At 35.4% G+C, this 57,671-nt stretch carries 29 protein-coding genes and 2 tRNA genes; 8 read left to right on the top strand and 23 right to left on the bottom strand.

The genetic code is table 11. The annotated features are described in order from the left end of the window. Window positions 1-474: 474 nt before the first annotated feature. Window positions 475-1,137 (bottom strand): heme ABC exporter ATP-binding protein CcmA, encoded by a 663-nt coding sequence (gene ccmA, locus A1OE_RS01575; protein WP_015088252.1) that lies wholly within the window; start codon window positions 1,135-1,137, stop codon window positions 475-477. A gap of 872 nt (window positions 1,138-2,009) precedes the next feature. After that, on the bottom strand, window positions 2,010-2,303 hold the full coding sequence (gene rpmB, locus A1OE_RS01570; protein ID WP_015088251.1) for a 50S ribosomal protein L28: 294 nt from the start codon (window positions 2,301-2,303) through the stop codon (window positions 2,010-2,012). A 1,295-nt stretch (window positions 2,304-3,598) separates the two neighbouring features. Between rpmB and A1OE_RS01565 the strand changes: the two genes are divergently transcribed. From A1OE_RS01565 to katG, 3 genes are all read left to right on the top strand, one after another. Next, window positions 3,599-3,832 (top strand): hypothetical protein, encoded by a 234-nt coding sequence (locus tag A1OE_RS01565; RefSeq protein WP_044283221.1) that lies wholly within the window; start codon window positions 3,599-3,601, stop codon window positions 3,830-3,832. Between the two features lie 867 nt (window positions 3,833-4,699). Next, window positions 4,700-15,397, top strand: a complete 10,698-nt coding sequence (locus A1OE_RS01560) for a non-ribosomal peptide synthetase (RefSeq protein WP_015088250.1) — start codon at window positions 4,700-4,702, stop codon at window positions 15,395-15,397. Between the two features lie 1,012 nt (window positions 15,398-16,409). Then, entirely contained in the window at window positions 16,410-18,626 is a 2,217-nt protein-coding gene (gene katG, locus A1OE_RS01555) for a catalase/peroxidase HPI (RefSeq protein WP_015088249.1), read from the top strand. A 1,619-nt stretch (window positions 18,627-20,245) separates the two neighbouring features. Here the strand turns inward: katG and argF are convergent. The 5 genes from argF to A1OE_RS01525 form a co-directional block, all read right to left on the bottom strand. After that, window positions 20,246-21,148 (bottom strand): ornithine carbamoyltransferase, encoded by a 903-nt coding sequence (argF, locus tag A1OE_RS01545; RefSeq protein WP_015088244.1) that lies wholly within the window; start codon window positions 21,146-21,148, stop codon window positions 20,246-20,248. A 27-nt stretch (window positions 21,149-21,175) separates the two neighbouring features. After that, window positions 21,176-22,345 carry an aspartate aminotransferase family protein gene (locus A1OE_RS01540; protein WP_015088243.1) on the bottom strand — a complete coding sequence of 390 codons (1,170 nt, stop codon included), beginning with the start codon at window positions 22,343-22,345 and terminating at the stop codon, window positions 21,176-21,178. Between the two features lie 2,020 nt (window positions 22,346-24,365). Continuing rightward, a complete protein-coding gene (gene pdxH / locus A1OE_RS01535) occupies window positions 24,366-24,983 on the bottom strand; it encodes a pyridoxamine 5'-phosphate oxidase (RefSeq protein WP_015088240.1) in 618 nt (205 codons plus the stop codon). A gap of 901 nt (window positions 24,984-25,884) precedes the next feature. After that, window positions 25,885-25,957, bottom strand: a tRNA-Glu gene (locus A1OE_RS01530). A gap of 1,000 nt (window positions 25,958-26,957) precedes the next feature. Further along, window positions 26,958-27,032: transfer RNA gene (locus A1OE_RS01525), tRNA-Val, on the bottom strand. A 1,731-nt stretch (window positions 27,033-28,763) separates the two neighbouring features. Here A1OE_RS01525 and A1OE_RS01520 point away from each other — a divergent pair. Beyond that, window positions 28,764-29,732: a DUF2333 family protein gene (locus A1OE_RS01520; protein ID WP_015088237.1), complete on the top strand. Its 969-nt coding sequence runs from the start codon at window positions 28,764-28,766 to the stop codon at window positions 29,730-29,732. A 966-nt stretch (window positions 29,733-30,698) separates the two neighbouring features. On the opposite strand, the gene A1OE_RS01515 is transcribed toward A1OE_RS01520, so the two are convergent. Beyond that, window positions 30,699-31,049, bottom strand: coding sequence for a hypothetical protein (locus tag A1OE_RS01515; RefSeq protein ID WP_015088235.1), 351 nt, complete (start codon window positions 31,047-31,049; stop codon window positions 30,699-30,701). Between the two features lie 1,252 nt (window positions 31,050-32,301). After that, window positions 32,302-33,468, bottom strand: coding sequence for a GTP cyclohydrolase II (gene ribA / locus A1OE_RS01510; protein WP_015088233.1), 1,167 nt, complete (start codon window positions 33,466-33,468; stop codon window positions 32,302-32,304). 645 nt (window positions 33,469-34,113) lie between these two features. Here ribA and purE point away from each other — a divergent pair. Together purE and A1OE_RS01500 are read left to right on the top strand one after the other, a co-directional pair. Then, window positions 34,114-34,614, top strand: coding sequence for a 5-(carboxyamino)imidazole ribonucleotide mutase (gene purE, locus A1OE_RS01505; RefSeq protein WP_015088232.1), 501 nt, complete (start codon window positions 34,114-34,116; stop codon window positions 34,612-34,614). Further along, on the top strand, window positions 34,611-35,693 hold the full coding sequence (locus A1OE_RS01500; protein ID WP_015088231.1) for a 5-(carboxyamino)imidazole ribonucleotide synthase: 1,083 nt from the start codon (window positions 34,611-34,613) through the stop codon (window positions 35,691-35,693). The genes purE and A1OE_RS01500 overlap by 4 nt, the downstream gene beginning before the upstream one ends. A 492-nt stretch (window positions 35,694-36,185) precedes the next feature. Here the strand turns inward: A1OE_RS01500 and ccmI are convergent, their stop codons facing one another. From ccmI to A1OE_RS01465, 7 genes are all read right to left on the bottom strand, one after another. After that, the gene (gene ccmI / locus A1OE_RS01495) at window positions 36,186-37,097 is read right to left on the bottom strand and encodes a c-type cytochrome biogenesis protein CcmI (protein WP_044283220.1); all 912 of its coding nucleotides are present in this window, start codon (window positions 37,095-37,097) and stop codon (window positions 36,186-36,188) included. Next, window positions 37,097-37,570, bottom strand: a complete 474-nt coding sequence (locus A1OE_RS01490) for a cytochrome c-type biogenesis protein (RefSeq protein WP_015088228.1) — start codon at window positions 37,568-37,570, stop codon at window positions 37,097-37,099. The genes ccmI and A1OE_RS01490 overlap by 1 nt, the downstream gene beginning before the upstream one ends. Beyond that, window positions 37,567-38,100 carry a DsbE family thiol:disulfide interchange protein gene (locus tag A1OE_RS01485; protein WP_015088227.1) on the bottom strand — a complete coding sequence of 178 codons (534 nt, stop codon included), beginning with the start codon at window positions 38,098-38,100 and terminating at the stop codon, window positions 37,567-37,569. Before A1OE_RS01485 ends, A1OE_RS01490 begins: the two co-directional genes overlap by 4 nt. Window positions 38,101-38,133: 33 nt before the next feature. Continuing rightward, window positions 38,134-40,074, bottom strand: coding sequence for a heme lyase CcmF/NrfE family subunit (locus A1OE_RS01480; protein ID WP_044283218.1), 1,941 nt, complete (start codon window positions 40,072-40,074; stop codon window positions 38,134-38,136). A gap of 62 nt (window positions 40,075-40,136) precedes the next feature. Then, window positions 40,137-40,547: a cytochrome c maturation protein CcmE gene (ccmE, locus tag A1OE_RS01475; protein ID WP_015088225.1), complete on the bottom strand. Its 411-nt coding sequence runs from the start codon at window positions 40,545-40,547 to the stop codon at window positions 40,137-40,139. Beyond that, the gene (gene ccmD, locus A1OE_RS01470) at window positions 40,544-40,738 is read right to left on the bottom strand and encodes a heme exporter protein CcmD (protein WP_044283217.1); all 195 of its coding nucleotides are present in this window, start codon (window positions 40,736-40,738) and stop codon (window positions 40,544-40,546) included. The genes ccmE and ccmD overlap by 4 nt, the downstream gene beginning before the upstream one ends. A gap of 149 nt (window positions 40,739-40,887) precedes the next feature. Continuing rightward, on the bottom strand, window positions 40,888-41,607 hold the full coding sequence (locus A1OE_RS01465; protein WP_015088223.1) for a heme ABC transporter permease: 720 nt from the start codon (window positions 41,605-41,607) through the stop codon (window positions 40,888-40,890). A 1,266-nt stretch (window positions 41,608-42,873) separates the two neighbouring features. Between A1OE_RS01465 and ccmB the strand changes: the two genes are divergently transcribed. Continuing rightward, complete coding sequence (gene ccmB / locus A1OE_RS01460; protein ID WP_015088219.1) at window positions 42,874-43,560, top strand: heme exporter protein CcmB; 687 nt, start codon at window positions 42,874-42,876, stop codon at window positions 43,558-43,560. A gap of 1,117 nt (window positions 43,561-44,677) precedes the next feature. After that, on the top strand, window positions 44,678-45,739 hold the full coding sequence (locus A1OE_RS01455; RefSeq protein WP_044283216.1) for an NAD(P)H-dependent glycerol-3-phosphate dehydrogenase: 1,062 nt from the start codon (window positions 44,678-44,680) through the stop codon (window positions 45,737-45,739). A gap of 1,665 nt (window positions 45,740-47,404) precedes the next feature. On the opposite strand, the gene thiD is transcribed toward A1OE_RS01455, so the two are convergent. From thiD to A1OE_RS04440, 7 genes are all read right to left on the bottom strand, one after another. Then, window positions 47,405-48,223: a bifunctional hydroxymethylpyrimidine kinase/phosphomethylpyrimidine kinase gene (gene thiD / locus A1OE_RS01450; protein WP_015088212.1), complete on the bottom strand. Its 819-nt coding sequence runs from the start codon at window positions 48,221-48,223 to the stop codon at window positions 47,405-47,407. Window positions 48,224-48,232: 9 nt separating this feature from the next. Next, window positions 48,233-49,597, bottom strand: a complete 1,365-nt coding sequence (glmM, locus tag A1OE_RS01445; RefSeq protein ID WP_015088211.1) for a phosphoglucosamine mutase — start codon at window positions 49,595-49,597, stop codon at window positions 48,233-48,235. A gap of 78 nt (window positions 49,598-49,675) precedes the next feature. Then, on the bottom strand, window positions 49,676-50,779 hold the full coding sequence (gene folP / locus A1OE_RS01440; RefSeq protein ID WP_015088210.1) for a dihydropteroate synthase: 1,104 nt from the start codon (window positions 50,777-50,779) through the stop codon (window positions 49,676-49,678). Window positions 50,780-51,464: 685 nt separating this feature from the next. Further along, the gene (gene ftsH, locus A1OE_RS01435) at window positions 51,465-53,435 is read right to left on the bottom strand and encodes an ATP-dependent zinc metalloprotease FtsH (RefSeq protein WP_015088208.1); all 1,971 of its coding nucleotides are present in this window, start codon (window positions 53,433-53,435) and stop codon (window positions 51,465-51,467) included. After that, window positions 53,432-54,805, bottom strand: a complete 1,374-nt coding sequence (tilS, locus tag A1OE_RS04140) for a tRNA lysidine(34) synthetase TilS (RefSeq protein ID WP_015088207.1) — start codon at window positions 54,803-54,805, stop codon at window positions 53,432-53,434. The genes ftsH and tilS overlap by 4 nt, the downstream gene beginning before the upstream one ends. Window positions 54,806-55,222: 417 nt before the next feature. Continuing rightward, window positions 55,223-55,732, bottom strand: a complete 510-nt coding sequence (locus A1OE_RS01425) for an OmpA family protein (protein ID WP_015088204.1) — start codon at window positions 55,730-55,732, stop codon at window positions 55,223-55,225. Between the two features lie 236 nt (window positions 55,733-55,968). Further along, window positions 55,969-56,151, bottom strand: a complete 183-nt coding sequence (locus A1OE_RS04440; protein ID WP_148276835.1) for a hypothetical protein — start codon at window positions 56,149-56,151, stop codon at window positions 55,969-55,971. Window positions 56,152-57,671: the final 1,520 nt, after the last annotated feature.

The following is a 57,671-nucleotide window of genomic DNA, read 5'->3' as shown; positions in this document are numbered from 1 at the left end:
TATTTGGAAATCTTAATTGATAAGAAAAGTTTTTTCAAGTGCTCTTAAGTTATTTTCATGTATATTGGCTGTTTTAATTACCATTCTCTCATTAAGAAAGTAATGCACATTATTTTGTCCATTCTATAAGAATTATTCATCAAAAGTCATTTATTCTCTAGGCGTTAAAAATATAAAAAATTAATAATAGTGTGTGTCATAATCTTTAAGTAGTAATACGATAAAAATCATAATTTGCTATTTTAACTCAACTGGAGGTTTTTGAATAATTAAAAAAAATAATTTTACTAGTATTTATCTAGATAAAATTACTTTTTTATGATATACGCGTTTACCAAGTGCTTTTACTAAATTTCCAGAAAAATTTTTAACTAGCTACATAATTCAATGTAATAGTAAATTTATTGCCTAGTACGCCAAAATTATCCTTAAAATCTTTTTTTGTTATGTCTATAAATAACATATTTAAATAACCTATCCTAACTTTATAGAGCAAGCAAAGTCTCTCGGATCAAGCGTTTTATCATCTCTTCCTAAATTTATGTTAATGTGAGTTGCGAAAATTACCATACCGCCGCTGGCTAAATGAAGAGAAATAGCATTTTCTAGGGTCTTAGTAGCAGAATAGTCTAGCCCAACTGTTGGCTCATCTAGTAACCATAGTGGACAGCAAGATGCTATCACCCGAGCGATTGATACACGCCTTCTTTGTCCTGCTGAAAGCAAACCCGCAGGTAGACTAGCTAAATGCTCTAGTTCTAGCATTTTAAACGCTCTATCTAGCGATGCTTTGGAATATCGTCCAGACGCTGTTAACAAATTTTTGGCGTTTTCACGCGCTGTAAGTGACAATTTTATGGCATTTTTATGTCCTAAGTAGGCAATTCTACTACCGTGGCTAGAGAGGTCTTTATTGATTGGGGTATCTTCCCAATACACATGCCCCTTGCTGGGTGACAGTAACCCAGCAAGCACACGCAAAATAGTACTCTTGCCGCAACCGTTTGGTCCTATTAAACGCAAAGATTGGCCTGGGAAAATAACCATAGAAAGCTTGGCAAATATAGGCCTTCCATTGCGAGAGATAGAGATTTCTCTTGCTGTTAAAGACTTTGGAGTAGGATATACCTGGTTCATTTTACATTAAAGTAGTAAAATCATCAACAAATTGATTTCAGCAAAATATCAATTTGTTGATGAAAATAATTACTAATGTAAATTATTTTTGATATTTATAAGATACTCTTGAATTATTACGTTTTATGAGTTTTAATATTTTGGCGCATTGTGATTGATATGTTAATCCTATGGATTTAGTTGTAGCTAAAATTATAGAAATTTTTAGTTTTTACGTTGTTATACTAATATAACGGTTGTCATTTTCAATTGTATTCTAATTACTTCAGTAATTAGAATACAATTGCGTTAAAGAAGAAATATATTGTACAGTTAAAGTACTTTACTAATATATTTCTGTTCAAATAAAGCCGAAACATGCAATGTCATATTCGGAAATGTCTGTGTTCATACCTCATATATACTATTTCGATGATCATCACAAAATACTTAGCATTTGCTGTTACTATACTATATTAATCTAATTAATCATTTTAATATGTAATCGCTAAAATAAGGAAGTTGGTTTGCGCTCCGATCAAACAAAGTCACTAATGCAAATTTTACCGAGCAACATGCTAATCAATCTAACTGTTCCTTTGAAAGATTAACTCACACTTACTTAGTAAGTGTGAGTTAATCTTTCAAATGTTTTACAATATTCTAATATACTTGATGCTCTTTACTAAAGAGATATACGCAAAACTTTTTTAACTGTAAGATTAAGTTTTATTAAGTGCATTAAATATATTGCATGCCTCTAGTAATGGGTAGCTAATTAAAATTAGCCGCCTCAGGATGGAATTAACACAATCATTAGACAAATAAAACTTTTTCTTTCGTCTCGAAGAAGTTGTTGTCTTAATTTCTCGTTAAATAAGAGCCTAAATGTATTACCTGTGGGCTTTTCGCTCAGCTACTAGGATTCTCTTCTTCAAACGACGAGCAAATGGTGCTAGCCTAGAGGATCGTGTATTCTTCAGGAAATTATCTAAACCGCCACAATGTTCAACTGTTCGCAAAGTAGCGGTAGCTAACTTTACACGAATCATACTACCGAGTATATCTGAGAGTAAAAATTTTTGCTGGATATTAGGTAAAAAGCGTCGACGAGTGCGATTGTTTGCGTGACTGACATTGTTGCCAGTTAACACACCTTTGCCTGTAAGGTTACAGCGACGAGTCATAATTACACCTTCCCAAGTATATCATTTGATCTGTAACTAACTAAACTATACCAATAAAGATTATCTAAAAGGTAACTATCTTTATTATAAAATAATATACTGATATTATACACGTATCAGCAATTTATATAATTGGAGATCAATAAACAATATTAATATTCACAATATAAAATTGTAAACATTCTTTTATTAATCAATTATTAAGATAATTTTAATTAAAAAACTACAATATAAATAACTAGAAAAATAAACCTTCAATAAAAAATTATTGCTGTAATTGGTAAATGTATGATGTTAGGATAACTGAAATTATTTTAATAATTAGCGAAGATTGTTCCCATCATCATTTGCATTATTTGTTATCTATAACTTAAAATTGCATCTTAAATAAAGATCCTACAGCCAGCTACACTATAGCAATAGAAAAAGATACAATACTAAATCTTTTAGTATTTCTTTTATCGGTAATGTAATTGGTTAAGTTTACTTAACTTAAAGTGCTCTACATACATAGAGCTTATTGCTATCTTTATTAATAAAGTAAAAATTAACCCAGTTTTCTTAATTGCAAACTTGCCTATCTGTTATTAGGTGCCTTAGTGCTATTCTACAAATACCTATTTAAAGAATATTAAATATTGCTAAACGATTGAAGTGGAATTGCCAATATTGTAAGAAGGACGGTCTGGATATTTTGAACAACTATAAGTTTGAAACTATAGTGAAAATAATAATTTTACGAGATCGCTCGTTAAGTTTTTATAGAAAATCAACAAAATTGAACATTTAGTAAAAAATATAATGAAAAACAAAAGAACATTAAATCAGCTAACCTATAGCACTATCCTTACAATAGGGAAATTGCTTATATTTTATTGTTGAATAAATAATTTACCTTTCAAAGAAAACTATTATTAAACGTTAATTACGTCAAAAATATTTATTTTGATTAGCAATTACTAATTCTTCATTAAAACTTACTGTAACAAAGTATAATCTTTTTAAGATGCAGAGAAATTAGTGTTTAAGTCGTTAAAATTACGATGTTTTTATAAAATTTGTTATTGACAATAAAACATTTGTTTGGCAATAGATTACCTAGCTTTATTTGTTCTTAGTAAGATTTTTGCGATTTGCAAAGTGCTTATTAGGGGAGTTAAATTTTAAGATGAGGTTTATAACTTTTTAAGTCAGTCTAATTTTGTAGATAAACAAAGCTGCAAGAATGCGCAAGTGCATATTGTTTGGAGTTAGACTTTGTTAGGTTGATTTTTTTTTTGAGAGAAAATAAGACAGTGAAACGTTTAGAAATTTTTGAGATCATTGAGGATCTTGCCGGCATTGAAAAAGGTACTCTAAAAGGTGATGAAATGTTGTTTGGATTGGGGCAATGGGATTCTCTAACTGGAGCAGAGTTTCGAGCTATAGTCGCTGAAAACTGGAACGTACAGCTTAGTGGCGTCGAGTTAGAGAAAGCTATGGATGTACCACATATTATGCTAATGTTAAAGTCTTATCTAGAAGATTAGTAATGTTATCTATTTACATGGTATTTTAGCCGAAAAAGCATTTTTGACTTCCTTATTATGTTAGTCTTTTGGGCATTTAGATTGACAGTAGCTATCTTCTGAAACTCAAACACAATTTAAGCAAAATGTTTTTGCGGTTTTTGCTATAGTTTTGCAATTTTAATAGTTGAATTAAGATTCCAGTTATATTTTGAACATTGATTCAATAAATTACTAAACATTTGATGAATATAGTTTAAACCAATCCCTAAAGTATTACTAAGTTAGGCTAAATTAATGTTCAGAACTTTATATTTTAAAACCAAAACATCTAAGATGTTTTGGTTTTATTGCAGAAACTGATCGGTATTTCAATAATTGCTATATGTCAACTTACAATGTGGTGGATTAGCCTATTTTAGGATAATTACTCATAACAAATCTAGAGTAATTGCGTAATGATTTTACCCTTAAATTACTAAAACAGTAAAAGCCGAGATATGTTTTATCTATTTATTTAGAATGCATTAAGAAAAAATTTTAACAAATTTTTGCACCTTAGAAAATTATTATTTATTTAGTTTGCTAACTATTAATGAGGTAAAACTTCAAGAAGTCGTAAATATCTCATAGGTAAACTGCGTCGATTTGGGTGTCTGTTGTAAATTTATTGCTTTATCTGAAATAAAGTGATATCTTTATAATCTTTATTCTAAAGATAATGCGCTAACTAACTAATATTTTTTACAATTTAATCAACTAAACGCATTACCTGTAATAAATGTTTGGTCAGTTGTTATTGTCTGTAAGCGCTGTTCCGGGCTGGCTTTGTTGTTGACCGATAATTTGCATTCCCGTTGCGGCTGTTTGTAAACGGAGGACCGTATTATGGGACACGTTGCTATTATAGGAATGGCATTTCGATTACCCGGAGCTACAGATGAGGATTCGCTTTGGTCATTATTAGCTAAGCGTAAAACTGCCTTGCAGCCAGTACCTGCAGATCGCTGGGATAGAGAAAAATTTCATGATAAATCTTATTCTAAGATTAACCATACTGTTATGGATAGGGGGGGATTTCTTGATAATGTTGATAAATTCGATGCTGCATTCTTTGGTATTTCCAGCCGTGAAGCAAGGGCTATGGATCCGCAACAGCGCATGCTGCTCGAAGAAACATGGCATTGCTTAGAAAATGCTGGTGTACGTCCTTCGGACTTAGAAAATCGCAAGGTAGGCGTATTTACCGGCGTTATGGCAAACGATTATCAGCAAAATGCTACCGCACCTGGTCAAGCAATAGGCGTTTTTTCTGCACTTGGTACTTACGGCGCATTGCTAGCCAACAGACTCTCCCATACATTTAAATGGACAGGACCAAGCTTTACGGTTGACGCCGCCTGTGCCTCCTCTTTAGTAGCACTACATCAAGCCTGTCAAGCCCTTTCAGGAGGTGAGTGTGATTACGCGATCGTTGCAGCTGCCAATGCCTTAATTCATCCCTGGCGCTCAATTTCTTTCTCTCAGGCTCACATGTTGAGTCCAGACGGAGAGTGCCGGACATTTGATGCCCGTGCTAACGGTTACGTGCAAGGGGAAGGGGTAGTGGTTATGCTGTTAACCCGTCGCGTTCAAGTCAGACTAGACGGCTTGCGAGAACGCGCAGCGATACTTGGAACAGCAGTCAATCATGTAGGGCCTTCACGAAGTGTAACCGCTCCAAGTGTATCATCTCAAGTTTCAATTATAGAAGCAGCCATTGCTGATGCAGGTATTGACAAGGATAGCATTGGTTATGTGGAAGCGCACGGAACAGGTACACCACTTGGCGATCCAATCGAAGCGGCTGCCTTATCAGCTGTCTTCTCTAATGCAAGTCAGAACAAGATAGCTATCGGATCAATTAAATCTAATTTTGGCCATTTAGAAGCTGCAGCTGGACTAGCGGGACTAACAAAATTAGTGCTAATGCTAGAACGCAACATGTTATTACCCACTGCTCTTCTCAACGAAATTAACCCGCTAATCGATATGGATGGAGGAAGGGTTTTACCTGTAAAGACGTTAATGCCCTGGCCAAATGATCGACCACGTGCGGGAGTTAGCTCATTCGGCTTTGGGGGAGCAAATAGTCACGCTATTCTTGAAGGGCCAACATCAGAATTAGTAATCGATTGCAAAACTTTCTGTAAAAAATCAAGCATGACCTATTTGCTATCTGCAAGTAGCAAAGAAGCGCTTGACCGACTTAAGAATGCACATTTGTCGTTGGCCCTGAGTGAAAAGAAACTGGAACTTAATGATGTCAGCCAAACTTTAACACAACGCCGTCAAACACTGCCGATACGTTTTGCTGCTGTAGTTAAAGACTGGGATGATGTGATTAGATCATTAACAAAGCCAACAATGAAGCATCAAACAGGTCGCTGGATGCTAAGATTAGGAGATGTCAATAAGGTGTTGGATGGGGCTGTGTGGGATCAATTAATTAAAGCTCTGCCTGATCTAGCTGACAGAGGAGAGGAAGCGGTCGAATCTGCAAGACTGCGCAACGCTACTCGTCGTGCCAGCCGTCGGTTACTCCAACTAGCACGATTACATGCTTTAGCTAGTTTTATTCTGGACAACGCCATAATACCGGATGTACTGTATGGTGAGGGTATTGGACGTTGGGTTTCGCTAACAACGGCGGGTGTTATAGATCTTTCCGACGCTGTTATATTAACAGGGGCAGGACGAATACCAGAAATCAAATTGCGACGTCCACAAATTGCTGTTTATGATTCGGTAATGCAGACAGTAATTCCACCTCGCCGAGTCGATGCAAATTATATATCCAAGCTATCAATCAACCTAGATTTTGACTTATCTAATCTGCTAGATCAAAGTGTACGCTTAATAAAAACTAATCACACTTTTGCTGGTTTTCTCGACTCTTGGCGTGAGTCTTTCATTACACTCGGCATAGGCGAGCCAGAAAGCTGGAGCAGTTTACCAGCAGATAGTTTAGCATCGAAAGTTTTATTTCTAGCCTTAGGGACCGCTAGACGTCAAACTTGTCAGCGCTGGAACATTCCAGAACCAGGAGTAGTAATCAAAGGTAAGACTAACGAAGTGATAAATTTGGTTGCTTTAGGAGCGTTGTCACCAGCTGATGCAGTGCTTTTGCTGGATACCTCAGCAACTGTAGATCTTGCAGATCGTATTAATCTTAATCCGTTGACTCCTGAAGTGGCTAGAAGACATTTGCCAATTTTAGCTAAAGAATGGAGCAAGATCTCAGAAATTAAAAATCCTCGCGCTTGGTTACAGGGTCAAAACGAAGGATCATACCAACCTAATTCGCTAGGCATTGATCGTACTATTGACGTTGGATCACTTACTCCTTCAGCAGAAGGAAAATCAACTTTACTTCGCTTCGATAATGATTTTCCAAATGCCTTGCAGGAAATCATGGTCGAGCGCTGGACTGCTGGCTATGACGTTAACTGGTCGAAATTTTCCCAACCGCATCACATCACTAACTTACCGTCTTATCCATTTGAAAAAACAAGACATTGGATCTCTATGCCAGAATCCAACTTGATTTCGCAAGCGCCCGAATCCGCAACCTGCTTAACTTCTACACCTATTTACGATCTTGAGTGGAAAAAGATAGCTTCTGGATCATTATTACCCAATCATCCAATAATCTTCTTATCCAGCAGTGAACATTTTAATGATAGTCTGCCAGAATCAATTCAGATATTTAGAGGAGAAGTTACTGATAGATCAATTTCTGAAAGATTACTAGCAGTACCACTTGATGAATCAGAGCAGAGAACGATAATAGTTGCTTGGGCATGGGAATCTAATAATTTATCCGTCGAAAATGTTGCTGATAATTTAGTTATACCTATTCTACGCCTTGTTGCTGATTTGTCTAATGCCTCCGGAAAAGTCAAGATAGTTTTGCTCGGTCAAGATATGGCAGACAAGAACGAGGATCCTCTGCTGGAACCAGGATTCGCAGCTGCTTTCGCAGCTGCGATGTCGGTTGCAGCAGAAAATCGGTATAAATTGGAGATAACTGGTATTCTCATCAAAAATAATGTAGCTGAGATAATAAAAGTGCTTGGCTTATCAGAAAGATCTTCTTTTAACTTGATAGCGGTACGAGATAACGAATTATGGTCGCGCCACATTACCGCCTCTTGGAATCAAGAAATTAGCAATAATCAGCAAGAAATTAAAAATGATCAGTTAGACGCCAAAGCCTGGTTGCTAATTGGTGGCTATGGAGGAATAGGAGAATCTCTCATTAGGTATCTATCCAAACGCAGTCAAAATAAACTAAAATTAGCAGTAATAGGCAGGCGTTCTCTAGAGGAAGTTAAAGAGATTAATGCTAGTCTTACTAATGAAGACATCTCAACATTTTATACTTCAGCTGACGTAACCGAAACTACCTCTTTGGCAGCAGCTGTTGCTGATCTTGAGATGAAGGTCGGAAGAATTGGTACCATAGTTCATGCAGAAATGTTATTAGCAGATCATGCTGCAACAAATATGTCTGACCAAGAATTTCAAGTAGCTTTTACTCCTAAAGCATTAGGATTTGCAAACGTTAGTGCTGTCTTTGCTGAGCGAGGTGTGAATCGCCCCAAACGTATTGTATTTGGTTCAATACTTGGATTGATTGGTAATGCAGGTCAAGCTAATTATACAGCTGGTACTGCACACCAGATGGCTCAAGCATTGCTCGCTATACGCGAAAACTGGGATGTTAAACATATTTCTTGGGGATATTGGGCTGAAATTGGCAGAGTTGCCAATGCATTACATCGATCACGCGTAGCTAAAATAGGCTTAGAGCCAATGTCGACGATGGATGGATTGAGGGCAATGGATCAAGTGCTAAGTAATGATTCACGAGCTGTGGTTGTTGCAAAGCTGTCGCCTAAACTTTTCTCAAAACTTTCTGCACCAGAAAAAAGTCTTAAAGATCTACTAACAGAAGGCCTTAAAGCTATCGACGATCTAGCAATGTTGCGCATCAGTGCAGCTTTCTCCGCAATCGGTTGGTTAGAATCAAGTGACAGCGGGCGCTCATCTATAGCCAAAGGACAAGAGCAATTATTTGACACATTATCCGGTTTTCTTGCTATGCGTGGCTGGAACGCCATTGATAGAGAGACTGCTACTACAAGAGCAATTTCTTTAGCAGCTAACATTCGACAAAATAATACTAGCTTATCTGGTATAGTAAATCTATTGGAAGCTGCGACTGAAGGCACAGTTGCAGTACTAACTGGTGAAATTCCCGGTACTAATGTAATTTTTCCAGGTGGAGATATGACCCTTGTAGAAGGGTATTATCATGGCAATCCGCTTGCCGATGCTGCAAATAAGCTTGTAGCTGAAAAAGTTGCTAAACTAGTAGTCGACGGACTTTCTAGTGGGAAAATGATACGTATTCTAGAAGTTGGGGCTGGTACCGGTGGTACTACCTCAGCTATTTTAAAGGCGCTTGATTTAATCATAAATACAGAAAATATTGAATATGTATTTTCTGACTTATCTCCTGCCTTTTTGCGCAGAGCAAAAGCTAAATTTGGCATTGGACGTAATTGGTTTACCACAGCTAGGTTTGATTTTAACGATGATCCTGTAAATTTTTCGACTCTTGGCATATTTAACATTGTAATTGCTGCTAATGCGATACACGTAACAGAAAAGATTGACTTAGTACTCGACAGATTGGTTAAAAGAATTGCACCGGGCGGTGCCTTAATCCTTAACGAACTAATGCGGCCGCTGGAGCATATGACAGTAATATTTGGTTTACTACCTGGCTGGTGGTTAGCTCAAGACGTACGAGCTGGTGCTGGACCTCTCCTTGCAGCAGATCAATGGCGAAGCGCGCTAAACAGTAGGTTTACCGATATTAGTATTGATGGGCCAAGCGATGATCATGGATTAATTCAAGGTGTCTTGGTAGCCTCATATGTGAATAAACATATAAATAAACAGCCAGTGGTAGCATCCGTATCTACAGCAAACTTGAATGTAATTTACAACTTAATTGCAAAATGCCTTGAGGTTGAGCCAGAACGCTTAGATCCTGATGCAATGCTGAGTGATCTAGGCCTTGACTCTATTTTGACTTTTGATTTAACCGAGCGGATTGAAAAGGAAACCGGCATCGCCTTTGACCCGGCAACTATTACTGATTTAGCAACTCCTGCTGCTTTGGCGGCCGAAGTCATAAATCGTCAATCAGAACTAGACAATTACAAATTAACAACAACAAAATCTCTACTAGAACCATCCTCAGTTACTCGCCAAACCAAAGTTTCTTGCACAGCAGCCAATTCTTCTGAATTGCTGCAAGATGACGCTATCGCTATCATCGGAGCAGCTGGAATTTTTCCAGGAGCGAATAGCCTTGCTGCACTCGAGCAAAGAATAATTGACGGTAATCCATCACTTGGGCCGATTCCAGAAGGACGATGGAGTGAAGCAGACATAGCTCTAGCCAAAGCAGAAGATCTTCGCTACTTGCGGGGAGGCTTTTTGAATCAAGGAGAAAATTTTGATGCTGCTCGATTTGGTATCTCTGATCGCGAGGCACAGGTAATTGATCCTCGTCAACGATTGCTTCTTGAACAATCACTTGCTGCTTTAGCCGATGCAGGACGACCTGATATGAATGGTTATCGAGAGTCGTTCGGCGTCTTCGTTGGCACTGGTGGTGGTGATTATGTACAAAAACTTATGACAGCTGGCCATCCAGTACAACCGCAATCGCTGGGAGCCCTAATGCCCTCGAGTTCTGCAGCAAGAATTGCGCATATTTTTGGTTTTGAGGGTCCAGCTATGGCAATAGATCTGGCATGCGCTTCGGGATTAGCTGCACTTCATCTGGCAGTTAATGCCTTATTACGTGGGGAATGTTATGCTGCAATAGTTGGAGCTGCTAGTATCCAAGCTACACCGGGTTTTGCGGTACAAATTAATCGTGCTGGACTAGCTTCTCGTTCCGGTAATCCGCTGCCCTTCCAAGCAGATAGCGATGGAATTGTATTAGGCGAAGGCGCGGTCGCCATAGTGCTAAAGCAGCTTCGCCAAGCAACGGCTGACGGTGACCGGATTCGAGCGATTATCTTAGGAACTGGGCTTACACAGTCTGGTGGTGGTGATGCACTAACGTCTCCATCCGCCAAAGCTCAGGCTCGTGTAATGTCTGCAGCAATTAGCAGCGCTCATCTCGTACCAAACCAAATATCAGCTGTAGAAGCTCATGGTGTTGGTTCTCAAGCTGGAGATGCAACAGAAACAGCAGCTTTGGCGATGGTGTTTCCAGCTGGCGGTCCCAGTGTTGCTGTCGATACGGTAAAACCAATGCTAGGACATGGTTTGGAAGTATCGGGACTGTCTGCATTGTCTGTCGCAATGCTTGGCATGCAACGTGAAGGTGGGCTTCCTCGTTTGTCTAAACAGGCGATTTTCCCAGGAACCGCTTTAGTGCCTGGCGCTCCAGGCTCAGCTGGGCCTGTGCTAATTAACGGATTTTCGATGAATGGCACATGTGCTGCAACTGTGATAGCCCCAGCACCGATACAATCCTTTGTTAAATCGAGTAAATCAGTAAGTATTATTTTGTCTGCTGCCCTACAGGCTGATCTGGAGAGTCGATTACATAGCTTGAAAGCTTGGATGCTTGAGCATAATCCGGAACCAAGCGAAGTGAATGCCGTATTAGCAGGTGACCCTCATCGCCGTTGTCAGATAGTTTTGCGAGGAGAATCAACCACCGAATTACTGATGTCAATTGACTCTGCTTTGTCTGGTGTTAAACTAGAAAATAGTTCTAATGAAGGGATTGAAAATAAGAAAATACTTCTGCCATCACGTCCTTTAGGATATCCCTTCTCTAGACGTCGTTACTGGCCGGATGCTACATCTGATGTTTCTCTACCAATAGTTAGAACTGATATAAGTGTATTATCAGCAAATACTAATTCTGTGACAAACAAAATTCCGCTAGAGATTATCGCAGAATGTTTAGGAATTGCAGCTGAATTGCTAGATGGTAAAGCAATTGCCCGCGAATTAGGTGTTGACAGTATCATGGCACTTGAAATCAAATCGCGGTTGGCTACCAAAGCTAGTTTAGCGCTGGATATTTCTGATTTATTGGGGGACAAATCGCTAACAACGGTATTATCCTCTGCTCGTTCCCTTGAAAATTCAGTGATTCTTATGCCTGATCCTGCTAACGCTAACGCTCCATTTCCACTTACTGATTTACAGCTTGCTTATTTGGTAGGTCGCAGTGCTTCTGTGCCGCTTGGCGGCACAGGTTGTCACGTTTATTGGGAATTTGTATGTGATAATCCAATTGATAATACCTTACTTAAAAACGCTTGGCATCAATTAGTAAAAATTCATGATATGTTGCGCGCTGTTTTTACTGAAGATGGCGAGCAGTTAGTATTAGCAGAAGTGCCGATGATATCCATCGATCACTACGATTGGAGCGATATGTCACGTGATCTTGCTAGTCAAGCACTAGAAGGAATTCGTGAGCAGATGGCCCATGAAGTTTTTAACCCAACAAGGTGGCCGCTATTTAGAATTGCTACCAGCGAAGGTCCAGACGGACAAAGGATTCATTTTTCTATTGACCTGCTGATTGTTGATGTGCTTAGCCTATTTAGGCTTCTACGTCAATGGGGAGAGATATATTTTAATCCAGACGATAAGCTTATCCCGCCAATGGTTAGCTTCCGCGATTATATGGCCGCCTTTACACGTTTGCGTGAAAGTAATGAACGTAATCGAGCTCTCGTATACTGGGAAGAATTTATGGCACACGCGCCACGTGGGCCTCAATTACCCAGGTCTAGAGCAGATGCGGATTTATCGGGGGCACGCTTTAAGCGTCGACGCACCAGCATTTCTGCAGAAGCTTGGAACAGATTTCAGAACCAATCAAGAAAGATTGGTTCAACTCCAGTATCTGCTTTAATCGCTGCGCTTGGTGCTACATTAGCTAGATGGAGCATTGATCCACATTGTACACTAAATCTGACTGTCTATGATCGCCGACCATTACATCCAGATATTAGCAAAGTTGTAGGAGATTTTACCTCAACTGTTTTAGTACCGACTGGAGATGATCGAGTAACTGGATTTGCTCAGTCCGCAGCTTTGGTGTCACGTTTAATAGCACAGCACCTTGATCATACCTTAGTCTCAGGTGCTGAGGCTGTACGTCGTTTCTCTTCTGGATCAACGAGTGCTCTAGCCTATGTTTTTACCAGCATGCTTGGCTATGAGTCTGTAATAGGACGAGATAATAGGATAACTAAACTTGGTCGCCTTGATTGGGGCGTCACTCAAACGCCTCAAGTGCTTTTGGATGTGCAAGTTTTTGAGGAAGATGGTGAGCTAGTTGCAACCTGGGATAGTGTTGATGCTGCCTATCCAGATGGATTATTTGATAGCGTCTTTGCTGCTTTTGCTGCAACTCTTCATTCTCTTTCCAAACCAAAAGCTGATTGGCAAGCCTCGATAACTGTAGCAATTGAATGTAGCGAGAGAAATCTAATTAATACAATTAATGCTACCGCTGAGCCAATTTGTGATGATTTGCTACACGAGCCTTTGCTGCGTCAAGCACTTGCAGAACCAACAAGAATAGCGATTATGGCACCTGAATTAAACTGGACTTATGGTGATCTAGTCACTAGAGCTATGGCGGTAGCTGTTTGCCTTCCAGAAATGCCGGCTGATACTTTGATTGGGGTAGCTCTAGAAAAATCCCCATGGCAAATTGCTGCAACTTTAGGAGTGCTGATAGCTGGAGGAGCATACTTGCCATTAGATCCTTTGCTGCCAGCTAAGCGTTTTCAGTATCTTGCACTAAAAGGTGAAGTTAAAGTAATATTGACTACCTCTAGCTTGGTAGATTCTCTTGTTGTGCCGGACGATGTGAAGATAATATCGGTAGATAAGTTAATACCTGCACCATTGCCAAATTGTTTACCGCCTCGCCATCGAGTTACAAGCGATTTGGCTTATGTGCTCTTTACGTCTGGTTCAACAGGCGAACCAAAAGGTGTAATGATTGAGCATAGGTCAGCGCTTAACACTATTTTAGATTGTAATGCTCGTTTTAAATTATCAAAGAATGACAGGATTTTAGGTCTTTCATCGTTAAGCTTTGACTTATCTGTCTACGATATTTTTGGACCGACATCTCTTGGAGCTACACTAGTACTATCATCCCCTAATAGTCTGCGAAATCCAGAAGTTTTGATAAAACAGATTCATTCCTGTAGTGTTACTGTATGGAACTCGGTACCGATGTTATTCGACATGGTATTAGAAAGCAGGCCTAAAGCAGAGCTTCTATCGTCTATACGCTTGATATTGCTTAGTGGTGATTGGATTCCTTTGTCTTTACCAACTCTTCTAAGAACTATCGCGCCACAAGCAATATTGGTTAGTCTTGGTGGAGCAACTGAAGCTTCGATATGGTCCGTATCTCATATCGTAAGAGAATTAATAAATGATTGGCGTAGTATTCCATATGGCCGACCAATGCATAATCAGGGCGTTCATGTATTAGACGCGGATATGGTGCCTTGCGCTGAGGGAATGGAGGGTGATTTATACATTTCTGGTCTTGGTCTTGCAAGGGGTTATTGGCGTGATCCCAAACTAACAAGCAATGCTTTTATTAACCATCCCACTACAAAAGATCGTTTATATTGCACAGGTGATCGAGCAAGGTGGCGCATTGGTGGGGTTATTGAATTTCTTGGTCGACATGATGGGCAAGTAAAAATAGGGGGATTCAGAATTGAGCTAGGTGAAATAGAGTCGGCAGCCTTGCGTTGTCCAAACATACGGTTAGCTGTAGCTCTTGTAGAAACACGTAAAAGCGCAGGAAGTAATCGAATTATATTGTATGCTGTGCCAGAGGCAGGAATGTTAATAAGACCAGAAACATTGCGAACTCATCTTGTTGATTTATTGCCTGATTATATGATACCTCGATCAATTAAAATTGAAGAAAATTTACCTCTTACTGATAATGGTAAGATTGACCGAAAAACTCTTATGGCTACGTGTAGTTATGATAATGAGGAAAAACAAGAAGAAATAGAATGTGCTGCTGAACCTCTTTCCACTGATAATTTAATTATCCAGATTTCTTCCATTATTGCAAATATTTTAGGAATAAGCAAGGTACCTGCTCAAGCAGCTTTTTTTGACCTTGGTGCTGATTCAATGTCAGCTGTGTTGATTAATCGTCAATTGCGATCGATGCTTGGATTAGATACAAGGATTACTGATCTCTTTGAATATCCTAGCGTAAATTTATTAGCCAATTACTTATCTAAAAAATCTACATCGCATAATAGGACTATTAGTCATAATAATAAATTCATTGAATATAAGGACTCAAAAGAAAGTTTAGAAAGTAATAATAACAGCAGCATATCTAGTTCTATTGCATCTCGTCGTGCCAGTATTCGACAAGGGTTTAGACAGAATTTTCAAATTGCTCAAAAAAACAAAATTAATATTTAGATGATCAAATCTAAAATTTCCTTGCAGGAGAAGCAGCAAGTTATTAAGTTATTTAAATAAACATATTATTATTACATATACTACCTAATTACTCAATTAACCGGCATAATTGATAATTACTATAATGAAATCAAGATTGATTGACATATAATATTAAAGCATTACTAATTTTGCCTTTGTTTAGGCAATATACAAGATTAGCAAGACCAATAAAAAGTTTTACTGTTGGTTAATAAAACAATTTAAATTGCATTTTTTTATAATAGTGGCTAAAGTTTAATAAAATTAATAATACGCTGTTTGATGTTTTACTGAATTAAAACATAATTAATGGATTTATATTAGCATCTCTAAGCTTTGATAAATTTAAATTTATTGATCAATTTACTATACTAAGTTATATGGTTTATTCTAGCAATGGAGTATTTATTATAGGCCCAATTGTGGGTTATTGATAAAAAAACAATTTTTTCAAAAGCTATTTTTATACATCAGTATAATTGATATTTTTTAATCTAACATACGTTATATAGTCCTGTAGGTCAATAGAAGACAATAGGAAGTACTTCCGGGAAAATAATTAAAAATAGTGCCAATAATATCTTAAAGTACTAACAGCGCTTTAAAAGATGTTGCAACAATAAAAATATAATTGCTTGCTTTCATTAATTATGCACTACAAATTAAAGAAATTTTTATTCCATTTTAATAGCTAATACGATTCATATTAAATTTATTTATTAAGCAAAATAATTACCGTAATGTAAAATGCTGTATAGTATTGAATACTATATTTTGTTATAATATGTTTTTCCTCAGTAGGAGGTGTTATGCTTATAAGTTTAGTAAATATTTTATAAGATTTTAATGTTGAACGGTTAGATGTAAGTTTACAAACTATTAGATCAATTACGCATAGTAAGAATTTTATTATTCAATATTATATTGCTGCTCATCTGTAGTTATCTGAAAAGATAAAGATTTTTTTGAATTACCTTACTGAGGAATAATTATGAACGATACTAACAAGTCAATTGGTTGCCCATTAATACATGAACGTCAGTCAACCTTAGGATCAACTAACCGCGACTGGTGGCCAAATCAGATCAATTTAAAAATTTTACATCAAGATCCATCAATAGGAAATCCTCTTGGTGCTGATTTTAAATACGCAAAAGAATTTAATGAACTTGAATACTATTCACTAAAAAATGATCTGATTCATCTTATGAACGATTCCCAGGATTGGTGGCCGGCAGATTACGGGCACTATGGCGGCTTATTCATCAGGATGGCTTGGCATAGTGCTGGAACTTATCGTACTGGTGACGGTCGTGGTGGCGCTTCCTCTGGATCACAACGTTTTGCCCCCCTTAATAGCTGGCCAGACAACAGCAATCTTGATAAAGCGCGACGATTGCTTTGGCCGATCAAACAAAAGTACGGAAATAAAATATCCTGGGCAGACCTTATCATATTGACCGGTAATGTCGCATTAGAATCAATGGGATTTAAAACTTTTGGATTTGGCGGCGGTCGCAAAGATATTTTTGAGCCAAAAGATGATATTTACTGGGGTCGAGAAACCGAGTGGCTAGCTAGATCCGACCAGAAAAATAGTCGCTACTTGGATGACGAAGAGCGCATATTAGAACAACCTCTTGCAGCAGTGCAAATGGGGCTAATTTATGTAAACCCAGAAGGCCCTGACGGTAATCCTGATCCTATAGCTTCTGCTAAGGATATTCGTATAACTTTTGCGCGTATGGCAATGAATGATGAAGAAACCGTTGCACTAATCGCAGGAGGACATACATTCGGTAAATGTCACGGCGCTGGCGATCCAGCTTTGGTCGGACCTGAGCCAGAAGGTAGTGATATCATAGAGCAAGGTTTAGGCTGGAAGAATAGCTTCAAAACTGGCTTTGGCCCTTGTACTACGACTTCTGGTTTAGAAGGATCCTGGACAACAAATCCGACTCAATGGGACATGGGCTATTTTGATATGCTATTTGGTTACGAATGGGAATTAAATCAAAGCCCAGCCGGTGCTAATCAATGGAAACCAAAAAATTTTACAAAAAAAGATATGGCACCAGCCGTAGACGATCAATCAAAAAAAGTGCCGATTATGATGTCTACCGCAGATATGGCACTGCGCGCTGATCCTATTTACGAAAAAATTGCACGACGATATCACACTAATTTAGAAGAATTTTCTAATGCTTTTGCCCGCGCCTGGTTTAAACTAACTCATCGAGATATGGGACCACGCACCTGCTATCTTGGACCAGAAGTTCCAAATGAGGATTTTATTTGGCAAGATCCGATTCCAATTGTCGATTATCAATTAGTAAATAAAGAAGACATTAACCATCTAAAAGGGCAAATCTTATCATCTAGTATTTATTTGCCTGACATTATCTCTACTGCATGGAATGCAGCTGCTAGCTTCCGTATGTCTGACAAACGAGGTGGAGTGAATGGTGCACGCATTCGTTTATATCCACAAAAAACTTGGGAAGCTAATGAGCCAATAAAACTTTCTGTTATACTTGATAAGCTTACAATGATTCAAAAAAAGTTTAATTACAGCCAAGTAAACGGTAAGAAGATTTCACTAGCAGATTTTATAGTCCTGGCTGGCAACGTTGCTATCGAAAATGCTGCAAAAAAAGCGGGTTATGATCTAGTTCTACCTTTTACACCGGGTCGTAATGATGCTACCCAAGAGCAAACTGATATTGAGAGCTTTGGACCACTTGAACCAATTTCTGATGGTTTTCGTAACTATCATCCGAAAAAATATAGCATTTTAGACGAGGAGCTATTGATTGATCGCGCCCAGCTTTTAGGTTTAACTGCTCCAGAGATGACTGTACTGGTTGGCGGTATGAGGTCTTTGAATACTAATTATAAAGCTTCTTCTTTGGGAGTATTTACGGATACTCCAGGCACACTTACAAATGATTTTTTTGTTAACTTACTAAATATGAATACAGTATGGAACTCATTAAATAAAAACCATACTGAATTTGAAGGTAGAGATCGTAAAACTGATAAAGTCAAATGGAGAGCTTCACGCGTTGATCTAATCTTTGGTTCTAATTCTCAGTTACGTGCAATTGCAGAAATATATGCTCAAGTAGATTCTAAAGAAAAGTTTATCAATGATTTTGGCAAAGCGTGGACTAAAGTAATGAACGCAGATCGATTTGACTTTTTTTAATCGACTTTCGTCATTAGGTTATATCGTAGATAAGCAGCAAGATATTACTTTAAAAAACGTAATATCTTGCTGCTGTTTTAGTTAGTGTTATTCTGTTTTTTATTAAAAAACAAAGAACAATATATAATAGATAATACACTACTGTTTATTTATGTATGCAAAGATTATTAATGGTTAAAAATAATAAAAATTTAGCTTTATTGAATATCTTCTTTTGCTTAAATTTAAGCTATGACAAAAAACTTAACTTGTCTTCGTCTTTAAGGTGAAAAATTTCTTGGTAAATGCTAAATTAATTCTAAAAAGCAAAGATCATATAAAATTATGTTATATCAAGCTATTTTTAATAATTTAAAAATTTAAAACAGCGATCCATGTAAAAATTTATGCCATTGTATGAATAAGATCTGAATTTTTTCAAATAATTAGTGCGTTAAGCTATTTGGTAAATTTATGTAAAATAATTTAAAAAAAAATAAATAAGACACCCCAATAGATAGGCAGTAAGTTTAGTCGATTTAAAGTACAAATAACTAGCACAAGGCACTTATCACTATATCATTATGCAAAGAAATGTTTACAGCTTAGTAATTTAGCTAAATTATATACAAAACAGTTAATTTCAATAAATAATTTTTTTTCATTAATGTACATAATTGGATTATTCTGATAGAAATATCCCTTAATACTAACAACTGTGATTGTTAGTATTAAGCTGACTTAGTTTAATAAAAGAATCAGATAGTATTAAACCTAGTAAATATCTTAATAAAATAGAATCAAAGTATTTATTCAATACATTAAACTTGCAGTAAAACCATTCCAGAATAAGCAATAGATCTGCTTTATTGTATTTTGTATCTAAATTTATCTCGGCAAGGAATTGCATTAAATTTTATAAAAAATGTACAAAACTCCTACCTACTGATAAGAGATGAACTTATGCCTACGTAGGAGGATAAAACTACTTGTAAATTTACAAAAAATAATTACGCTAATATTTACTATCTCAAAATAAAAGTGATTCCAAGTAAAGAGTCATAATATAAATAAATTCAATTTTAATAGTGAAAATACTTATAAATAAGACAATATTCCTTTTACCCTATAAAGTATATGGCGCATAATAAGCGCTTAGCAGCAATAGCTCGCAGAGTACTAAAAATGATGAAGATAGCTGACATAGTCAAGAAAAGCATTGCTAATAATGCCATCAATCGATTAGTAAGATTTTAGTTTATCTTTTTTTTAACCCCAAAAAAAGAACAATACCTGCAATGAAGGTATTACCGAGAAAAACCTATGCTGAATTAATAAATTATACAATAATCTTGTTTTGTAACAAAGATAACAAGTACTTTTTACTTAAAAAAGTAAAGACAATTACATTAATTAATAAGCAAGATCGATAAGTAATTTTACTTAATGAATAATTTGGCTATTTTTCTCGATACAAAATTACAGCATTACAATAAATAAAAATTAAACAAAATGCTATTGATCAAATCTACAAAATTAGGTCGGCAACAAAACAGCTCCAATTGTGTTTAATCAAGAGCATTATATAACTTTGTCATTAAGAGACAGATACGTTTTCTAAAATAGTATCTCATATTCTATCACCCAGTTTCTGATAAACACCAACATAAAATAGCCATTTGACTATACATTCTGTTCTCTGCCTCGTTAAATACTATAGATTGCGGTCCATCAATCACCCCTGCTGTGACATCCTTACCACGATTTGCCGGCATGCAGTGCATAAATACTGAGTTGGATTTTGCTTTAGCCATTAACCTATCATCAACACGATAATTTACTAATAGATCATGCCGATTAGAGTCAAGATCACCCATGGAAACCCAAGTATCCGTAACTACCGCATCAGCATCAAAAACAGCTATGGAAGGATCATGATTAACATAAACTCTACCGCCCTTATGATTAGCCCAATCAATCAAATTTTGCGAAGGCATTAAATCAGGTGGGCAAGCAATACGCAGTACAAAATCAAACTGCACAGCTGCCTGAATCCAAGAAGTAGCCATATTATTACCGTCCCCACACCATGCAATCACCTTATCTTTAATTGAACCACAATGCTCTTCAAAAGTCATCACATCAGCCATCAGTTGACAAGGATGACTACGATTAGTTAAACCGTTAATTACTGGCACGGTAGAGTTTTCCGCAAGTTCAACAAGCCTTGATTCTAATAAAGTACGCATCATGATACAATCTACATAGCCAGATAAAACCTTAGCAGTATCAGATACAGTCTCACCACGTGAAAGTTGAAGATCTGAGCTGTTTAACATAATTACTTCACCACCTAAACGTTTCATGCCAGCCTCAAAGGATACGCGTGTGCGTGTTGATGGTTTTTCAAATATTAAAGCCAATATCTTACCATCCAGTGGACGTTCCGTCAGCCGATCTGCAAGCTTAAAGCCTTTCGCTTGCTCTATTATCTCACGCAGAATCGATGAATCGATCTGGTCCAGATCAAGAAAGTGCTTCACTCTTCAATCATCAAACTGCGCGCCTCATCAAGCAAAACATCGAGCTAAATCAGCACAAGCTGAATCAATTATCGCAACCGCCTCTGAAACATGATTGTCATTAATGATCAAAGGAGGCAAAACACGCAATACGTTGTCACCGGACAACACGGTAAGTAGCCCTTGCTCTCGCAAGGCGATCTGCAAATCGCTAGAGGAAACTACACACTTCAATCCTATCAGGAACCCTAGTCCACGAACCTCTTCGACTATACAGCGATATTTATTAACGATTTTATCAAGCTGAATGCGCAAAGATGCTGATGTTTTAGCCGTATGTTCGAGAAAAGAATTTTCTGAGACAATGTCAAGCACAGTCTTAGCTGCAACCATAGCTAAAGGATTACCACCATATGTCGATCCATGCAAACCAGGTTTCATGCCAGATGCTGCTTTTTCGCTTGCCATAACCGCACCAACTGGAAACCCACCGCCAAGGCCTTTAGCTGAGGCCATGATATCTGGAGTAGTACCAGACCACTCGTAAGCCCATAACTTACCAATACGGCCCATACCGCACTGAACCTCATCAAACACTAACATTAGCCCAAACTCATCAGCAATATTGCGCAAAGCTTGTAGATATTCGTGCGACGCAACAAATATACCACCTTCGCCTTGAATTGGTTCCACTAGAATCGCTGCAGCATCGTCAGATGATGCAGCATTACGCATCTCCTCCAGGTCTCCAAATGCAACATGAGTAAAGCCTTGAACGCGAGGTCCAAAACCTTCACGATATGCCTCCTTGTAAGTTGCTGACATGGTACCGAGAGTCCTTCCATGAAAAGCATGCTTGCAGCAAATCACTTTAGTTCTTTGTGGCTTACCGATATGAAACTGATAACGTCTTGCAACTTTGATAGATCCCTCCAATGATTCAGCACCTGAGTTACAAAAGAATACAGTATCAGCAAAAGATGTAGCAATTAGCTTGTTAGCTAACTCCTCTTGTTCAGGAATTCGATAAAGGTTGGACACATGGACCAACTTAGCTGCCTGATCAGAAATTGCCTTGACTAAAACAGGATGCGAGTGCCCTAAAGAGTTAGTAGCAATACCACTAGCAAAGTCAAGAAATTTTCTGCCATCAGTACTATATAGATATGGTCCTTCACCCCACTCAAAAGCTATGTTAATACGATTATATGTTGGCATTACGCTTGTCACCACAACACTCAACACCTCATTTTTTTTTCATAAATATGAGCTAACCCAGTCAATTTTGTGAAAAATGCTATACTCAATAAACATATTAAGCTCATCAACTTGATCTACTTAATTTTTATATTTAGCACTCCTAGTATATTGAGATACTTATTAGATTAAAACCAAAATCATCTAGCTAAATCTAAGTGTGTAAATCCCCGATTAAAAGCGTTTTTATGGATTATATCTTTAAAAGATAATTTTTTTAACAACTAAGCAGCTTGTAGGTTCGTGTGCAAAACATGAATTTCTTATAGGTGATTTCGCGCAATAACTAGTATAATTTTCATGAGTATTTTCTACACTATAGTAGAAAACTATACTAGAAATCAATAGCACAAACAAAGATTGAGATCGATTAATATTTATCAAATTTAGCAAGATTTTAATAAATTAACCTATTTAAGATCATTAACAAATAATTAGTTAAAATTTTTTAAAAAAATTCTCTTAAATAAAGGAAATCATACTAATTTTAATATTTTAAACTATTAAGGTTTAGTTTTATAAGATCAACCAATAAAAGTCAATTTTAATCATCGTATCTTGATTACTGAATCTTAAAACAAAAATTTTTACGAAAATATCTATCTAGTTTAAAGGCGATATATTATAATTAAATGCTCCGAGCACTATTGGCAGCACCAAGAAGATTATTATCATTTTATATACAAATATCAAGATTATAATTAATCTGTTCGATAGTTGATTATGAAATTAAAACAGAAAATAATTGATTATTGTCAACCGTTAGACAAAAATAATTCACGAAATTATAACTATTAATCTGTAACAACAAATTGTAAAAATATAATTTACTCACCTAATTACAGAATTAATTTATTTGGATTTTACTATATCACAAAATCAACCAAATCCATTTTTTATATCGATTTAAAAAAATAATCCCGCTCAATAAGAGCGTAAATAAAACTAAAATCTAATTAAGATCTGAGAAGTATCATACTTGCATACTTTTAGCATTAAAAATATTATAGATGATACTTTTTAAAAAGTATGACAACTAATAAGTGTATTCAATAACAAAGTATTGCATACACGGGTTTTCTTTTTCCTTTAGTAATTTACCCAGCGCAAATATTTTTATTGGATTGTTCTCTTTATTTTAATGTTAAAAAAGCAATAAAAATACAATACAGCAAAAAGCACTTTGCGTAAATTTAGATTAAATTATTAAGTAATAATGTAATACAATTCATAGCAAAAGAGAAAATCTATTGATGCAGAAGTAGAGAATAGCTTTAAAATCTTCCCATTAGTTAAAAACACTAATTATAAATAGCACCAACGATTTTATCTGGCTAAAGATCCCAATTAATTCAATTTAATTTAAACACATGCGATATCAATGTTCATAAATTATCCAAATAGATGCGAAAAATAAGGCATCTACCTGCATCTATAATAAAAAGCCATTTCCTTCATGCAAAAAACTTTAATTATATTGTGGAATATATTTAGGAATTAAGCATTAAGTTTTAATAATCCATTTAAGATTGTAAAAAAATAAGTTTGATAAGATCAAGAGTTTAAAAAAGCAAATCCATCACTTTTATTAATTTCAAATTATACTCTAATACATCAGGCAAAATGCTAATTTGGTGCGTTCTTCTAAGGATTTCGATATCACCACAGTCTTAACACAAACTATCTAAATTTTAAATTATTACAAATAACTTATTAAACATAATTTAATACAACGTTACGTAATACATGTACAAAAACCAGGCTTGAGCAATGATCTAAATTTGATACGAATGATAACATCAAAGATAAACTTAAAGGCTCAGTAGAATGAATATATACTCAAATGTATTTATAAAAATTATAGTGAACACAAGATCAATTTAAAATTAAGGACATATATTGGATACCACAAATTAACTATAATCAAAGCTATTTAAATTAACCTTAATCTACTCTAAAGCAATTCCTAGTTATTATGGCATCAAGGAAATAAGCGCTGTAGCTTCCAAGGGAAGCTTTCTGCTTTGCGCGCAAAGACAAAGCGATCATGCAAGCGAAACTGTTTATCTCGCCAGAACTCAACACGTCTTGGTGACAAACGATATCCTGACCAGTATGGAGGACGAGGTACTAATGCGTTAGAATATTTGTTATCAAAGTAATCAAAAGCTTGCATTAAAGTACCACGATTAGACAGCGGAAGAGACTGTTTAGAAGCCCAAGCGGCTATTTTACTATTTCGAGGACGAGTTGCGTAATACTCATCAGCCTCATCGGTACTCACCGGGACAACTGGCCCATCAAAACGAACTTGACTACGAATTGATCTCCAATAAAATAACAAAGCGCCAAATGGATTCATCGCAAGCTCCAAACCTTTTTGGCTTTTTGTATTAGTATAAAAAACAATACCATTTTCGTTATACTTCTTCATAAGGACAATCCTAGCTGATGGTCGGCCGCTGGAATCAGCAGTAGCTAGCGTCATAACATTAACATCATCTTCAACCTCGCTGGCCTCTGCCTCTGCCAACCAAATTCGAAATTGCTCGAATGGACTATCAGTTTGCGGTTCAAAAACGGCAGTTTCTAGTCTCATTACATATGCCCGTTAGTCTATTTATAAGACGTTGCCAATATAAAATACAATACATTAATTTTTTAATTATTATTATCTCTCTCTAATATGTTTAATCCTAGTCGTAAATTCTAGCAGAATACATCATCAGCATCTTCATCGTCAAAAACCAAACTTCCACATAAAACTAACTATAAACTACACTACATCTGTAAAATATTAATTTATATTCTTAATTTTATTTCATTTAAAAACTTTTACCAGTAATTATTTCACGGAAATAGAAAAAGCAAAATACCTATTGATAATTAAGATTTATTACGATATTAAATTGTAAATATAATAAATTGATTTTTAATCATAAATTATTTGATTTTATTTTCAATAAAACCTTTAGCATATGATGTTAATGTTAATACCACAAATAAGTTTAGCTCTAGAAGAAAGATTGATCAGCCAAGCTGCAAAAAAAATTCTCTTCCTACTTGAGTAATGACCGATTTAAGTATTACATTCTACTTACCAGACCATAAAAATATCGCTAAGCTAATATCTTAGATCTCAATATCAGCAGGAATAAAATTTGCTTATCGAACGCTTACTTTACTATCTCAGATAGATCATCAATTAATTAAACTGCTTGTAAGAAACAAGATATGAATTGATTAAATATTTTGTATGTAATCAGCAAAATATTTACCTGATATATAACAGAAAAACATTATACCATAGCTAGATAGCGCAGTTAAATTCAATCCACGCTAAGCATAGCGATAATTATAAATCTTTTTCTTGCTGTCTATTTAGCTAACTTAATGTTTTGATTATCATTAACAAAAATAATAATCATACTATAATAAAATATTCAACTTCAAAGAGCCACTAACCAATTATTGATCATCTGCCTTGGACTCGAAGTTATTGACCCCTACGGGATTCGAACCCGTGTTGCCGCCGTGAAAGGGCAGTGTCCTAGGCCTCTAGACGAAGGGGTCAGAAGAACAGGTACATAAGCAAATAAACATATATGCTACTATTTTCACAATCAATCCATGCAGACAATCAATTTTCTTCTTTCTTAATCACTAGTCTAGCCATATAGAAAATTACTTCCCCTCTACTTGACAAACAACAAAATATTTAATTGCATTTTGTAGCAAAGCTATTATTTTATAATTTTTAACAAAAAGCAAATCTTTTCACTTAATTCATTAAGAATACTATAAATTTTAAAGACATTTTAACCCAACTTCAGATATTTAATAAAGAAAAAAACAAGATTTTTATTAAGAATAATAACTTACTTAACATTTAAATAACTTTTCATAACACAATAAATATCAAAAAATTTTTTTTGATTAAATAACAAGGTAAGTTATTAAACTCTTATTAAGAGATATACTCTTAAGCATTAGCTATCCTTTCCTTAATACCAGTTCACCTGAATAAAATACTAACTAGTTAAGTAATACTTGATTAACAACAACTCAACACCATGCTAGGTTAAGTGCATGCTTCACTACAGAAGCAGTATTATTTTTGATATAATAAGTTTATTCAACAAAAATGCAATTTAGCAATATAACACGGATAGTATTTATTCTTTGCCTTTCTAACAATGGTTTAAGATATCTATTTTAGTTTTTGCCTAATGCAGGGAGTGAATATTTCAATATCAACCAATACAATAATCGTCTAACTATTAATTAGTTATATTATAAACAACACTACAGGAATGTGTAAAAAGCAGAATATAAACCAAACAATAAAGCTCGATACTTCGCTATATTAGCATTTTTACATATCATTAATTTTTACAATTATATCACTGTACAGACAGAGTCATAGATAATAAAATTATGTATTTGGATCAAATTATTTCTTAAGTATAAGTTAAATCAATTGATAAAAATATACAATAATTACATACTGAAAATTAACGATAATGCTTATCGCAGATAACAAGTCGATTTTACTTAGTTTTGAAAATATTAATGGTGGGCACGACTGGGTTCGAACCAGCGACCTCTACGATGTCAACGTAGCGCTCTACCACTGAGCTACGCACCCATTATTAGATTTTAGCACGCTTAATTAAATAATTCATTAAACTTTTTGCTTATTAACTATAATTTTCATTGTGACTTATCAATATTTAGAACTTTTCTTAAAAATTATATCATTAAAAATAAACATCACTCAACAATATACACAGCAGAAATGCTAAGCAATCTTACGTAAAGATATTCTCCTGTTAACAAATAGCTTGCTAATAATAAAAGTATAATTATTCAGCACTAAATAATAACTAATATCATTCGCCAATATGTTGCAATAATATTTTAATTAAGATCTATTAACTAGCTCTTAGTGATAAATTTAATCTGATAAATAAATCAGATTTATTACGTAATTACTACTCAGTCAACCATGATTAACAAAACTATAACTTGTTTTTATTATAGATGCGTTTATTATATTAATAATATGACTGCTTATAATATTAAGCAAATCAACCTATTAAATGCTAAATTATAAAGTGCTTGTTGTTGTGTAAATTTGTTGAATAAAAATTAAATGATGTTAATTCATGCTATAAATTTTTTAAAAAAAAAAGATCCACGCTGTTAAGCACAAACATAGATTAATTTCATCTGAGATTGTAACAATCTATAAACTATAATTTAAAGTTGATAATGCTATAAGTGATTATCCCAACATACCAATTATAATAAAATTACTATGATGCTACTAATATCAGGCTATCTTATTCAAATATTATAAGTAAATAAAAGATCTTAATATCGATTTACAAACCGACACAGCTACTAATTTCATATTGAACAATTATCCATAAATTTAATACCTCAAATAATTTTGATTAAAACATAGCAACTATGCTATTGCCTCAATTCCAGGTTAATAGCAAAATTTTTTATTATATTAATAACTACACGCACACACTTTGTTAATTTTCAAGAAAAAAAAGAAATCAATCAGCTATTAGCCATTAGTTAAATTAATTAAAATATTAACACATGGCCATAAAAAATTACATCAAATATTTAATATTTTAGTGAATTTTATAACAATAAAACTTTTTATTTTAATTCTTTAGATTAGAGAACTAAATGGTTAATACTTTAGAATGTTTTATATACAAGAAATTTATTTGCTATAAAAAATAAATGCTTTAAGTACAATTAACGAAATATAATTCAAAATTTTGTGAAATCATTTGCTAAAAATAACTTACTTACCATTTATCTTATAATGTTAAGCTCAATTAATTTGTTAAATGAGTAAAATAAATTAAATCTAATGTCTAAAAAATAAAGCAATAAGAATGAAATTTCAGCTAATTACAAATATTAATTTTTATTAAGTATTTATTGTACATATGATATAGTTAACAGCAAAAATTTAACTTGTATAATTTTACTATACTAATTTAAAATAAATACCGCAGTGTATACCTGTAATTCAGATAATTTTTTTTTACTTACGACTAAAAGTCATTAAGTATTACATAACTAAGGCAAAATACTAAAAATCTTCTCTAGGCGACTTAAATTAAATGATGATGCAATTAGAATAAAATATTATAAAGCATGTTAAATAAATCGTTTTTTAAACAATAGCCGAATAGCAAATATTTAGCTATTGGAAATGTTTCAAGATACTTATTCTCCTTAAAAAAGCTTATATGATAAGCGTTATAATAAATTAAGAAAATTATTGGATAATATGTTATAAATTTATAGTATTCTCACCAGAATAATTATATTCAGGCAAATAAAAATGATAATAAATGGTGAATATTTTACTCAAAAATGCCGTACAGCAGCAGTTACTAGCCTTATTAAGCTTAGTAGCAATTATATAATTAGTATATTTATTTTGATCTTGCTATACTACTTATTAGGCGCTTATATAATAAATAATATCGAAGATGATCTTAAATTTAGAGCCATCAAACCACCAGAAGGTGGCAGCTACGCTGTGAGCGCAACTGCTGCACTAATTGATCGTGAAGTTGATACTCATTTCTGGACGCCCAATGACCCGTTTTTCTACCCTTCAGCCCTTCTTGATAATATGTTAAACTATCAACAAGGCATTCTTTATGCGCTATCTCGCTTTACTATAGAAATGGCTGATCAAATCGGCCGTACTCGAGGCTCATCAGAAGTAGATTCTGATCTCGATAAAGCTGCTGGCCTGCTAAAATATCCAGGTAACGTATGGATTTTTGATCTCTCTACTTCGTTTTTACCAACACCATCATCGGAAACTCAATATCGCGCAGCATCTAAAGCTCTAAAATCATACAATTCTCGACTTGCAAACAGTAAAGCCATTTTTGAAGAACGTTCAGACAACTTAATATCCACCTTAGATAGAATAGCTGCAGACTTAGGCTCAGCCTCGGCTACAACGGATAAATATCTAACTAATTCGCATCCATTATTGATAGATACAAAAGTCGACGATATATTCTACGGAATTAAAGGAAAACTATACGGATATTATATATTATTGCATGAGCTTGAGAAAGACTTTAATAAAGTAATTCATGATAAACAATTACTACCTGCCTGGGAGCAAATGATGAAATCGTTTAATCAAGCAGCCCTCCTGCAGCCACTAGTAGTAATGAATAATAGGCCAAACGGTATATACCTTCCGAATCATCTAGCGGTGCAGGGATTTTATCTTTTGCGTGCCAGAACACAACTACGCGAGATTACTAACATACTTATGAAGTAAGTAGTGTTATCTCATATTTAACTTCAGAGCATGATTTTATCATAAGACTTTTGTTAGATGCTAGTAGAAAAATATTTAGCCTTTAATAAAATTAAGTAAAAATTAATTTTTGGTTATATTAGTACTAATAATGTTAGTTATTGTACAATAAGCAATATTTTAAATCTGAGTTTTTGCTATAATTTATTATTCTATTATTTTTATCCAAAAATTGAATTATTATTAGATTAGTTAAAATATTTTAAAAAGTATTGCTTTTGTTTATCTGCTATGTCAGAAAAATACCAACTTTTAGCAAGTTAACGCCTATGATTAACATAAGTTAAAAATGCTTAGTGGATAGAAATAAAATAATATTTTATCGTAGGTGTGATTAATCACTTAAAAAAGTTAATTGTAAGATACATAACTTAGTCTATAAAAAAAATTTTATGCGAAATTGTAAACTAATACTATGATTAAAATACTTCAATCAAAATGATTTACGAATATTATGACTAAAACCTTGAAAGTCAGTAATAAGTATAATATTAAACATTAACTGATCGATTGTAATATTCGTCGAGGAAAGATCAAATTTTTTACTTTTTAAAACAATAAATCATATTGTTATTTATTATTTACTAAGATAGATTGTTACAAACAAAGATTAAGCAAAAAATTTGATTTAATGTCAAAATAAATGAACAAATCTTTAACATTTATCAAGTAGTATCGATAGTGATAATCTTATTCTCCGTTTATACTGCCGCATAAAGCAATATGTTTAATAAGAATATTATCCTATTTAACTTCAATGCAGCACAGCAAGTGCTATTGCCTAATAATATACTTCAAGAGAAGTATTGGGAATTCAATCTTGAATGCAGAATACGATAAATATAATAGATAATACAATTATATACACTTTATTTAATAAGTAAAAACTTTTAAAATAATCGAAAGAAAAAATTTATTATTGCACATTCAATCACAATAGAAGTCCCAGACCTTTTTTAATTCACATGCATGAAATATCGCTGCTTCCTTGCCCTGTTCTGGACCACAATAGACACCTAGCTTGGTTAAATGTTGAAAAAATCCTGGTGCAGGCAATTCGTTACGAGTTTTAGAAATAACGATAGCTGCAAGCAGCGGTCGATTTTTCGCGACATCCTGTTCTATTATTAGCTCCAGTGCTATACAGGTTTTGTGAATAAAATATGGCCCAGGAACTTTAGCAGAACGAGCAAGATTCGCGTATGTAATTATACTTTTAGATCGTGCTAAATCTTTAAGTACTACACGCAACAAAGAAGCGACTATTTTTTCATTCATTTGTCAATAATGTTCTCTGCAATTAAAGTTACATTATTTGTAATTAAATGACTAAATCAACTTAGCCATTACAGTGGTATATTTTCTTAGTTTTCTGCATTAAAATTAGTGTAAGAAAAAGTAAAGTAGTAATTTGTTTATTGCTTTTAGGATAAAGAACTTTCTTATTTTATCGTTTTTTCTAAACCTAAACAGCATTTAGGTTTATTGTATAAATTTTGCAGTAAGTTTGTGCAACATTTGAATGGTAAAATTTCAAGTAAGGAGTAAAACATTGCAAAATTAAAAATTAATACTCAATAAATGATTAAGAGTAGAAAGCAATATTGTATAATTGACATTTAATATTTATTGACACAAACACTTTGATTGTAATGGTGTATCAAGCAAGCAGTATAAGTTCAATGCGCTATTAGCTTGACAACAAAAAATTTAAGTTATGCATAATGTTGTTTGCATTCGCGTGAGTAATAACAAAAAAAATACGATAGATAAATCAATTATATAAAGGCTAGTGGAGATAATTAAAAGATTAATAAATTAGCGATCTGTTAATTATTGCAAGTACTAGTTAGATAAAAGTCAGCTAATTATAATGGATAAACAATATATAATTAGATATATTATATATTGTTTATCCTAATTGAGATAATAATTATTATACTTAATTTAAGTAAGAAAAACATACTATACCATGTTATTACTAGTAATAAAATATGTTGCATTGATGAATAATCTATGTAATAATAAGTCAGTATAATTATATTAACAACTGTCAGTTGTAGATAAATATATTAAATGACATCCATAAAATGGATAATACAAAACATTTATTTATATTATATTCAAAAACATTAAAATTAACACAATCGAGTAATTATCCGTATGCTTTAGAGCTATTTCGGTTGTTATACCATCAATAATAAAGCTGTTGACTAATGTTATGCTGGTAGAATATTGGATGAGAAATACAACCATTATATAATAAAATTACATAAGCTATCTTTTTAAAAATAAAAGCAATGCCTAGCAAGCAATTATTATTCCATTAACGCATAATTAAGCAGCATTTTCTATACCATAATTGAAAAATTTTCAACACAAGCATTAATCTCACTAAAAATTTATTTAAAAGTTAAATTAAATACCAAGCACCGATAATTTCCATTAAGGTACTTAGATAATGAAGTAAAATGATTTGATCATCAAATCAATACAAAAAACTAAATTAACATTTATTGTAAATAGACATTTACAATAAATGTCCTGAACGCTTGGCCTTGGTTGCTAAATAACGCTCGTTATGGCTGTTAGAAGCAAAAATGTGAGGTACACGTTCTACTACCTTAACTCCACAAGCGGCGAGTTGGTTAACTTTAGAAGGATTATTAGTCATTAAACGAACTCTATTAATCCCAAGTTGGCGCAACATTTCAGCAGCCGGAAAATACACCCTTTCATCATCGTCAAAGCCTAATGTCGTATTAGCTTCTACCGTATCAGCTCCAAGATCCTGCAAAGTATAAGCTCGCAGTTTATTAATCAAACCAATATCTCGCCCTTCCTGAGACAAATACAGTAAAACACCTCCACCACTATCAGCTATTTCACGAATAGCACCACGAAGTTGCTCTCCGCAATCGCAACGAAGGCTACCTAATAAATCTCCGGTTAAACAAGCAGAATGAATACGTATCATGATCGGTTTGACATTGCTGTCTTGATTTCCGATACGAATCGCAACATGCTCAGTCCCACCATCCATCGGACGAAAAGCGATCACTTCACAATGCTCAGCATCAGCCATTGGTACCTTTGCCGTTGCTGCACGTATTAGCCTATGAGCACTAGTTTCAGCAAAACGCTCAATCTCTACAGCATCAACTACTAGCAGTGTCAATTCCCGAGCCCAAGCAGTAATAGTCGAGGCTGAAATGCCATGTACTGAAGCAACTAATGCGCTGGGAAGTAAGCGAGATAACTTTACTAGCTTTACTGCAGCAGTTGCTGGCGTATCAGCTCTTTCAGGCAAAGCTGTAAGACCAGATGGAATACAAGCATGACGTGTCGGATCTGCAAGATCCAAGACAGAGTCAACATCCAGATCATGAGCCATAGCGACTGATACAGCTGGCGCTTCGGTGCCCGAACCAAGAACTGCTACCGCCCGATTGCGCGTCAATACCACTCGTGGCTCGGAGCCTGCTATAGCCGACATTTGGCTTATAAGTTCACGTGTAGCCATCTCACTACCAGCAGCTATCGCCAGACGATCAAGATCGCGGCTAGCACGAATAGCCACCAATCCACCACGCCGTAATTCAGCAATAGCCCGGTCGACAGCGATTTGCCCTGTTGCACGCACAAAAGGCCGAGCTGAACTATTAGATTCAATAGATGAATTACGAACAGCAGGCATATCATCCTACATGATGATCGCGATCAATTAACATTGGAGCAAAGCTCTCCTAGAGAGCTGAATAATAGTACTATAGTTTTGCGAATGCCGCATTAACGTAATTAACTAAACTCTAAAAGGTTTATGATAGCTAGCAGCTGCATAAAATATAACTTTTTAATATTTTATATTAAAAGTTATGCATAATTACTAGCGGATTAAATCCGTGTTAAGTACATCCTATAGTTTATTATACGTATATAAAAATTAAGTTATGTTAATGCGTTATTGATTCCACAAGCTAAAATAAAATTATATGTTCTGTCACTATTAATCATGCGATAAATTTATTATTCTTAAGCTGATTTAATCAGTATATTAGAGCCTAATACAAAACAAATACTAGTAAGGCAAGTCTAACTTTAAATTTATTTGCTAGAGTACTGAATTTTGCTAGATAAGTGAATAGATATTCACTTATCTAGCAAAATTCAGTTGTATTAAAATCTATTGAACCTAAATTTTTCTACCGTTATAATCTATTTCAAGTCGAATTACTGGCTAAAGTTAGTTGTTTTTTTGGATGTGAAAGTTATGTAATGATAATTTGCTATTTTTTGATGCTTCGGGTAGTCGTAGACTAAACCAACAAACTCGGAGACTAGAATGACATCCCCTAGAGTTGGCATTATAATGGGCAGCCAATCAGATTGGTCAACCATGAGGTATACATGTGAAGTATTAAATGATTTAAAAATCTCGTATGAAACTCGGATTATTTCGGCTCACCGCACCCCAAAACGTATGATAAAATATGCTGAAACAGCTAAAGATAGGGGATTAAAAGTGATTGTTGCTTTTGCTGGCGGAGCTGCGCACTTACCTGGCATGATTGCCTCTATGACAACCTTACCGGTATTAGGGGTGCCGGTAGAAAGTGATATTTTGTCTGGTTGGGATAGTTTATTATCAATCGTGCAGATGCCTAGTGGTATTCCGGTTGGGACCTTGGCGATTGGTAAGGCAGGGGCAATTAATGCTGGGCTAATGGCTACCTCTATCATTGCATTATCCGATCCTAAGGCTGATATAGCTCTAACTACCTGGCGTAAAGCGTGCACTGAGTTAGTTGCCGAATTTCCTCTGATAGAAGAGTGCGAATCATGATTAATGTTCCTCTCTCAACAAATGCAATAATAGGTATTTTGGGAGCTGGACAACTTGGGCGTATGACTGCTCTTGCCGCAGCATCACTTGGCTATATTTGCCATATCTACGATCCGCATGCTGAAGACAGTCCAGCAGCTCAGGTATCATTTGCTGCAACATCAGCTGCCTGGAACGATTGGGCCGCATTAGATGCTTTTGCCAAATCCGTAGATGTAGTCACTTTTGAATTTGAAAACGTACCTTGTGTTACTGTTGAATACTTGATGAAGCGAGTCATGGTACGCCCCACAGCAAAATCGCTAACAATTACACGTCACCGAATTCTGGAAAAGAGATTTATTCGCGATAATGCACTGGAAACCGTAAATTTTTTGGGAGTAAGATCGTTAGATGAATTGATTTACGCTTTAACAGTAATTGGTGTACCTGCGATCCTAAAGACTTGCCAGTTTGGTTATGATGGCAAAAGTCAAATACGAATTGACTCAGATTCTATCTTGGCGACCGCCTGGAAAGATTTGGGTAGTAGTGAAGCTATCTTAGAGAAAGAGGTTGAGTGCATTATTGAAGTTTCAGTTATAGCGGCACGCAGCACAAAGGGCAATATTGCATGCTTCCCTGTTACTGAAAATAAACATAAAAATAGTATCCTTCGTCGTTCTTCGGTGCCTGCTAATATTTCCGAAGTAATGGCCAAAAAAGTTAACAAGGCAGCTGAAACTCTAATCGCCGCTTTAAACATCGTAGGATTATTAACAGTAGAATTTTTTATAACCGATTCTGGTAGAATTTTAATTAATGAACTTGCACCCAGGCCACACAATTCAGGTCATTGGACCATGGATGGTTGCGCCACTTCTCAATTTGAACAGTTTGTGCGTGCAATCGTCGGCTTACCACTAGGTTCAACTGATATGCTCGTAGCAAGCGAAATGCTTAACTTAATTGGAGACGATATTAACCATACTTCAAGTTACCTGCTAGATCCTTTTGCTCATGTACACCTATATGGCAAAAAGGAAATTCGTCCCGGGCGCAAAATGGGCCATATTAATAGAAGACTTGTTAATATCTAGAGTAAGATATGCATCGCTAAATAATTTCACAGAACATTGAATATTTTTTTATACTTTTCAGCATCTATTTCCATATTGTCTTAGCTTTTATCGTTTTACCTTTACTTGCAGTAATTATTCCTCTTTAGCTAAATAATATTACTTCTAATTTAATAGGCAGAAAGGAACCTATTCTATCAACAACTTTAAAATATTTCCTTTGGAAATATTTTGTTTTTTTATTTTAAATCCTGCTGGAAGCAAAGGGCGAACATAGTATATTTAAATATAAAATCCACTTGGAGCTAACGTTAGGCTTCCCTGTAATTTTCACAAGCGAATCCTTTAATTGCGCATAAACAATTGCTCTTAAATATTACTTGGATTGTCTCTCAGAGAAATTAATAAATTGTTGGCAATAATAGCCCTCTAACCATTGATAACAATTTATCTGCCTATACGATAGGCCTTGTAGTAATTTGTTCATTAATATGATCAACGTAAATATTTAGATTATTGTATACGATCAAGCAGAATCTGTTTCTTTATTGCTGCTAGATCAATTTTATTATCATTAGCCACCTCTTCAATGCGTTTCAGCAAGTTTCCAACCCAATTCTTGTCTACCGGAGTATCAGCGACTAATAACAACCACTGTCGTAATGCGGAATTAACATCGCCTGCTTGTAACGCTGCTAAGGCTAAATAATATCTGGCACGAGGATCACCTGGAACGATCTTTAATATATTTTGAAAAATCTTATAAGTTTTAGCGCTAACAATTCCATGGTCAATGCGTACCATAGTTTCAGCCATTTCACCCATTGCCTCAGATTTACCACCAAGTTTAATAGCTTGGCGAAAAGCAACAATAGCTTGTTTAAAATTTCCAAGCTCCGACCTGGCTCGACCAAGTAACATCCAAGCATCCAGATCGTTCGACTGAACGCTAAGGCGATTTTCTAGATTACGTGCCATCTCCATGATGTTGCGCTGCTTTTGAACAAATTGAACTATATCAGCCTCTATCTCCTCTGAGCGAATCGATAGCGGTAAATCAGGCATCCCCGGATTGCCTACACTCAGATAGAGTAAGCTAGTTGTCAATGGTAAGAAAATTACGATCAATGCGGCAAGTATAAAATCGTATCGTCTATTAGTAGATAATGGAACAAAAGTATCTGCTACGTTAATTTCGGCTAGCATACACCGCTCTACCTCTATTCGATTAGCATTAGCTTCCTCCTTGCTAATGACTCCGAAAACAACGTCACTCTCTATTTCAGCAAATTGATTTTTTAATACAGCTAGCTCATATGCTGCTCTTGGAATTGATGCAGTATGCTGGCGCAATAGCGGAATAATTAAAACAAGCACTACAATAAACATTAAAATACTAGCAGCCACCCAGAACCAAAAAGTCACTATGATCTCCTGTTATTTTTATGCTTGCCTAAAAATTTTACCAAACGTATTCGCTCCTCTGGAGTTAATGGTACAGGTGCAGCTGATTTATAGCGTCGAGAAAAAGAAAAAATTAATACGATAATACTTAGAATAAACAACCCGACAGGGCCATACCAGAGCAGCAAAGTACCGAATATCTTTGGCGGTTTTAAAAGAATGAATTTCCCATAGCGATTAACTAGAAATTCAAAAACCTGCTCATCGCTTTCTCCAGCCATGACTCGTTCGCGCACCAATAAACGCAAATCGTGAGCCAATTCAGCGTGACTATCGTCAATTGACTGATTCTGACAGACAGGACAACGAACATTAGCACTAATTATACGAGCACGAGCCTCAAGAATAGGATCGTCAATCATTTCGTTAGGTTCTACAGCAAATGATGATTCAGTGCTAATCAATAGAAAGTATAAAATAATTAACGGAATCATTGCGCTAACTTATTCAACAAAGGTAATAAAATGTTTTTAATCATCCTACTACTTAATTCACCAACATGTCGGTAGCGAATAAATCCATTACTATCAATTACATAAGTTTCAGGCACACCATAAACACCAAATTCAAGGCCAGTACGACCATCGTGGTCTACACCTACTATTTTATATGGGTTTCCAAAATTAGACAAAAATCGACGTATCGTCTCCATGTCATCCTTATATGCTATGCCATAAATGCTTACACCATTGCTAGCGATAGTCTTCAGTTCTCTAATTTCAGTACGACAAGGAACGCACCAAGAGGCAAAAAAATTCACTATCACTAGCTTACCCATCAAATTATCCGATCTTAGTCGGGGAGCTTTAGGATATAATCCAGGCAAATCAAAAATAGGAAATCGCTTGTTTAACAATGCTGATGGCAGCTCTTCCGGTTTGCGATCTTCCAAAATTGGCCAGACCAAGACAGCTAGCAAAATGATAGCTATAAGGATTGGTACTATCGAAAGAAAACGATACATTGAATCACTGATCTTCTCGAACTATTAACGCTATCATCGAATGATGGCGCATGACCCCTGAAGACGAATGCGTAAACGAGAATCGAGAAATGACAGCAAGCCTCCCAATGACATTAAAAAACTTCCAATCCAAATCCAAACTACAAAAGCATTGTAATAAATTCGTATAGTCCACTTATTGCGCGCAACTGCCTCACCTAAAACAGTATAAATATCACCTAAAGGTCGAATACACAGCCCAACCTCAGTTGTTTGCTGACCTTCTATGGGAAAAAATCTACGTTCTGATTCAATCACTTGTCCATTTTCCATAACAAATTTACCCACATATGAATCGTAATTAACCCCCTTTCCCGCATTCACACTTTGAAAAGTTAAAGTATGTCCGGCAATTTTTATCTTCTCTCCAGGAGAAGCGTACCGCACAACCTCTGTGCTGTAAAAGTTATTACCGACAGCACCAAAAATAAATACCGCCAATCCAAAATGAGCGATAGACATCCCGTAGGCCGAACGGGGTAATACAAGCGCACGAGATAAAGAGGAAAAAAGTGATACTCGAAATAAACGCACACGGTGAGCCCATTCAGTTAATACAGACAACATTAGCCAAACTGCCAAAGCCAGGCCAAACATCGCACCGATTGGCACACCCCAAAGAAATACAAATACCATAAATAAACAAACTGTTGCAAAAAATACATTTTTTACAACAATTACTAAATTGTCACGTTTCCATGTCAAAAATGGGCCAACACCGACAGCTAAAATCAACGGCACCATAAGCGGTACAAAAGTAGACTCAAAAAATGGTGGACCAACAGAAATTTTCTCTCCAGAAATACTCTCCAGAAACAAAGGATAAATTGTACCTATTAGTACAGTAGTTGCTCCAGTTATCATAAAAAGGTTGTTTGTTATCAAAGCGCCTTCACGACTGATGAAGAAAAAAATTTCACTACTTTCTATAGCCGGCGCTCGCCAAGCATAAAGAAATAAAGAACCAACGATTGTAACGGAAAGTAGAACAAGCATGAAAATACCACGTTGAGAATCAACAGCAAAAGAGTGCACGCTTGTCAATACGCCTGAACGTACTAAGAAAGTACCAAGCAACGAAAAGGCAAAAGCAACTAAGGCCAACAAAACAGTCCAGCGTTTAAGAGCGTTGCGCTTTTCCAGCACAATTACCGAGTGCAATAAAGCGGTAGCCACTAGCCAAGGCATAAAACTAGCATTTTCAACTGGATCCCAGAACCACCATCCTCCCCAGCCAAGTTCGTAATAAGACCAAATAGAGCCAAGTGTGATTCCTGCAGTCAGTGCCACCCAAGCGGCTAAAATCCATGGACGCACCCAGCGTGCCCATGAACGACTAACACGACCTTCTAAAAGAGCAGCTACAGCAAAAGAAAATGTAGTTGAAAGACCAACATAACCTAAATATAGTATAGGAGGATGCAGAGCAAGACCAATATCCTGCAGTAAAGGATTTAGTCCACGTCCATCTATTGGAGCTGGAATCATTCTGACGAATGGATTAGAAGTAAATATTATAAATGTTAAAAAACTAGCACCAATTAAACCTTGTATTGCTATGACCCGCGCACGTAAAATTTCTGGCAAATTAGCTCCAAAAATCGCCACAGAAGCCCCAAAAAAAGATAGAATTAACACCCAAAGCAACATGGATCCTTCATGGTTTCCCCACACGCCTGCAACTTTGTAAAGCATAGGTTTTAGAGAACTAGAGTTATCAACTACATTAGCTACAGAGAAATCCGAGGCCACGAACGCATTAATCAATGATCCAAAGGATAGTACTAGTGCAGTAAATTGAACAATAGCAGCTGGACAAGCAAAAGATATTAATCTAGGCTGTTGACAAGCCGTACCATAAAGAGGAATTATCGTTTGAAATACTGATACAACTAAAGCTATGACAAGCGCCATGTGGCCAAGTTCCACAATCAAAAATTATTCCTCCAATTTTTTGTGTTTTATTTTATATACTTTCAGTAGCTATTCTATTTTGATTATTTAATAGCAGTAGCTAAATTCCTGGGCATATAAGTCTCGTCGTGCTTGGCTAATACTTCATCCGCTTGGAATACAGCGTTATGCAAATAACCTTGAGCAACTACGCCTTGACCCTCACGAAATAAATCAGGTAAAATTCCAATATAGCGAATAGTTAGACTAGTATTACCATCGGTGACCTTGAAACGGATCTCTGCGTCAGAAGGCCCCCGTTGCGTAGAACCATCCTCTACCAGCCCGCCAACACGAATACGCCGTTCCGGATTGATCTGCTTTGATTGCAGCTCAGTTGGAGTAAAAAAGAAAACAACGCTATCTTCAAAGGCAATAAGCACTAAAGCAACTGCGGTAGCGATAAAAGCAAGACAGCCAATTAGCATGGTCACCCGATATTTTCTATTGCTCATCTTATTTTTTCCGCATTGGCTACTGAAGCAAGCTCTACATTAGACCTATTTTGATGCATGTAAATCAAATCAGCCTCACAGCGGCGCGTAATACTCCAAGAGTTTATCAAAATACCTAACAATATGAGCACTGCCAGACCATAAGAAGGCCAAACATAGGCCGCATATCCACCCATAGAGAAATAGTCCATTCCCAATTCTCCTAAGATCGCATAGTACAATTTGTGTATAGCAAGCGGTACAATTACAGCATTGTAAACTACAAGAACAAATTCAAGTCCGATAAAGAATATCTTAGTAGCATTTAGTGGGCACAGGACAAAAGCAAATGTATTTTTGATTATCTAGACGTTGCAGCCATTCTCATTTGACGTAAAAGTCGTCCAGCGTATAAACCGCGCAACCGAAGAATCATCATCACCACAAACAAGGAAAAATATGCACATCCCATTAACAATAAAGGCAGCAACATTTCAGGCGCTATTGATGGGCCATGTATACGCAACAAGCTAGAAGACTGGTGTAGAGTGTTCCACCAGTCGACAGAAAATTTAATGATTGGCACATTAATAGCGCCAACCAGTGCCAAAACTGCACCAGATCTTCCACCTCGATCTGGATCTTCAAAAGCATTAACCAGAGCTATATAGCCTAGATAAAGGAAAAACAAGATTAACACTGAAGTTAAACGAGCATCCCATACCCAACCAGTTCCCCATACTGGTTGCCCCCAGAAAGAGCCAGTAACCAGAGCGATCAACGTAAAACTTGCACCGATCGGTGCAGCTGCACGAGCAACAAGATCCGCCAATGGATGATTCCAAATAAGAAAAGTAGCGCTCGCCGTTGCCATAATTAGGTAGCAAATCATTGCACCCCATGCAGCGGGTACGTGTACATACATAATTCTTACTGTATCTCCTTGGAGATAATCTGCTGGGCTTTCAATTAGAGCGTAGTACAATCCAACAGGAAACATTCCCGCAGATACTACACAGAATATAGGCAAAATTGCGTTAGCAATACAAAAAAAGCGGTTCATATTGCTAGGATAGTGCATAATATACTCCTAAATATCTCACTTAATTTAAGTGGCATCATTATGTTCTAATCTATTAGTTATTGCGACATTTTATAATAAATTTGAATAATTACAATGTATACTAATACATTGTAACATAAATGATTTAGATTGTACTGATGTTCAGTTTATAAATTTAGTAGATTTGCTATTCATAATTTAATTCGGCTTATGATTTTATTTTAAAAAACTTAAATCAGATGGTATTTTTAAAAAAAAAAAATTAACTTCGATAAATTAAAAATAATACTTAACGCCATCAAAATACCTGCGCTACTAAGCATAGCGCAGGTATTTTGATGGCGTTAAGTTAAAACAAATATAATGCCTCTCCTTAATAAATTTTTAATGTATAATACATTATTGATAATTTACCTATACTTATAACTAAATCATAGTTCTATATCGAGAGCTTATGCAAGAAATACCTAAGACAATAAAATTATCTATATCATTGTTAATAATAAAATAATAGCTTCTATTGTCAAAACTTATACTAAATATTTTGTAATTAATATTTATTCCCAATAGCCTTATGCTAAAAAGCTATTATAATATTCCTCTCCATAATATATAGAGTAATTCTAAAACAACCAGTAATGCTTTTGCTCAAATTTTCTGAACCTTTATATACAAAAAATATTTATATTTATTCTATTTAAAATAAAACAGTTAAAGCTGTCGTGCAATTAATTGCCTTGGCTTGTTCAAGCTATTCATCTATGAATTTAAATCTGAACAACAAAAAAATTAACATAATGATTTAGCTTTGTAAGGGTATTATCCCTGAAATCATTAAAAATATCAAAGATTTGAAATGCAGATAATAATCTTTAATTAATGTATAACATCTTTTATCTACGCTTAGTGATGTTTGTATAGTATAATACAAAAGGTCAAAAGAATATTGTACTATATGAATAGTTACATAAAATTATTAGTTAATTGCATTTTTAAGCTGTATTCTTGTAATTAGATGAATATTAAATAATCCTTAACTGATAGTATTTAGCGTTAATTGCTAAAAATTAAATTGAATATTGTTTTAATCAGACTTATAAATATTACTTGTGATGCTTGATAGCTATTAATTTCCATAAAAATAACCAATAAGATTATTAAATACCATACTCGATTTACGATATAAAATATTTTATTTACTGACTATATACTAATAGTAAGAAAAAATCAAAAATATACTTTAAATTAAAGTACTTTACATTTGAATAATAATTCAAGTATTTAATGCTTAAACGATTGGTAACTGTGAATTTATTTCTAGCTGTTATCATTCGCGATTTGCAGCTTGCTCGACATCAGAGCACTGATATCGCCATGACGCTCGGTTTCTTTATTCTAGTAGTTGCTTTATTTCCCCTTGGACTTGCTTCTACTCCAGATCTTCTCGCTAAAATAGCACCGGCAGTATTATGGGTTACCGCATTGCTTGCGGCAATATTATCGTTTGATCAATTATTTCAAAAAGATTATGAAGATGGTTGGCTAGAACAACTTACATTATCTGGCCTACCTCTATCAATGCTAGCTTTAGCCAAAGCATGTGCTCATTGGCTAACAACCGGCCTACCGATGCTATTGCTAGCTCCACTTTTAGCTATTGCTCTGAATCTTCCATCAAAATCTTTTCTTATCACAATTTTGACTATGCTTTTAGGAACTCCTGTTATTAGTCTATTCGGCACTTTAGGGGCAGCATTAGTAATAAGCGCTCGTCGCCCTGGTTTACTGATAGCAATAATGATTTTACCATTACTAATCCCAGTACTTATCTTCTCAGTTTCCGCAATCGAGGTTACTGGAGACTGGTTAGCGATTCGTGTACGCCTTTTATTCTTAGGCGCAATACTATCTGCAGCAATTCCTCTAGTAGCAATAACTGCGAGTACGGTTTTGCGCCAATCGCTAGAATAATTATTTAAACTATTGAGCGAATGATATTATCAATATAAAGAAAAATATTTTAAAGATAAAAAAATATTCATTAATAAACAAATTGAATAATCATTAAGGGCAATGAGCTTACAATTAAAATGATTGATCATCATTTAATCTGTTAAATTTACTTCAAATTTTTTGAAGATCTCAATGTAAATGATCGATTAATATTTCAAATTATTAATTTGTTATTTTCATAAATGAATTAAAATTCATTTATGAAAATAACATTGCAATTGCGGTTAATTTTTTTTTTTGAAAACTTGATTATTATAGACTTCTACGAATAGCTGAATTTCTTCATTAATAACTGCTTACAATTTACTTAATCTTAATCGGTATTCTTGGGTGCTGTTGTAGTACTAAAATTCAACATTAAAGTAGATAATCAGTATTTTAATCAATGCAAATGGATACATCAGTAACCAATTATGACGCATCGTAGTTATTGACTCAAAATAAAACATAAGATCTTGTCTTTCAAAATAACAATAATAGCCGGACCAACTCATGAAGCTTAGCAATTTTTAAAAAATAGCTACACCAGGAAAAATTAACTATATATCACAAATACTAAGCAATCCTAAGTTATTTAGCAATAAATGATATTAACATTTGTATTGGGCCAATAATAAACCAATTGCAAATTCAGCTTTAAATAACAAAGCGAATGGATTCATAAAGAAAAAAGGATATAGTCAAATAAGGCAATCAAGTCTACTCTATATGAGTTTTAGGATTATTTAAGAAAGCATAATCTAGAACTTTTGATTATCATAGGGCGGCCAATCAGTGCTAGGGCAATAATAAATTAAGGTATTCTATTAATTAGTATAATTGGAGTTAGTATGCTACATTGATTTACTTAGCTAGTAATGCTTTTTGCTAGGATAATTTCTAAAATACATGCTCTAATTAAATTTTAGTTTGACAAAAGTAAAACATAATGGTTTGACAATACAACAATAGCATAGCAAAATATCCCCTAAGTCTTAATCATTATAGCTTGCGATGCAAGCTATAATGATTACTTTCTTTGAAAGTTTTTTTTCTTATCTTACATAAAGATAGAGAATAGGCTGTTGTCTGAAGCATGAACATTGATAATGAGATAAAAAAATTTGCCGTGATTGGTGCAGGGGCGTGGGGTACAGCACTTTCGATCATTGCTGCCCGTGGTGTCGGATCTAATGTTACTTTGTGGACTCGTAATCCAGCCTTGTCAGCTGCTATAAATCAAGATCGAATGAATATTCAATTTTTAGCCGGCTACAATATTCCCGATAATGTGATTGCAACTTCTAAGATAGCAGAAGCTGTAGCTATATCTGACGCGATTATTTTAGCAGTTCCCTCTCAAGCTATTCGCAAAATTGGCAAGATGATATACAATATAGCACCTAAAAATGTCCCGGTTGTCTTGGCTAGTAAAGGAATAGAACATAAGTCAGGCAAGCTAATGTCAGCTGTTGTAAGTGAAGAAATGCCTGGTCAACCTATCGCCGTCCTGTCTGGCCCAAGCTTTGCCTCAGAAGTTGCTGGTAATCATCCAACAGCAGTAACTATAGCTTCAGCAGATGCTATAGTTAATCCAGTTGGATCATTGGCGCATAGGCTATCATTGGCACTCGCAACGCCGTCTTTCCGCCCTTACATTTCTGATGATCTAATAGGCGTCGAGATTGGAGGAGCTGTAAAAAATGTAATTGCTATCGCTAGTGGGATTGCTAGTGGCTATGGCTTTGGAGCCAATACTTGGGCTGCAATAATCACTCGAGGGTTGTATGAAATTAAGAGCCTTTCCCGGGCCTTAGGAGGGCGGGATGAAACCTTAACAGGTTTATCAGGCATTGGAGATCTTGCCTTAACTTGCTCTTTTGAGCAATCCCGTAACTTGTCATTTGGGAAAGCATTAAGTAATCACCAATGCAAAAAGACTTTGCTCAGTAGTAACCAGGCTACTGTAGAGGGTATAGTTAACGCAGTTTCTGTTACTGACCTCGCTAGAAAATTAGGTGTGGAGATGCCAATATGTGAAGCTGTACGTTCTCTTGTATCGGAGGATTTGGAAATTGCGGAAGTAATCAAGCGTCTTATGCAACGTCCACTAAAGGTAGAGGATGCTGTTCGTAGAAATTGCTGTATTTCACGATAATGAGAATAAATTCTTACAAATGAACTATTTTGTGATCTAAGTGAAATGTTTTTATAATACTCTGCCAATGTGTTATCTTCTCTAGTTGCCCACATAAGTCACAAACTTTATTTAACTAAAACAATAATATAGATATCATATTATATCTATAATATGATATTAATGCTGAGGTAGCGTGGCTATTCTTTAGCTAAAATAAATTGATTATCTTTATGATCCTATCATCTATCCCTACGATGACAAATATTCATTATTGTAACAATAATGCTAATTTAGTTAGATGTTTTTTACACTTGTTTTCCACTCTAAAGCTAAAAGTACACACCCTAAATTAATCCATACTTATTATTAATTATTGGATAACGAGTATTTATTAATATTATTTTGTTCAAAGTAGAATTCGCTAGTAAAAATACATGCACATATTTTTGTATTATATCTGTGTAATTCAGTACATCATCTAAACCGCCCCAAAGCTAATAATTTATACACACTAAAAGTTAAAAAATAAATGGATCATAAAATCTTGTAAAAATGTACTTTTATAGAAATTTTTAAGCTAAATTAAAGCAACAAAATACATATTGTACTCTAAAAATAAAAATATCAAAGTGATGATAAAATCACGATTTTTTTAATTTTTAATTCGTGCGCTAAAATTATGAGCAAGTTTATTAAGGCGAAGAATTATTTTTATCAAATCTAATCTCGTAGATGAGATGTAAAATTTAGTTATTTAGGTTGAAGAATAGGATCGTTAGTCTAGGATAATAAATATCCTAGTGAATTAATATTAGTATTTTTTTATTTTATAAATTTACGGTATATTATTGATATAGTGTAAATTTTAGAGTATTTTTCTTGAAGCTGTGATGAATATCACCATAATGTAGTACATCCTATAGAATAGTAAAATTCGCAATCGTTGTATAGGATAGATTCGAAATACTTTATGTATTAATATAATTATTTTTTATTTAAATTTTTTTTAACCAAAGCTAATTATGCTGCTTTAATAAGCTAACAGCTTTTAGACTAAAAAATTACAAAATTAATTATAATTAATAACTAATGATATAATTTCTTTTAGTATTGTTATTTCATTAAAATAATATAACAGAATTTTCCTAAATTAATTTATATTTTTGATAATTTTTATAATTACTATGAGAATGCGTACTCGTGCTTTAACTTTGCAGTAACACAGCACTAAAAATCATTATTCGATTAAACTACGATCATTCTTTTGAGATAAGGCTTATTCATATATAAGCTTTATCTTTCATAGATTAAGAGCAAAGCTTATTAGTTAATAGATATTAAGAGTAATACATTACTAATGGTGCTACAATGAAATAAACAAATGTAGTTAAATTGATTTATAAGAATTATTAAATTTATCAAACATTTTATCCATCATTTAAGATGATGATTACTGATCAGTATTGGCGTCCATAATTGATTTTTACAATCAATTAATCAATATAAATTTTATATTAATTAGTAATGTACAAAGAAAAATAAAACTTATTATAGATTTATCCGCTAATAAAAACATATTACATAATCTTTTTAAAAAGTAGCTTGACTAGCAAAAAAACAGATAACAATAAAAGTTAAAAATAATAAACTAGGCTAGTTTTACTCTGATTTACTCAAAAGAGATTAAATATTTTCAATAACCGTATGAACGTGATTCAAAGGGCCATAACCAGCGGTTTTATACCTTGGCGCAGTAGCAATAGCTGTAAAGACGTATTTACGTGCCCGCGATACTGCATCTTTCATAGATAAGCCCTGGGCTAAGCCTGTAGCAATAGCTGAAGCTAATGTACAACCCGTTCCATGAGTATTATTGCTGTTAATTCGTGGACTTCTAAATTCATGCAAATTGTCTTTTGTAACCATTAAATCAATCACCGTTTCTGACAAGAGATGTCCTCCCTTCAATAAAACTGCCGAAGGACCAAGTGATAAAAGTAATTCAGCGGCATGGTACATATCATCCAAATTATTTATTGCTAGACCAGTTAAATATTCAGCCTCAGGTAGGTTAGGTGTTAACAAATGCGCTCGCATTATTAATCTATCCTTAAGAACTTGCATAGCATCCAGATCAAGCAAAGGACATCCCCCCCCCTTTGCTATCATTACAGGATCAACTATCAATGGGATATCTCTAGCCTTATTTTGAATTACATCGACAATAACATCAATCACTAAACCAGAGTGTAGCATGCCAGTTTTAATCACATCAGTACCGATATCATCAAGTATAAGTTCAAGCTGCTTACGCAAAAAAGTAATTGGTACTGAATGGATATCAAACACACATTTGGTATTTTGGGCCGTTAGTGCTGTAATCGCGGTCATAGCATAACCACCAAGCGCAGTAACAACTTTAATATCAGCTTGAATACCTGCGCCACCACTAGGATCAGATCCAGCAGCAATTAAAACACGTCCTTTTGTCAATCTTGACATAACATTTTTTTAATCCATCGTTTTTTTTTTTGCAACTTGCTCAATTGCCTCCACTACCATTTCTACCGCAGACAGGACTTCTATTTCATTTTCACCCTGTGCCATAACTCTGATCAAAGGTTCTGTGCCTGATTTACGGATTACTAAGTGATCATTATCAGCAAACTTTGCCTTGCTAGAGGCGATCGCAGACTTGACAGAATCGACAGCCAAAGGATCTTCGCCAGCAAATCTAACATTACGCAAAATCTGAGGCATAGGCTCAAAAATCTTAGAAACTTGGGATAATGGCTTTTCAGCACGTTTCATTGCAGCTAGAACTTGTAAGGCAGCCGCTAAACCATCACCAGTAGTACCGTAATCAGCCAAGATCATATGTCCAGATTGTTCACCGCCAACATTATAGCCACCCGCACGCATTGCTTCGAGCACGTATCGGTCACCTACTTTAGCCCGTACCAACTTAAGACCAATCCCCTTAAGGTAATTCTCTAAGCCAAGATTAGACATTACTGTAGCTACTATACCCCCACCGCTAAGCCTACCATCGCCCAACCAAGAGCTACCTATTAAGCCAAGAATCTGATCACCGTCTAGTTTGTGTCCAGTTTCGTCAGCTAAGATCAATCGGTCTGCATCACCATCAAGAGAAATGCCAACATCAGCACCCTCATTACGAACCAGGTCAATCATAGCTTCCGGTGCGGTAGCACCACAACCATCGTTTATATTAAACCCGTCTGGTGATACGCCCATAGAGATTACTTCAGCACCAAGCTCAAACAAAACACGAGGTGCTGCTTTGTAAGCAGCTCCATTTGCGCAATCTATAACAACCTTTAAACCATCTAGGCGTAAATCTCTAGGGAAAGATGACTTAACAAACTCAATATAGCGACCCTGCTGATCCTCTAAGCGACTTGCTTTCCCTAGCGCCTCAGAACTGCTTAATGGTAGACTTTGCCAATGAGTAAACATTTCTTCAATCTCAGTTTCAACCTCATCTGATAACTTATAACCATCTGGGCCAAAAAGTTTAATACCATTGTCATAGTAAGGATTATGCGAAGCAGATATCATCACTCCAAGATTAGCACGCATAGATTGAACTAGCATAGCAACAGCAGGAGCAGGCATCGGTCCAACAAGTACTACGTCCATACCAATTGAGGTGAAACCAGCCGCCATTGCTGTTTCCAACATATACCCCGACAACCTAGTATCTTTGGCAATTAAGACCAAGTTACGGCGACCATGGTTACTATGAAACCGTGCACCGGATGCCATTGCTACAGCCATGGCAATAGCTGGGGTTATCGGTTCCACATTTGCGCGGCCGCGTATTCCATCTGTTCCAAAAAGCTTGCGTCCCATGAGTATATAGCATACGTTAACAATTTTTATGCAATAGTAGTATATCGCCACTTAACAAAATAGATTAAAGCATTGGGCTTATGATGAATTAATAATCGCTCGACGTACAGCAAATGCCTGTGCCGTTTCCGAAACATCATGTACACGAACTGCTTGAACTCCAAGCTCAAAAGCTGATAAAGCTAAAGCAATAGAACCAGGTAAACGAGCATCAACTGGCTCATTGCGAGACAATGCACCAATCGAACTCTTGCGTGATCCACCAAATAAAATTGGCCTACCCATTCCATGAAACATCGTTAGCCAAGCTGTGATTAACACATTATGAGATACACTCTTGCTAAATCCAAAACCAGGGTCTATTATTAATCTCTCTAATGCAATTCCAGCTCTCTCCGCAACTGCTAAACGCTCGGAAAGCTCGTCATAAACTTCAATTGGCGCACAACTATAATGGGAATTAATATGCATGGTTTCATGCGTACCTCGCATATGCATAAGCACAATTGGACAATTATTATTAGCTAATAATTCTCGTGCATTAGAATCATACATTAAGCCAGAAACATCATTAACAACCTCTGCCCCAGCTTCTAAAGCTGCATACATTACTGAAGCCTTGCGAGTGTCAATAGATATTCGATATTTTTCAACAGCAAGCGCCTCAATTACTGGAACTACCCTATCAATCTCCTCCGCAACCGTAACTTCAGTAGACCCTGGTCGAGTAGATTCTCCGCCTATATCTAAAATATCAGCACCAGCTGCGGCAAGCTGACGTCCTCGTGATATTGCCTTATCTCGTGCAGCAAAACGTCCACCATCAAAGAAGCTGTCCGGCGTTACATTAATTATACCCATAATAGCTGGAATAGCATTATTCAATATAGGAGAGCGAGGCTTTGTAAAGCATTCTAACATACCTAGCGGCAAGAAAGCTGAGTCAAGTTCAGGCACATTTACATTCTGTACACGTAAACCATTAGCTTCCCGACAAATCAATTGCAAAGCACGAAAAGCAATTGGTCCACCAGCTAGCAACAAAGCGTCACCAGAATCCACCGCAGTTTTAGCCATCGGGCCATACAATAAATCGATTGGGCGAGCATATTCTGGGTTAATTATCGCCGACAAGGAACAACCACGCCCTGGTGAAGGCTCACGGATAATAGGAAAATTCATAAAAAAAGAAGATTTAATTTTAATTATTTTTTAAAATTACGATGATAAATAATCAAAGCTCTTTAAATCAGATATTCCGTCAAGATCTAGGAGAGGATCATACAATAAAAACGTTCAAGCTTCAATAAAAAAGTATTATACTATCATCTTTAGCAAAGATTGTAAAAAAATAAAATAGCGTAATTTAAATAACTTGCGATCTATCAAAGTATTGCATACTTACGGGAAAAGTATTATTGACTATAATCCAATAAACTCCGTGCAACTATGCTTATTAAAAAGTATAAAATGTAAATTATCTATGTAGAATAAAATAAACAAATCAGCAAGATATTATATGCTTAATGCTTGATCAATTAATATACAACACTTATACGTAGCATAAAGAAAGTTCGTCAATAGAGCATTAAATATCCGAAAATGTAGAAATGCATAAATCCATTAGTTCCATCAGTCAATAAATAGACAAAATAATACAATCACCACAAGATAGGTATCTTTGAGTTAAATAACACTAACTCTTTTAGACCTTTATAGCCTAGCTTATTGTCAAAATAAACTTAATGAAAAATTCAGACACCATGTTTTTATTGCGTATTCTTGTCTAAAAGTAACTATATTACAGTTTCATTTACCTATTTTGCTAGATAGGTTTATCAATACAAATTAAAGACACTGACAATTGTTAGCAATCACCAGGCTGTGGATTAGGTCTAATACCACCAGCATTATTACTGTTCGTAGCAGGAGGAACACCAGTGCTGCCACCAGGTGGTACAGATGCTCTACGACGACGACGATCTGAGGCGCTAGGCTTTTTAGAGTTTTCATCAGAACCGCAAGAACGATCAATCGATCCGTTTATCAACAATGCGCGAATCTCATTACCAGAAAGACTTTCGTATTCCAACAATCCTTTAGCCAAAGCATGCAAATCATCTATATTATTCTCTAATATTCGGGCAGCATAGTCATAGGCACTATCAGTAATTCGGCGAATTTCCTCATCAATCACGTTAGCAGTCGCCTCAGAAACATTAGTTTGCTGATTAACTAAATGACCTAAAAACATTTCAGATTGATCTGCCGAATAAGCTAAAAACCCGAGTTTATCACTCATTCCCCATTCTCTAATCATCCGGCGAGACATCTCTGATACCATGCGAATGTCAGAAGAAGAACCAGTAGTTATTTGTTCGGAACCAAATATCATGTATTCAGCAATACGTCCACCACAAGCAACACACAAATCAGCTTCTAGCTTTGCACGTGATAAAGATATTCGATCACCCTCAGGTAGGCGTACAACCATACCTAAAGCTCGACCACGCGGAATAATAGTAGCTTTATGAATAGGATCGCTATTAGGGCAATGCAAAGCGACTATAGCATGCCCTGCTTCGTGGTAAGCAGTAAGCTTTTTTTCATCGTTTGTCATAACCATAGAGCGACGCTCCGAGCCCATCATCACCTTATCTTTCGCTTCCTCAAACTCAGTAACACCAACTACGCGCTTTCCCTTACGTGCGGCTAGCAAGGCAGCTTCATTCACTAAATTAGCAAGGTCAGCGCCAGAAAACCCTGGAGTACCACGTCCAATAGTGTGTGCATCTACATCGGAAGCAATTGGTACTTTACGCATGTGAACCTTTAAAATTTTTTCACGACCAAGAATATCAGGATTCAACACGACAATTTGGCGATCAAAACGACCAGGACGCAAAAGAGCTGGATCCAAAACGTCTGGCCGATTAGTAGCAGCGATCAAAATGACACCATCATTTGACTCAAAGCCATCCATTTCAACCAACAGTTGGTTTAAAGTCTGCTCACGTTCATCATTACCACCACCCATCCCAGCACCACGATGACGACCAACTGCATCAATTTCATCGATAAAAATTATGCAAGGAGCATTCTTTTTACCCTGTTCAAACATATCGCGCACACGACTAGCACCAACACCTACAAACATTTCAACAAAATCAGAACCAGAAATAGTGAAGAACGGTACATTAGCTTCGCCCGCAATAGCACGGGCAAGAAGAGTTTTACCAGTGCCAGGAGGCCCTACTAATAAACATCCCTTAGGAATCTTGCCGCCCAACCGACGAAATCGTTGCTGATCTTTAAGAAATTCAACTATCTCTTCCAATTCAGATTTTGCCTCATCAACACCAGCAACGTCGTCAAAAGTAACACGCCCAGTTCTCTCAGCTAACAATCTAGCGCGACTTCGACCAAATCCCATAGCCTTCCCTCCGCCTCCCTGCATCTGACGCATAAAGAAAATCCAGACAGCGATAAAAAGCAACATAGGGAACCAGCTGAGTAATATTTGAAACAATCCTGATGTGCCATCGTCAAGCGGTTCTGCAGAAATCCGCACACCGGACTTAGTAAGTTGTGCAACAAGATTAACGTCCTGCGGAGCATACGTACTAAAAGTATTACCATCGACAAACTGGCCAGAAATTTCTTGTCCTTGAATTGTAACCTGACTAATACGACCACTTTCAACTTCAGACAAAAATTCCGAATAGGCTAAATTGCGTTGACCGGTGTGGGACGAAGATCCCTGAAAAAGATTGAATAACGCTATACACAAAACGCCAATAATAACCCAAAGAGCAACATTTTTACCAAAATTATTCACATTCTTAGCCTTCCATTAATCTTTAGGCCACTGATCGATTGCGCACGCAAGGACATCAAAAAGATTGTCACCCCAACATCTTTCGAGTCTACTGCATCTTGTTCGCCTGATACAAGGTGGGGGAGAGCAATTGATCCGTCAAGGTTAGTTACAAGCGGCCAAGCTATACGAGCTGGATACGGTAAATTTTGCACTTCTTTCGATAACATCAAAAACAATTCAGAACACTTAATTTGACGCCACCCATTCGCACCACATGAACCTACACTTATTGTACAGTTGGTCTTGTTGCGTATTAAAAAACGACCATCCCAACATGCAATTTGGCCAGCACGTACAACAACAGGCTGCGCACAAGCAACCTCCTCCCGCATTACAATAAGACTACCGTTATCAATTTGGAGTAAACAGCCACGCAAAGTACGCCGCCATACAGCTGACTTTCCAGTTATCCACTCTATCAGCCTCGTCATTGCCTCGCTGCTCGGTGGATGACCAAAGCCGCCCACTATATTAAATACGCAACGCAAAACAACAGCAGTGAAGTAATCCGGCCCAGCTTGCAGTGAAAATAGATCGAGTCGGCAAGTACCACAGGCATAGACCACAGCATAGCGAGCTAACCAGCTACCGACTATCTTCCTCATAGCACAACGAGCGATACCCATAGCGCTAGATAGTCGAGTTAAACGATCAACCGTTAAACCTATCTCAGACAAAGCCGGTTTCAAGTGCCGTAACTTTGCGCGAGCAAAGCGCAAATCTTCATTAGAAGGATCATTGATGTAGTCAAGACTAGCTGCCGTGCAAGTAGCTAAAAGTCTATCCTTTGGCACAGACAAAAAAGGCCTAGCCAACCGCAAACCATTCCGAGAAGTGACCAGTGACATACTAGCAAGTCCTTCTGGACCAGTGTTACCATTTATACGATGCAATAATGTCTCTGCTTGATCATCGCGATGATGAGCAAATAGCATAGTGAGCGCACCAGCACGATAACAAGCCTCGGAAAGCAATGTGAAACGAATATCACGAGCAGCTGCTTGTATTCCTGTAGCTGGTTTAGTTCCATGCCAAGTTAGTACTTGGTGAGTATGCCCCATTGCAATAACTCTCCGCGCAACTTCAGCAGCTTCATTTGCAGATTCTTGACGCAAAGAATGATCTACAGTAAGTACTAGTAACTCCCTTTTTCTTTGCCGCGCCCAGAGATCCGTAAAATACAACAAAGCCATGCTATCAGGGCCGCCTGAAACAGCTAAAACTACTGGTCTCTGTAGATTAAGGTCATCAGCCATAACGATGTCTAATAATTCGATCGCATCGGCATCATGCAGCGGTGTTTGACCTAGAGAAGATTCTTTTTTCACAAACTAACAAGTTACGCAATACCAAATCATTAACTAAAAAATGCCAATTAAACTAAACTAGCCCAAATACGTTTTTACTTAAAAAAAACTTGATTGAGAAACCTAGCAAGCAATTCGTAGAAAATCCCTCCCGACTAAATCATCCTGATTCTAGGAATAAGAAAAAATTAATACATAATGCTTAAAAACGACAATAATCTATACAATAGATATAAACTCCCAAAGTTGCAGATTAAATTATTGATAACTCAGCTAGCTTCCGCACAAGCTAATATACAAAGAGCATCGTTTTAGCATTAGCAAAACAGGCCATAGCACAAAATAGCTACAGTAACAATGATAAAAGATACAAGAGGATGAAATCACCTAAACGAAAATTTCATCCTCTTGTTAGATTTTAATCCAGAAGCGAAACTATCAATTAATTAAAGTAACGCTGCGACGATTACCTGCCGCTATATCTTTCTTGGTTGCTCCCTTGTTAACTGGACGCTCCTTTCCGTAAGAAATAGTCTTTATATGGCTAGCATCAGTACCCAGAGAAACAAGATATTTCTTAACTGCAGCAGCTCGATGCTCTCCGAGAGCCATATTATAATCGCGAGTACCAACTGTATCGCAATGCCCCTCTACAGTAATCATAGTATTTGGATGCTTGCGCAACCAGGAAGCTTGACTTTCAAGGATCGCGCGAGCCTTGTCGTCAAGAGAGAAACTGTCAAATGCAAAAAAAACGCGATCACTAACATTAGCAACAAAATCTTCCGAACTACCGGAAACTAATCCAGTGGGATTTGAAGTGGATGCAGGCATAGCAGCATCCTTCTTAGGTCCACTCGATTCTAGATCTGAGGTCTCAGTTGGTGCAGTTTCGCAAGCAGCAAGCAGCGATACTGCAGCAAATATACTGAGAAACTTTATGCGCATGATCAATATTATGCTCCTTTGAAGGATTCTATGGTAGCTTGCTTCAAAGTAAATAACTTAATAGTTTAGTATCTTTAAAGTCTAAGCTGACCCCAAAAAAAACCGCAAATTGCTTAGCCAAATTTCACAGACTACTTTCATCTAGGCAATCATTAGGATTATTCTTTAAAATATTTCCCTAAGGCTTAACAAAACAAAAGACTCCGAGCTAGGTTCTAAAAAACGCATAACATTATTCAATTCAAGTTATTTTTAGATCTGGCTAAACCAACACTATACAACCTTGAGGCGACACCTGGGCCATTTGGAGTGAACATTCTTCGCACTAAACAAAAATCGATAAGTGAAATTTCAGGCCATATAACCCATAGTTTCCACAAGAAGGTTATGATTAAGTCACTATTCAGTAAACTTGTCAATACACATAGCGTAATAATACAGAAAAATTTAAACCTAATTAATTTACATAAAAAATAATTCAGATTAGCTTGAACTAACCAAAACAAAAAATCCTGCAATAAACTTTGCTAAAATTAGCTTTTTGAAAAACTTACTATAAAAGCTCAAAAGCAAAAGTCTATACTATAAATTAATTAGGTGTCTTTCTACAAAGAATTAATAAAACTTAATATATAGCATTAATAATCGTGATTATTGACAATGACTATTCTTTATTTATTATACTTGAGAAAGTATCTGATTAATACAAGAATAAAGAAGACTATACTTATTATATTATGCGTATATCGCCGTAAACGATTCTATGTAATAATTGATGATATATACAATAAATTCTGTTTTTAGCTACTAAAAATAGATCTCAATAATAGAATAAAAATATTAAACTAAAACTAATCTTATGTAAAATATTATAACAAGATAATAAATAATGCTAAGTGTTATTTATAAATTTTATTTAAATTAGTATTAGAAACTAATACCATCTTATCTTAATTTAGATTACTCTATCGCATAGATCTTCTAATAGATACTAATACAAAAAAAGATTTTTGCTATAAAAATAAACAAATACCAGTCATTAAGCGGTATTTGTCAGAACGACAGATAAAAACATTGTGTTTTAATGCAAAGGAAATAAAACTTCAAGATGATTAAACTACAAATAAGCCACATAACCAATGACATTCTCGTCACAATGGACTTCTCTATACATATAAACAATTAAAGTAAACGTTAATTAATCAAAAACTTTTAATTGTTTAATCCAAAGCTTCAACACGTACTTTATCGAATCGTTCATCAAAATTTCATAAAAGCAAAGATAAAGAATTATTAATTCGAAGATGATAAAGAGCTTTATATGCAAAGCTTAAGCAATAAAAATATATTATAATCATCTCCAGTATTTTTCTAAAGGTTTTACTAAAAATAAAAAACTATTGTACATAAATTTTAAACATTCTAATAAAGTATCCTGTAAAAAATAACTATAAACTCATCATCTACTTTTAAGCACGACGTTATGCATGCCTAATTTGATCAAAAATAATAGTCTTAGTCTAAATCTAAAAAATTTTTAATAAATACGTTTATTGTTAATCACTGATTGTATTATTCAAAACAAATAATGCCCTTAATTATTCGTTACAAAATTTTTTTTTGGTTTAATTATTAACTATGATTATTGTTGTCTTGGTTCAACATATATCAAACTTAAAATTTGTATACATGACTTTAGCGTACTATAATATTAAACAATCAAAGAAGAACATTAGCATTTTGATTGGATTATTTTTTTTAAGCATTTCTCTAGTAAAATATTATCTTAATTGTTTTAATTAGAAAAATATATTGAAGCCAGTCACAATCATTAATTTTTTACCTAAATTTTACTCAAATTAAAAACTTAATAAGGTAGAATGAAATATTATCCTCTATCTCAGTAGAATATAAAGCTGAATTATGGATTGATAACTTA

This window comes from Candidatus Endolissoclinum faulkneri L2 (genome assembly GCF_000319385.1).
GTDB classification, from domain to species: domain Bacteria; phylum Pseudomonadota; class Alphaproteobacteria; order Thalassobaculales; family Thalassobaculaceae; genus Thalassobaculum; species Thalassobaculum faulkneri.
This window is presented reverse-complemented; position numbering and strand designations above follow the sequence as displayed.

Coding starts and splice junctions, on each gene's coding strand:
- ccmA (WP_015088252.1), bottom strand. CDS start 1,137: ATGAACCAGGTATATCCTACTCCAAAGTCTTTAACAGCAAGAGAAATC.
- rpmB (WP_015088251.1), bottom strand. CDS start 2,303: ATGACTCGTCGCTGTAACCTTACAGGCAAAGGTGTGTTAACTGGCAAC.
- A1OE_RS01560 (WP_015088250.1), top strand. CDS start 4,700: ATGGGACACGTTGCTATTATAGGAATGGCATTTCGATTACCCGGAGCT.
- katG (WP_015088249.1), top strand. CDS start 16,410: ATGAACGATACTAACAAGTCAATTGGTTGCCCATTAATACATGAACGT.
- A1OE_RS01540 (WP_015088243.1), bottom strand. CDS start 22,345: ATGCCAACATATAATCGTATTAACATAGCTTTTGAGTGGGGTGAAGGA.
- pdxH (WP_015088240.1), bottom strand. CDS start 24,983: ATGAGACTAGAAACTGCCGTTTTTGAACCGCAAACTGATAGTCCATTC.
- A1OE_RS01520 (WP_015088237.1), top strand. CDS start 28,764: ATGATAATAAATGGTGAATATTTTACTCAAAAATGCCGTACAGCAGCA.
- A1OE_RS01515 (WP_015088235.1), bottom strand. CDS start 31,049: ATGAATGAAAAAATAGTCGCTTCTTTGTTGCGTGTAGTACTTAAAGAT.
- ribA (WP_015088233.1), bottom strand. CDS start 33,468: ATGCCTGCTGTTCGTAATTCATCTATTGAATCTAATAGTTCAGCTCGG.
- purE (WP_015088232.1), top strand. CDS start 34,114: ATGACATCCCCTAGAGTTGGCATTATAATGGGCAGCCAATCAGATTGG.
- A1OE_RS01500 (WP_015088231.1), top strand. CDS start 34,611: ATGATTAATGTTCCTCTCTCAACAAATGCAATAATAGGTATTTTGGGA.
- A1OE_RS01490 (WP_015088228.1), bottom strand. CDS start 37,570: ATGATTCCGTTAATTATTTTATACTTTCTATTGATTAGCACTGAATCA.
- A1OE_RS01485 (WP_015088227.1), bottom strand. CDS start 38,100: ATGTATCGTTTTCTTTCGATAGTACCAATCCTTATAGCTATCATTTTG.
- ccmE (WP_015088225.1), bottom strand. CDS start 40,547: ATGAGCAATAGAAAATATCGGGTGACCATGCTAATTGGCTGTCTTGCT.
- ccmD (WP_044283217.1), bottom strand. CDS start 40,738: ATGGACTATTTCTCTATGGGTGGATATGCGGCCTATGTTTGGCCTTCT.
- A1OE_RS01465 (WP_015088223.1), bottom strand. CDS start 41,607: ATGCACTATCCTAGCAATATGAACCGCTTTTTTTGTATTGCTAACGCA.
- ccmB (WP_015088219.1), top strand. CDS start 42,874: ATGCTTAAACGATTGGTAACTGTGAATTTATTTCTAGCTGTTATCATT.
- A1OE_RS01455 (WP_044283216.1), top strand. CDS start 44,678: ATGAACATTGATAATGAGATAAAAAAATTTGCCGTGATTGGTGCAGGG.
- thiD (WP_015088212.1), bottom strand. CDS start 48,223: ATGTCAAGATTGACAAAAGGACGTGTTTTAATTGCTGCTGGATCTGAT.
- glmM (WP_015088211.1), bottom strand. CDS start 49,597: ATGGGACGCAAGCTTTTTGGAACAGATGGAATACGCGGCCGCGCAAAT.
- folP (WP_015088210.1), bottom strand. CDS start 50,779: ATGAATTTTCCTATTATCCGTGAGCCTTCACCAGGGCGTGGTTGTTCC.
- A1OE_RS01425 (WP_015088204.1), bottom strand. CDS start 55,732: ATGCGCATAAAGTTTCTCAGTATATTTGCTGCAGTATCGCTGCTTGCT.